This window comes from Microcoleus sp. A6-C6 (assembly GCF_036705955.1).
Taxonomy (GTDB): domain Bacteria; phylum Cyanobacteriota; class Cyanobacteriia; order Cyanobacteriales; family Microcoleaceae; genus Microcoleus.
Window position 1 is genome coordinate 1 of sequence record NZ_JAUBVR010000056.1, and the last position, 41,839, is coordinate 41,839.

At 45.0% G+C, this 41,839-nt stretch carries 37 protein-coding genes, 1 tRNA gene and 1 pseudogene; 24 read left to right on the forward strand and 15 right to left on the reverse strand.

The features are described from left to right. The first annotated feature begins 74 nt into the window (after window positions 1-74). From QUB52_RS20380 to QUB52_RS20415, 8 genes and pseudogenes are all read left to right on the forward strand, one after another. Window positions 75-215, forward strand: coding sequence for a hypothetical protein (locus QUB52_RS20380; RefSeq protein ID WP_332974506.1), 141 nt, complete (start codon window positions 75-77; stop codon window positions 213-215). A gap of 79 nt (window positions 216-294) precedes the next feature. After that, window positions 295-1,512 (forward strand): NB-ARC domain-containing protein, encoded by a 1,218-nt coding sequence (locus QUB52_RS20385; protein ID WP_332974507.1) that lies wholly within the window; start codon window positions 295-297, stop codon window positions 1,510-1,512. Between the two features lie 194 nt (window positions 1,513-1,706). Then, on the forward strand, window positions 1,707-2,006 hold the full coding sequence (locus tag QUB52_RS20390) for a type II toxin-antitoxin system HigB family toxin (RefSeq protein WP_332974508.1): 300 nt from the start codon (window positions 1,707-1,709) through the stop codon (window positions 2,004-2,006). After that, window positions 1,990-2,409, forward strand: coding sequence for a helix-turn-helix domain-containing protein (locus tag QUB52_RS20395; protein WP_332974509.1), 420 nt, complete (start codon window positions 1,990-1,992; stop codon window positions 2,407-2,409). The genes QUB52_RS20390 and QUB52_RS20395 overlap by 17 nt, the downstream gene beginning before the upstream one ends. 171 nt (window positions 2,410-2,580) lie before the next feature. Continuing rightward, window positions 2,581-4,002, forward strand: coding sequence for a signal recognition particle protein (gene ffh / locus QUB52_RS20400; RefSeq protein ID WP_265235107.1), 1,422 nt, complete (start codon window positions 2,581-2,583; stop codon window positions 4,000-4,002). 229 nt (window positions 4,003-4,231) lie between these two features. Beyond that, a pseudogene (locus QUB52_RS20405) lies at window positions 4,232-4,345 on the forward strand (Uma2 family endonuclease); the annotation flags it as partial. Window positions 4,346-4,623: 278 nt separating this feature from the next. Continuing rightward, entirely contained in the window at window positions 4,624-5,607 is a 984-nt protein-coding gene (gene hemB, locus QUB52_RS20410) for a porphobilinogen synthase (RefSeq protein ID WP_265235106.1), read from the forward strand. A gap of 324 nt (window positions 5,608-5,931) precedes the next feature. Continuing rightward, on the forward strand, window positions 5,932-6,420 hold the full coding sequence (locus tag QUB52_RS20415; RefSeq protein WP_265235105.1) for a GNAT family N-acetyltransferase: 489 nt from the start codon (window positions 5,932-5,934) through the stop codon (window positions 6,418-6,420). 62 nt (window positions 6,421-6,482) lie between these two features. Here the strand turns inward: QUB52_RS20415 and QUB52_RS20420 are convergent, their stop codons facing one another. The 9 genes from QUB52_RS20420 to QUB52_RS20460 all read right to left on the reverse strand — a co-directional run bounded on the left by QUB52_RS20420 (window position 6,483) and on the right by QUB52_RS20460 (window position 12,852). Then, window positions 6,483-6,608, reverse strand: a complete 126-nt coding sequence (locus QUB52_RS20420; RefSeq protein ID WP_265235104.1) for a hypothetical protein — start codon at window positions 6,606-6,608, stop codon at window positions 6,483-6,485. 80 nt (window positions 6,609-6,688) lie between these two features. Next, window positions 6,689-7,624, reverse strand: coding sequence for a sensor histidine kinase (locus QUB52_RS20425; protein ID WP_265235103.1), 936 nt, complete (start codon window positions 7,622-7,624; stop codon window positions 6,689-6,691). Window positions 7,625-7,649: 25 nt separating this feature from the next. Next, complete coding sequence (locus QUB52_RS20430) at window positions 7,650-8,252, reverse strand: L-threonylcarbamoyladenylate synthase (RefSeq protein WP_332974510.1); 603 nt, start codon at window positions 8,250-8,252, stop codon at window positions 7,650-7,652. A gap of 148 nt (window positions 8,253-8,400) precedes the next feature. Beyond that, the gene (locus QUB52_RS20435) at window positions 8,401-8,958 is read right to left on the reverse strand and encodes a YcxB family protein (protein WP_332974511.1); all 558 of its coding nucleotides are present in this window, start codon (window positions 8,956-8,958) and stop codon (window positions 8,401-8,403) included. After that, window positions 8,959-9,384, reverse strand: coding sequence for a YcxB family protein (locus tag QUB52_RS20440; RefSeq protein WP_265235100.1), 426 nt, complete (start codon window positions 9,382-9,384; stop codon window positions 8,959-8,961). A gap of 337 nt (window positions 9,385-9,721) precedes the next feature. After that, the gene (prmC, locus tag QUB52_RS20445; protein WP_332974512.1) at window positions 9,722-10,609 is read right to left on the reverse strand and encodes a peptide chain release factor N(5)-glutamine methyltransferase; all 888 of its coding nucleotides are present in this window, start codon (window positions 10,607-10,609) and stop codon (window positions 9,722-9,724) included. A gap of 330 nt (window positions 10,610-10,939) precedes the next feature. Beyond that, complete coding sequence (locus QUB52_RS20450; protein WP_332974513.1) at window positions 10,940-11,800, reverse strand: Tic22 family protein; 861 nt, start codon at window positions 11,798-11,800, stop codon at window positions 10,940-10,942. Window positions 11,801-11,952: 152 nt separating this feature from the next. Beyond that, window positions 11,953-12,026, reverse strand: a tRNA-Pro gene (locus tag QUB52_RS20455). A 274-nt stretch (window positions 12,027-12,300) separates the two neighbouring features. Further along, window positions 12,301-12,852 carry a GNAT family N-acetyltransferase gene (locus QUB52_RS20460; protein WP_265235097.1) on the reverse strand — a complete coding sequence of 184 codons (552 nt, stop codon included), beginning with the start codon at window positions 12,850-12,852 and terminating at the stop codon, window positions 12,301-12,303. 508 nt (window positions 12,853-13,360) lie between these two features. Here QUB52_RS20460 and QUB52_RS20465 point away from each other — a divergent pair. After that, window positions 13,361-14,086: a hypothetical protein gene (locus QUB52_RS20465; protein ID WP_006631881.1), complete on the forward strand. Its 726-nt coding sequence runs from the start codon at window positions 13,361-13,363 to the stop codon at window positions 14,084-14,086. On the opposite strand, the gene QUB52_RS20470 is transcribed toward QUB52_RS20465, so the two are convergent. After that, complete coding sequence (locus QUB52_RS20470) at window positions 14,083-14,229, reverse strand: hypothetical protein (RefSeq protein ID WP_332974514.1); 147 nt, start codon at window positions 14,227-14,229, stop codon at window positions 14,083-14,085. The two genes, QUB52_RS20465 and QUB52_RS20470, sit on opposite strands and share 4 nt — an antisense overlap. Between QUB52_RS20470 and QUB52_RS20475 the strand changes: the two genes are divergently transcribed. The 8 genes from QUB52_RS20475 to QUB52_RS20510 all read left to right on the forward strand — a co-directional run bounded on the left by QUB52_RS20475 (window position 14,219) and on the right by QUB52_RS20510 (window position 23,197). Beyond that, the gene (locus QUB52_RS20475; RefSeq protein ID WP_332974515.1) at window positions 14,219-15,085 is read left to right on the forward strand and encodes an alpha/beta fold hydrolase; all 867 of its coding nucleotides are present in this window, start codon (window positions 14,219-14,221) and stop codon (window positions 15,083-15,085) included. The genes QUB52_RS20470 and QUB52_RS20475 overlap by 11 nt on opposite strands. A 255-nt stretch (window positions 15,086-15,340) precedes the next feature. Beyond that, window positions 15,341-16,444, forward strand: coding sequence for a heat-inducible transcriptional repressor HrcA (gene hrcA, locus QUB52_RS20480; RefSeq protein WP_265235139.1), 1,104 nt, complete (start codon window positions 15,341-15,343; stop codon window positions 16,442-16,444). Window positions 16,445-17,437: 993 nt separating this feature from the next. Continuing rightward, window positions 17,438-19,045 (forward strand): methionine--tRNA ligase, encoded by a 1,608-nt coding sequence (gene metG, locus QUB52_RS20485; RefSeq protein ID WP_265235094.1) that lies wholly within the window; start codon window positions 17,438-17,440, stop codon window positions 19,043-19,045. A 90-nt stretch (window positions 19,046-19,135) separates the two neighbouring features. Continuing rightward, on the forward strand, window positions 19,136-19,741 hold the full coding sequence (locus QUB52_RS20490; protein ID WP_096831201.1) for a LabA-like NYN domain-containing protein: 606 nt from the start codon (window positions 19,136-19,138) through the stop codon (window positions 19,739-19,741). 154 nt (window positions 19,742-19,895) lie between these two features. Then, window positions 19,896-21,137 carry an LPS export ABC transporter periplasmic protein LptC gene (gene lptC / locus QUB52_RS20495; RefSeq protein ID WP_332974516.1) on the forward strand — a complete coding sequence of 414 codons (1,242 nt, stop codon included), beginning with the start codon at window positions 19,896-19,898 and terminating at the stop codon, window positions 21,135-21,137. A gap of 16 nt (window positions 21,138-21,153) precedes the next feature. Beyond that, window positions 21,154-21,276, forward strand: a complete 123-nt coding sequence (locus QUB52_RS20500; RefSeq protein ID WP_332965902.1) for a hypothetical protein — start codon at window positions 21,154-21,156, stop codon at window positions 21,274-21,276. A gap of 47 nt (window positions 21,277-21,323) precedes the next feature. Next, entirely contained in the window at window positions 21,324-22,313 is a 990-nt protein-coding gene (locus tag QUB52_RS20505; RefSeq protein WP_265235092.1) for a DUF1517 domain-containing protein, read from the forward strand. Between the two features lie 329 nt (window positions 22,314-22,642). Next, the gene (locus QUB52_RS20510; protein ID WP_265235091.1) at window positions 22,643-23,197 is read left to right on the forward strand and encodes a cyclic nucleotide-binding domain-containing protein; all 555 of its coding nucleotides are present in this window, start codon (window positions 22,643-22,645) and stop codon (window positions 23,195-23,197) included. Window positions 23,198-23,904: 707 nt separating this feature from the next. On the opposite strand, the gene QUB52_RS20515 is transcribed toward QUB52_RS20510, so the two are convergent. The 3 genes from QUB52_RS20515 to QUB52_RS20525 form a co-directional block, all read right to left on the reverse strand. Next, on the reverse strand, window positions 23,905-24,351 hold the full coding sequence (locus tag QUB52_RS20515; RefSeq protein ID WP_265235090.1) for a hypothetical protein: 447 nt from the start codon (window positions 24,349-24,351) through the stop codon (window positions 23,905-23,907). 484 nt (window positions 24,352-24,835) lie between these two features. Further along, window positions 24,836-25,603 (reverse strand): hypothetical protein, encoded by a 768-nt coding sequence (locus QUB52_RS20520; protein ID WP_332974517.1) that lies wholly within the window; start codon window positions 25,601-25,603, stop codon window positions 24,836-24,838. A 556-nt stretch (window positions 25,604-26,159) separates the two neighbouring features. Beyond that, entirely contained in the window at window positions 26,160-26,393 is a 234-nt protein-coding gene (locus tag QUB52_RS20525; protein WP_332974518.1) for a hypothetical protein, read from the reverse strand. A 42-nt stretch (window positions 26,394-26,435) separates the two neighbouring features. Between QUB52_RS20525 and QUB52_RS20530 the strand changes: the two genes are divergently transcribed. Together QUB52_RS20530 and QUB52_RS20535 are read left to right on the forward strand one after the other, a co-directional pair. Continuing rightward, window positions 26,436-27,134 (forward strand): class I SAM-dependent methyltransferase, encoded by a 699-nt coding sequence (locus QUB52_RS20530; RefSeq protein WP_332974519.1) that lies wholly within the window; start codon window positions 26,436-26,438, stop codon window positions 27,132-27,134. 191 nt (window positions 27,135-27,325) lie between these two features. Further along, window positions 27,326-27,958: a 7-carboxy-7-deazaguanine synthase QueE gene (locus tag QUB52_RS20535; protein WP_332974520.1), complete on the forward strand. Its 633-nt coding sequence runs from the start codon at window positions 27,326-27,328 to the stop codon at window positions 27,956-27,958. Between the two features lie 308 nt (window positions 27,959-28,266). On the opposite strand, the gene QUB52_RS20540 is transcribed toward QUB52_RS20535, so the two are convergent. Then, window positions 28,267-32,019, reverse strand: coding sequence for an AAA-like domain-containing protein (locus QUB52_RS20540; protein ID WP_332974521.1), 3,753 nt, complete (start codon window positions 32,017-32,019; stop codon window positions 28,267-28,269). 414 nt (window positions 32,020-32,433) lie between these two features. Between QUB52_RS20540 and QUB52_RS20545 the strand changes: the two genes are divergently transcribed. From QUB52_RS20545 to QUB52_RS20555, 3 genes are all read left to right on the forward strand, one after another. Next, a complete protein-coding gene (locus tag QUB52_RS20545; protein ID WP_332974522.1) occupies window positions 32,434-33,240 on the forward strand; it encodes a calcium-binding protein in 807 nt (268 codons plus the stop codon). Window positions 33,241-33,479: 239 nt separating this feature from the next. Beyond that, window positions 33,480-34,340, forward strand: coding sequence for a calcium-binding protein (locus QUB52_RS20550; protein ID WP_332974523.1), 861 nt, complete (start codon window positions 33,480-33,482; stop codon window positions 34,338-34,340). A 41-nt stretch (window positions 34,341-34,381) separates the two neighbouring features. After that, a complete protein-coding gene (locus QUB52_RS20555) occupies window positions 34,382-34,882 on the forward strand; it encodes a hypothetical protein (RefSeq protein WP_332974524.1) in 501 nt (166 codons plus the stop codon). Between the two features lie 50 nt (window positions 34,883-34,932). Here the strand turns inward: QUB52_RS20555 and QUB52_RS20560 are convergent, their stop codons facing one another. Further along, a complete protein-coding gene (locus QUB52_RS20560; protein ID WP_332974525.1) occupies window positions 34,933-36,288 on the reverse strand; it encodes an AAA-like domain-containing protein in 1,356 nt (451 codons plus the stop codon). 285 nt (window positions 36,289-36,573) lie between these two features. Here QUB52_RS20560 and QUB52_RS20565 point away from each other — a divergent pair, with 285 nt between their 5' ends. Together QUB52_RS20565 and QUB52_RS20570 are read left to right on the forward strand one after the other, a co-directional pair. After that, window positions 36,574-40,653 (forward strand): Calx-beta domain-containing protein, encoded by a 4,080-nt coding sequence (locus QUB52_RS20565; protein ID WP_332974526.1) that lies wholly within the window; start codon window positions 36,574-36,576, stop codon window positions 40,651-40,653. A gap of 307 nt (window positions 40,654-40,960) precedes the next feature. Beyond that, complete coding sequence (locus tag QUB52_RS20570) at window positions 40,961-41,695, forward strand: calcium-binding protein (RefSeq protein WP_332974527.1); 735 nt, start codon at window positions 40,961-40,963, stop codon at window positions 41,693-41,695. Window positions 41,696-41,839: the final 144 nt, after the last annotated feature.

Genomic DNA, 41,839 nt, shown 5'->3' on the forward strand with positions numbered 1-41,839 from the left:
TAATTCACTGTACTGGTTCTCTTTTTTGTACACGATACCTAGTTTACCTCTTGTCCTGCCTTAAGTAAACCGTATTGGATTATAGTCCTGACGGTCAACTGGCTGGACTAGAAATTCTTGATGCTTCGCTACTTTTGGGGGAACAACTAAAAGAAATTATTGTCGAAGATGCTTCGGTTGGTGTCATTCATCAACTGGCTCTTTTGATGAAGTGAGAACTAGAAAGCAATAGGCGATTATTAACACTATTTAGTCCCCGGAGATCCCCCTAAAGCCCCCTTAACAAGGGGGACTTTGAGAGCTTTACTCTGGAAAATACTTTCTGAAGGATTGGGAGAAAAGATTACTAAAGCTAGTTTGAAACCAATATTAGAAAATGGAAATTTTTATAACTATCAATTAGCTGTAGTTGGCGATAATATAAAACTTGGTGAGAATGTAACAGTTAATAATAACCTTAATATTTGTTCTAAGAAAGCCCGTGAATCTAGGGAATCGCCCGCAACTCCCCCAAAGCCGCAACCAACAACAAAACAGCCCCGCATCGACTTAGGCGACGCACCGGAAATCCTCACGTTTTACGATCGCACATCCCAACTCACCACCCTCGAAAACTGGGTGTTAGCCGATCGCACCCGTCTCATCACCATCTTAGGATTAGCTGGAAGTGGCAAAAGTGCGATCGCCCTCCAACTAATCCAACAAATTCAACACCAATTCGACTGCATCATCTGGCGCAGCCTCCGCAACTCTCCACCGCTGAGTGCACTGGAAACCGACTTAATCAAATTCTTGGGCGATGGGTCACAAACCGAGTTACCATCAATTATCGAATACTTGCGATCGCACCGCTGTCTGATCGTCCTCGATGATGTCCAAACAATCTTCAGCAGCCAACAACTAGCCGGAAACTACAAACCAGGCTATGAAAATCATGGTATTTTCTTCAAACAAATAGCAGAATCATGTCACAATAGTTGCTTAATTTTGATTAGTTGGGAAAAACCCAGAGAAATTGCAGCATTAGAAGGCGAACATAAAAATTGTCAAACATTGCAACTCAATGGTTTAGGCGAATCAGCACGAGAACTCTTCACAGAAAAAGATTTACTTGAATCAGAAAAATGGTCAGAATTGATTGAGCTTTACCGAGGCAATCCATTGTGGTTAAATATAGTAGCGACAATAATTCAAGACTTATTTGACGGTAAAATTTCCGCTTTCTTATCATGTCAGAGCCTGGTTTTAGGAGATTTAGAATATTTATTGCACCAACATTTTCAACGATTGTCGGAACCAGAAACACAGGTAATGTCCTGGTTTGCAAATCAAACCGCAGCAGTCGAAATCTCAAACAAGCCAAGGAATCTCGAACTATCGCCGTCAGAATTCCTCAAAGCCTTGGAATCCTTGAGACGGAGGTTATTAATTGAAAAAGTGCAAAAGGGTGATTGTACGTTATTTAGTGTCCAGCGGGCGATCGCCGAATATGTAAAAACCAACATCAAATAACTTCAAAACATCCAAACTCAAAGCGCGTTAATCCGCGTACCATTCGGGAAGGCGAAGCGCCTACATTAGCGGTTTAAAAATAAAAATATCAATCAACTGGAATACTATCTAACAATGTTGCGATCGCACTTAAAAAAGGTTTATAATGCGATCGGTGCGTAAAAATCTGGTGTAAATTCAAAAAAAAGGGTAAAATGCGTGTTATTAGCCGAAAAATTCTGCGAGATTTCTGTGCAAGCCATGCGGATTCCTGCGACGCACTTTATGACTGGTATAGAGTGTCAAGTAAAGCCCAATGGCAGAACTTAATTGATGTTCAGCAAACTTATCCAAAAGCTGAGGCAGTTGGAAATTTTACTGTATTTAATATTAAGGGAAATCGATATCGGTTGATAGTCGATCTGGTTTACGCTTCTCAAAGAATCTACATCAAATATGTTTTGACTCACGCTGAGTATGATAAGGATGAGTGGAAAAATGATTCGTACTTTTGATGTCAAATATTATACAGATTTACTGGTTAAATATCAACCAAAACCGATCGCAAATGAAGCAGAAAACGAGGCCGTGATCGCTCTCGCTAGCGAACTGGAACACCGCCCAGGACGATCGCTGGAGGAAGAGCTATTTCTGGAGCTTTTGATCACACTCATCGAAAAATTTGAATCGGAAAATTATCCGATTACCGCAGGGGATTCAGCTTCAATGTTGCAACATTTAATGGATGCGAGAGATTTAGATAAATCTGACTTAATTCCCCTTTTGGGAACGGAAAAAGCGGTTGAGGAAATTATGCTCGATCGAAGGGCTATCGAAACAGATGAAGCCCGAAAACTCGCCGAGTTTTTCAGAGTCGATATTAGCTTGTTTCTCGAAGCGCGATCGCAGCCTGTCTAACGGCAAAAGCGATCGACTGTTTAAATAAGATAACAAAACATCCAAACCAATCAGCGTTAATCCGCGTTAATGTGCGGTTCAAACCCCAAAAATCCAACTTTCCCCAAACTTGGGGCCAAAAACCCCCATTTAGCCCTAAAATAAAAAAGACTGACTAGCCAACAAATCCCTATGTTTGAAGCCCTTGCCGATCGACTCGAATCCACCTGGAAAAAACTGCGCGGACAGAATAAAATCTCCGAATCCAACATCCAAGACGCCATCAAAGAAGTCCGCCGCGCCCTCCTGGAAGCCGATGTCAACCTCCAAGTCGTCAAAAACTTCGTCGGAGAGGTAACGGCCAAAGCACAAGGGGCAGAGGTCGTTTCAGGCGTCCGTCCCGACCAACAATTCATCAAAATCGTCCACGACGAACTCGTGCGCGTCATGGGGGAAACCAACGTACCCCTCGCCACCGCCGAATCCGGGCCCACCGTCATCCTGATGGCCGGTTTGCAAGGAACCGGGAAAACCACGGCCACCGCCAAACTAGCCCTGCACCTCCGCAAGCAAAATCTTACCGCACTGCTAGTCGCCACTGACATTTATCGACCAGCGGCGATCGACCAATTGCTCACCCTCGGCAAACAAATCGACGTACCAGTATTTGAATTAGGCACTGATACTGACCCCGTAGAAATTGCCCGCCAAGGCATCGAATACGGCAAACAACTAGGCGTAGATACCATCATCGTCGATACAGCAGGCCGCCTGCAAATCGACCAAGAAATGATGGCAGAATTGGCCCGCATCAAACAAACAGTACAACCCCACGAAACGCTGTTAGTTGTTGATGCCATGACAGGCCAAGAAGCCGCCAATTTAACCCGCACCTTTCACGAACAAATCGGGATTACCGGTGCAATCCTCACCAAATTAGACGGCGACAGCCGCGGCGGTGCAGCCTTATCAGTTCGCCAAATATCCGGCGCGCCGATTAAATTTGTCGGCGTAGGCGAAAAAGTGGAAGCATTGCAACCATTTTATCCCGATCGCATGGCATCGAGAATACTCGGCATGGGCGATGTCTTGACGCTAGTAGAAAGAGCCCAAGAAGAATTCGACATCGCCGATGCCGAAAAAATGCAAGAGAAAATGCTCACGGCAAAGTTTGACTTTACCGACTTTCTCAAGCAAACCAGACTGTTAAAAAATATGGGTTCCCTAGGCGGCATCATGAAAATGATTCCGGGGATGAACAAACTCTCAGACGAACAAATGCGGCAAGGAGAAGTGCAGCTAAAACGCACCGAAGCCATGATTAATTCGATGACAATTGAAGAACGCCGCAATCCCGAACTTTTAGCAAGTTCTCCATCCCGTCGCCGTCGCATCGGCAAAGGCGCCGGCTACGCAGAAAACGACGTAACAAAACTCGTCAGCGATTTCCAGAAAATGCGTACTATGATGCAGCAAATGAGTCAAGGCAATTTTACAGGTATGGGAGGATTACCCGGAATGCCAGGAATGCCAGGAATGCAGGGAATGCAGGGAATGGGCGGCCAGAAGAAAAAGAAAAAGAACAAGCCTAAAAAAGGTTTCGGTCAGTTGTAACCGAAGGAAGAAGGAAGAGGGAAGAAGGAAGAAGGAAGAAGTAGAAACCGTAGGGTTCGTCGCTATTGATAATCTGCACATCAGCTTGAAAATCTCACAGCGATGCACCCTACACAATAGTTTTTTTGTTACCAATTTTGACCCAAAAAGCGTGGAATTGAATATGGTACAAACCTTTACTGAACCAGAAACTATATCTCTAGAAGTGCCGAATTCGATCGCCCTTCGGGTAGAATTTTACAGACAACAAACAGAAGTAGAAATATTAATCAATCCAGCCTAGTTGTCCGGCGAAGGCGTATTGCCGGGATTTGTGTTGAATTTAAGGCGAGTTTGGCGTTAAATTTCCTGTCAGTCTCCAAGAAGACGGCGCCGAGTTCCGTCCCAGAGAGATATTTGGGTTTGTCAGGCCACGATATATGTAGGGCTTGCTTTATAGTTTTTTGTGCGATGCTTTTTCGGTGCCATTGTACTAAAGTCATGACTACCAACAATGGACATCACAGGTTTTACATAACTTTACGTAGGTTGAGGGCGATCGACCAACAATAAGCTTTAGACTTTTAAACAAACACCTCCAGTCCCAGAAATCAGGACTTTAATCTACCCTAAAAAAACATTATGTTTCCAACTCACCGCCCCCGCCGCCTCCGCAACCATCCCCAACTCCGCCGGATGGTACGCGAAAACATCTTGACAACCAGCGATTTAATTTACCCCCTATTTGCCGTACCGGGGGAAGCTTTTGCCAAAGAAGTTATATCAATGCCCGGAGTTTACCAGCTATCGGTAGACAAAATCGTAGAAGAAGCCAAAGAAGTATACGATCTTGGCATTCCCGCGATTATTTTATTCGGCATTCCCGCAGACAAAGATACAGACGCGACAGGCGCTTGGCACGACTGCGGCATCGTCCAAAAAGCGACGGCAGCAGTTAAAGCAGCCGTACCGGATTTAATTGTCATGGTTGATACTTGTCTGTGCGAATATACCAGTCACGGTCACTGTGGCTATTTGGAAGTCGGAGATTTAAGCGGTCGCGTTTTGAACGATCCGACACTAGAATTGCTAAAGAAAACTGCCGTTGCTCAAGCTAGAGCTGGTGCAGATATTATTGCACCTTCGGGAATGATGGACGGTTTTGTGGGAGCAATTCGCGAAGGATTGGACTCGGCTGGATTTGAAGATATTCCCATCATGTCTTACGCGGCAAAATATGCCTCAGCTTATTATGGCCCGTTCCGGGATGCGGCGGATTCTGCTCCCCAATTTGGCGATCGACGCACCTATCAAATGGATCCTGGAAACGGCCGCGAAGCTCTCAAAGAAATTGCTCTCGACATTGCTGAAGGCGCGGATATGCTGATGGTTAAACCTGCTTTAGCATACATGGATATCATCTGGCGCGTTAAGGAAGCAACTAACTTACCAGTTGCGGCTTACAACGTTTCTGGAGAATATGCGATGGTGAAAGCCGCCGCTCTTAATGGTTGGATTGATGAAGAAAGAGTGGTGATGGAAACCTTGACAGGATTCAAGCGTGCTGGTGCTGATTTGATTTTGACTTATCACGCCAAAGATGCGGCCCGCTGGCTGCAAAACTGATTCACTCGTGATGCCGCCATACGTTTGGGATCGGAATACCGGGCGGTTGAAACCGCGTCTAATCTGGCGAAGTGCGGACTTCGCTGGTCTAGAAGCGGTTTCAACCGCCGTCTAATCTGGCGAATTTTGAGTCAAAGACTTTTTCACCAACTTTATACAAAAAAGTATTAATAATTACCGAAATTAGTTACAAAATATGTGTAACTAAAAATAGTTTTGTAAATCGGGAATTCAATATTGATCGTTCCCAAGCAAAATCAACTTTCAATCCTGTAAGACAGTAAAAGTAACACAGTTTAGATACAACTTAAAGGCGGATTGAGCATGACATCAACGACTAGGGATTCCAGTCACATTCAATTTTGTATAGAGCGCGATCGCGCAGACATCGCACAAATCCAAGAACTATTTAAAGCCGCCGCCTTTTGGGCGAGGGCGCGCAAAATAGAAGATTGGGAAATTGCGATCGCCAATAGCGAACCAGTTGTGACAGTTTGGGATGGCTTACGGGCGATCGGCTTTGCTAGAGCCACCTCAGACGGCATCTATCGAGCCACCATCTGGGATGTCGCCATTCACCCAGATTATCAAGGTGCAGGACTCGGCCGCCAATTAGTCCAAACCGTCTTGAGCCACCCTCGAATGTGCCGAGTAGAGCGAGTTTACCTGATGACAACTTACAAACAAAGCTTCTACGAGCGCATCGGTTTTCAGCACAACGCCAGCACCACAATGGTACTTGAAAATCAACTCTTAGAAGAGAATCTCGAATTAGAAATTAACAATGGCGAATTGCTAACTGCTATTTGTTAAAGAAGCACAAAACCTGCACCCAAATCTCTAAATAGTATGGCGTGCAATGCACACCATACTATTTACAAATAATTTACCTCTTCCCTCCCTCCGTTAAATCCATTACACAATCCGTTACCAGAAAGAATTGGTTTAAAGCCGGAACCCTGATCGATCGGGCGGGGAGAAATTAAAAGCAGACGATTCATGACTCCAATCCTCTTCCTTCCAGTTAGAGGTCGCTGTCAACTGTCAACTGTCAACTGTCAACTGTCAACTTCTTCCTTCATCACAAAGTTGCCAAAGGAATAGAACACTGAGTGCGGTTAAAATTGGACTCTTCAGACTCAGAAGGCACAGCCAGAACCTCCAACTTTCCATTCATCAAACTTAAAAGAGTCTGATTCATCAACAACCTCATGCCAGAAGAGACGTGAGAATTATCGCTGATCTTAGTAGCATCCGACTCCAAATCGTGCTTCAACAAATCCCAAGATTCGCTCCAAGCACTAACCGAACGCTGATCGTCTACCCAAATATGAACGCATCCAGATTCCGGTGAAGAATGGGCAGAAACAGAAATACTCCCCTCCTCCATCTGAGCCACAGCAGTATCTACCAAATTGACTAAAACTTGTCTAAACCTCGGCAAATCTGCCAATACATAAATCCCCGGATCGGGCGGCAATATCTCCAAACGAATGCTGCGATTAGCAGCTTGCAAGTAAGTTAAATCATCAACTTCATCAAAAACCTTAGCTAACTGAATCGGCTCAATATCCATCGTGTCAGTGCCGTGTTCAGTTTTAGCAACAGAGATAATTTCATCTATCAATTTCACCAGCTTGAGTGCTGCAACGTGAGCTTGTTCGACAAACTCTCGTTCCTCTGCAGGATCGTCGCACAAATCCGACAGAATTAATTGCAGCGTACCAATCATAGTGCTCAGGGGCGATCGCAACTCGTGAGAAGTTCGAGCCAAAAAGCCCCCCTTAAATAGACTCATCTCCGATGCCATCTGATAAGCCAATTGAGTTTGCTTCAGTTGCTCAGCCAAGGCATCAAACTTCTCTAAGTTCATTTCTTGAGGAGTTGGCGGCATAGGGGGCAAAGGTTCTGGCTGTTGCGAGCTTTTTTGTCGCCCGCGCCAAATCAAACTGCTTCCCCAACCCAGTCCTAATCCCATACCTAAATATATCAAGTCGCTCCAGCCGATCGGCGCCATATTGCTTTGCCTAGGAGTTTAGCTTTTAGCATTTTAGCTCGATCGCGCCTTGTCGCAATATTTCCCAACCGCCGCCAGTCCATTTAGCCACAGTCGAAGGCAAACTCGAAGCTGTTGGCGCTGTTGGCGCGGTTGCTAATTCAGCAGCAACTAATGTCAAGACTTCGGGAAACTGCGCCTCAATTTCTGCCACCGACTCCAGAGGCGCTTGGCCTGATAGATTAGCACTGGTAGTAGCCAAAGGGCCTGTCTGCTCTAAAATCTTGAGAGCAAGGGGAAAATTAGGGACTCGTACTCCGATTGTAGTGCGATCGATCGCATTCATCGAGGGTGGCACCAGTGGCGAAGCCGGCAACACCAAAGTTAGCGCCCCTGGCCAATAGGATTCGGCCACTTGCTGCCACAATGTTAATTCTGCCGGACTCCCCTGCACGTAGGGCCATAAAGCTTGGGGTGATGCTGCCATCAAAATCAGCGGCTTGTCTTGACGGCGGCGCTTAGCTACAAAAATCAACTCCGCGCGATCGGGCCGCGCAGCCAAAGCGGGTACAGTATCTGTAGGAAAGCTGACAATATAATCTCCTGAAATTGCCCATTGAATCAAGGAGTCTATCGAAACTTGAGTCATCCGATTTTAGATTTTAATAGGACTTGCGCGAGGGTGGTCAGAAACCGATTTTTTTGCGAGAATACTTGTTGCAGTCCAAATATTCGGTAAAAAACCCGGTTTCTTTGGTGGGAGTGCGTAAGTCCCGTATATTTTAGATTTATCGCTTCTAATCATACATCATTTTCTTTAAAGAATTGTCACCTCTCTTACCGATATTCTTGTGCAGCACTTCTCGGAAATCCGACAATTGCTCTTCACCGCTGAATGCACGCTTGGGAACTATCATAAAATCCGAGTCTGACACAGGATAGAGGGATGGCACCGGATAAATTACTAATAATTTTCTGGTTTCAATAAATAATTCAAAATGCCCCCATTGAAAAGTCCCTTGCCAACTAGGAGTATCAACTATCAGCCCTTCTCCTATCACTTCTACTGTGATAGGTTCCCCGCAGTTCGTAGGCTCGACAATTGGCATCTTTATATTTACGTCGATTAGCACAAAAATTTTACATAAAACAGGAAGGGACACCAAAATAACACCCACCACTAAGAAGCTCGTATCTTTCGATGTTATTGCCAGATAAAGAAATAAAAATCCTATTAGTAATGCCAAGTTACGCAAGACTCGCTTTTCTGATTCTGAAGATCTGTTTAGATCCGCCTGATTAGCTTCTTTGTAATCATTAGAATTCAGTTGAAACCCAAAGTTCATTGTTTTCATTTAAACGTGAGGAACTGGCGAAATATTACTGGATAGCAATTTTCTAAATGCTTGACACTGCTCTCGGTTCAATGTATGTTTTGGAAAAAAATGGGGGATATTGGAAGACTCACAAGGATAGATAACAAACAAATTTTCTGTCTCTAAGAAGTGCGAGTAAAATTGCCACTTGAGTTTGAGGCTAACCTTTGCAGTTTTCAACTCCATTCCAGATTCAGTCACTTTTAAAATAACAAAGTTATGCCAAGCATTAGTAATATCTCTCCACATAAAGAGTTCAACGACTTCAAAAAATTGACAGAGCCAATAAACAAGTTGTACAATTATCCATCCTAACAAAAAAGGCGGCTCTGAAATTCCCCATTTGATCCCAAATTTAATCTGCCCGAAAAGCATAGACCAAAAGAAACCTCGATCGCGCGACATGATCTTTCGCCGCTCTAGGAACTTCACAATAGGGATGTAGGAGATGCCAAAACTGATTATGAAATAACCCCAGAGGGGATTTGCGGCAGCGTTAAGATAGGCAATTCCGCCCCCCACAATAAATACAGCCCTAGTCCACAACTCGACTTTCGAGAAAGTCTCGACTTTCGTGGCAATTCTACTAGCCTCTAAATATTCTTTGAAAGTAAACTGATATTCCAGCTTCACGGTGATACCTCTTGTATGCTGAGCGCGATCGCCGTTTTTACGCCAACTCTATCTCAAAATCCAGCAAGCATACAAAGTCGAGAAATTCTATCTTTCCTGGGCTTGTTCCCTAAAGACGATAGGCTAACGCAAAGCGATCGATTCCTGCTAAATCCGAAAATATCTGAACTTCAGCGTAACTCCCCTGACTTTCCAGCATCTCAGCTACCGCCTCAGCTTGTCCCGCCATCATCTCAACCAAAAAAACTCCCTCAGATTCTAAATAATCGGGAGCCGTTTCTACCAAATGCCGGATGCAATCTAAGCCATCAAAACCGCCATCTAAGGCCAGGTGAGGTTCGTGCTTCAAAACTTCCGGTTGCAGAGTCACCACCGTGCTGCTGGGAATGTAAGGCGGGTTAGACACCATGCCGCTAACTTTACCTTTGAGAAATTCTAGCGGTTCCCACCACAAACCTTGATAAAAATTAACTCGCGAGCCAAAACCCAAATTCTCAGCATTTTGTCGAGCCACTACCAAAGCTTCCCAACTGCAATCTACTGCATAAACTGTAGCATTTGTCAACTCAGAAGCCAAGCCGATCGCGATCGCCCCGCTGCCCGTTCCTAAATCCACCCAATGCGATTTTCGATTAACTGAATAGCTTTTAACAGCAGCCACAGCCAAATCGATCAGCAATTCCGTTTCAGGACGAGGAATTAGCACCGCCGGCGTTACTTTGAGCGAAAAATTCCGCCAATGTGCAACTCCCGTTAAATACTGCACAGGCACCCGTTCCTGCAACCGTCGTTGCCACAGTTGATCGAGTTCAGATAAAGACAACTTTAATTCAATTTTTGGCAAATCTTTAAACGACTCCAAACGCAGAGCCAATTTATCCAAACCTGCCAACTCTTGCAGCAGCCAGTCAAGTTCTGCTTGGGGAATGTCAGAGGCGATCGCATCTACCTTAGCTTGATTCATCCACTGCCACAACTCTAAACCCGAAACAAACATAAGACTTTTTGGGAATTGGTCATTAGTCAGTAGTCCTTGGTCAGTAGTCATTAGTCAGTAGTCCTTCGTAATTGGTAATTGAGAATTGGGAATTGGGAATTGATAAATAGTAGGTTGAGTCGAGAAATCCCAAAATCCAACCTACTAACTCAGTCCCGAACCCAAAACCTAATTATGTAGGGTTCCATCCACACCGAACCTTACCGCTTTAAGTAACGCATAAAACCAATTTTTGGGTAAATCCTGTCTGTAACTAATGACCAATGACCAATGACCAATGACTACTGACCAAGGACCAAGGACCAAGGACTACTGACTACTGACTAACTATTAGCGAGCAGGTGGAGCTGGAGCTGGAGCAGGTGGAGCTGGAGCTGGAGATGCAGCAGGTCGAGTTGGAGCTGGAGATGGAGCCACCTGTGGATTTTGGCCAGCACCAGCCGGTTGGCGCGATCGCACATATTCCAGCGACTCCCGCGACGGCATCAAAATCAGTTGGCTCAAAGACGGGTCATTTTCAGTACCCAAAGCTTCCAAAATCCTCTCCAAGTTCACTACTTCAATTTTAATTGTGCTATTCACGTTCGGCTGCTGCTGCTTAAAACGATCGACCATTTCCTGCAAGTCCTCCTTGTTAAAAAACAGGGGAAGCTCCTCTTTATCGCCCCGCTGAATCGTCAGATAACCATTTTCCGGGCCACCTCTCGCCAAAAACAGAGGTACACCGTTTAACTCGTTAACTTGTTGCCCGCTCTGCTGAAGTACAGTTTTAGCCGACTGCACCTGCTGCGCCGCCGGAATAAAAGCAAATAGCACCTGATCCGGCTTGCCTTTATTTTCTTGAGCGAGCCGATAAATTTCCCCCAGTGACACGGGTGTCACGCGCGCGGAGGCAGCCAACTGAGGATTTCCCGTTTTCAGTTGATCGACAAAAGCTTGAGCATCTTTCTGGCTGATGAAAATTCTGGCTACCGAAGCATTACCAGTTTGACCCTGACCTTGCTTGGGAACAGAAGCGATGAAAAACGCACCCTGACCGTCTGTAATCGTAAATACCGGCACCGGGCGTAACTTTTCTAAAATTTGTGGCACTGGCAGTGCCAGTGCAGACATCTTGGCAATGGGCAAGGGGCCGAGCAGAGTGCAGCCCACAATCCCCAATATTGCGCCTAAACGAACTAATGATTTCATGTTTTTCCACCATCGGCGATCCTGAAACACATTAACGCAAAGACTGGCCCCTTGACACGATCGACAAAAACTGCCTCAATGGGTCTCCATTTTGAACAAATGTCAACATCAGCGGCAGTTTCTGCTTGAATCTATTATTTAACATTGTGCGATCGGGATGACAGGATTTGAACCTGCGACATCCTGCTCCCAAAGCAGGCGCGCTACCAAGCTGCGCTACATCCCGTTGTGATAGTTGCCTATCTGTTAACCATTAAGTCACAAAACCCTCAGCTTGTCAAGCTTTTTTTTATTTTAATTTTCGATGCAGCTACGCTGAAGTTTTCTTTTTTGTTGTGCGGTTGGACAATACTTGCAAAGCTCTGGGCTTCATAACTGCCAAGCTGCGGAGGAGATACAATCAAGAGCGTAACTGACCGCAGCGCACAGCCTTCTGAGGTGTGTGGCAGCGTGAATATTGCATTTACTCAACAAATCAACGCTAACCTGCACCGGGCGAGCTAATCTGGATACCAAAACATACCTTTAATCCCCTCCGGATCGGACATAAAGCCCAAATTTCGGTAAAAATCCACCACCTGAGGGTCAGCAAATAAGGTAATGTTGCTGATATCTTCACTGCGGAGTTTTTTAATGATGTATTTCATCAGCGCCTTACCCATGCCTTTACCCTGATAGTCAGGATGAACTACCACATCCCAAAGCGTGGCATTAAAAGCATGGTCTGAAGTCGCTCTGGCGAAACCGACCAGCCGTCGCTGGCTGCCCCGTATCTCCCACATAGAGACGACTAGGAAGCTGTGCTGAATAGCTTTTTTGACTTTACGCAGGGGACGGCGGGACCAACCCACTGCATTACAAAGTTCTTCGAGTTCGTAGAGGTCAATGTCCCGATCGCAACTAAAAAAGATGCGAGCGTTGCCGCTGGCGGGTTTGCGAAACATTGGGGAAAGCGGATCGCCTAACCCAAGAGTTATATCTTCCTCAAATTCCGCTGTTTGGGGTACAGAGGCAGACTCAGAACTACTAAATAAGTTTTTCCAAAAACCCATGCAGGCGCGGTTAAGGTAGTAGAAGTTGGACGATGTGAAAGAGAACCCAATAGATCAACCCACTCCGATCGGCGTGGGATTAATTGCGGGTAGCCTCTTGAGGAACAGTTTACGGTACACTCATCTTACGCCGAAAACAGGGATTTGTCGTCCAACATTGACTCTGCGCTTTTTTGCTTCTCGTCAAGTTTGGTAGAAATGTTCTGCTAGCCTGTGCCGGGACAACCCGGTGTTAAGGTAAAATTTGTTGCCCAACCAGGACAGAGGCATTTAGGAATTGCTTCTTTTTAGTACCGCCGATCGCGTCGGAAGTCATACACTTGGTGGGAAGTACAGATCGAATGGCGCAACCGCGACATTCTAGTTATGTGTTCCCAGACAAATTTGACTTCTGCTTTTAATGAGAAAGCGGGAACAATTTAAGTCGAATCGTCAAATCTAAAATCCCATTGCCATAAGGCATGGGAGAGTCAATACCTAGTATATCTCCCGCACCTTCCCCTCAATTATGGCTTCGGGTTTAAAACCATCTACACTAGAACTTCTCAAGCGCTTTAACCGAGCGTTTCCACAGTTTTACGAGCAATTTGTCAGCAGCGAAATCCAACTGCAAAACCTCAAATTAGCTTACCAACTTTACAAAACTCGGCAAGCCGTCATCGAAATCAGAGCCGAAGGTAACAAAAGTGCCCTGCATTTTGCTTACCGGAACCAGTCTTTTCTACTCAGCGATATTTTCGGTGTGCTGGCGGCCTACGGACTGACGATTCACAGTCTGAGTCTGTACGGTCAAATTTACCCGCCGATGCTGGTATTTATCAAATTGGTGGTATCTCGCGGTGGCAAGGTACTGGCAGATAAAACAGCAGAAAACGTCTGTAGGGCGGTTCGAGAGGCCTTGGCGGGGCATTTTGAGGTTGAAGAGATGTTGGCTGTGGAATTCAATTTAGACGCGGGTTTGGAGGATGTGGCAACTGAATTTTACGTCGATCCGGTTTTCCACTTGCCAGCTCTGCTGATAGAAGCTGATAATCAGCCTGGACTTTTTTACAAAGTTATGTATGCCATCTGGCAAGAGGATTTGTTGGTGGTGAATGCAAATTTATTGGTTTGGCGGGGGCGAACTCGCCTGATTCTCTACTTGTTGGGGCCCAATGAAAGTTTAATTCCTGAGTATCTGGGGCAGAAAATCGCTGAGGGGGTGCGACAAAGATTGCTGGGCGAGCGGTTTTAGCGATCGCGCTGATGCTGGCGAAACTGGGTTTTTGCTCGATGCTTGACCTTAATCCTGAGAAAGTGAAACCGAGTCGATCGCCCTCCTGTAACTGCCGATCCCTCTGTGCTGATTTCGCGATAGGATAAAATCATGGCAACCATAGACATCCTAGGGGTTCGGCACGCTTGCGATTTGACGGCTCCCACTGCAACTTCCCCGGTTCTGGTATTTGTCCACGGCTGGCTGTTAAGCCGCCGCTACTGGCAACCTTTGACCGATCGCTTGGCACCAAACTATCAGTGCCTGACTTACGATTTGCGCGGGTTTGGCGATTCTCAACCGGACGGCGACGGCCATCCAGAGCATTGGGAACCGCTTAATTCCTGTTACACTCCCGCAGCTTACGCTCGCGATTTGGAAATTTTACTCGAAAAACTCGATATTTCTAATGCTTGGTTGGTGGGGCACTCTCTCGGCGGCACGATCGCCCTTTGGGGAGCCAGCCAATTCTCTGATCGTATTAAAGGTGTTGTTTGCATCAATGCTGGCGGCGGCATCTATCTAAAGGAAGAATTCGAGCGGTTTCGCTCCGTCGGCAAACAGCTAGTCAAAATGCGTCCCCGCTGGCTGCCTCACTTGCCATTAGCAGATTTCGTGTTTGCGCGGGATTCTGTGGCAAGATCGATCGGGCGCGACTGGGGAAGGCAGCGTTTGAGAGATTTCGTGGGAGCTCATCCAGACGCAGCTTTGGGGGCTTTGTTGGAATCCACCACAGAAGCCGAGATTCACCTGTTGCCACAAATAGTGTCCCGACTCAAGCAGCCCGTGTATTTTATTGCCGGCACTAAAGACAAAATTATGGAACCCAAATACGTGCTGCATTTGGCTAGCTTTCACTGGATGTTCCAAGGTTGTGGCGAAAATGTGCTTCAGCTTGATTGCGGCCATTTGGCAATGATGGAACAGCCGGATGCAGTGGCTAGTTACCTGCAAAATATTCTTAAAGAACATAATTAGAGGGCATGGGGCATGGGGCATGGGGCATTGGCCAAACAGGTCATGGGGCATGGGGCATTGGGCATTAGAACTTACAAATAACCAATCACCAATCACCAATCACCAATCACCGATAATCAATAACCAGTAACAACTGACTTCTTCCTTAACCTAAAATCTGTTATGTTTAAATAAGTAAGTCTGCCCGATCGCCCTCTTGGGACAGACGTTTCGATTAAATAGTGGCTTTCAACTCTAAATACTAATTCTACTTAAATATCTGTGCGCGTTAACCTCACCGATCGGCAACAACACATCCTTTGGGCAACGGTTCGCCACTACATAGCTACAGCGGAACCCGTTGGCTCAAAAGCTTTGGCTGACGAATTCAACCTCAGCGTCAGCCCAGCTACAATTCGCAATGCGATGGGGACTCTCGAAAAAGCTGGACTGCTCTATCAGCCCCACACTTCGGCCGGACGAGTCCCCTCTGACTCCGGCTACAGAATTTATGTAGATCAGTTGATTCAGCCGTCTGATACCCTCGCCGGTAAGGTGGAAAAGGTACTAGACCAGCTCAACTGGTCGGATGGTCGCATGGATGCGGCACTTCGCGGCGCGGCTCAAATCCTGGCAACTATCAGCGGTTACATTGCCATGATCACGATACCGCAAACCAATACGGCTTGCTTGCGCCACTTGCAACTGGTGCAGCTAGAGGCCGGAAAGGTGATGCTGATTGTGGTGACGGATGCCTACGAAACTCATTCGGTGTTGGTGCAGTTGCCGAAGGGCGCAGATGGTAGCTGGCCAGATGACGAAATTGTCGATCGCGAATTGCAGATTTTGTCGAATTTTTTGAATAGCAAGTTACGCGGGCGATCACTCTCGGAACTCTCGACTGTAGACTGGAGCGAGTTAGACCGAGACTTTGAGCTCTACGCAGAATGGATGGAAACCATGCTGACTGCTTTAAGCAGCCGCCAAAGCAATCCCACCTACACGCGGATTCTGATCGGCGGTTTGGCAGAAGCCCTGCGCTTACCAGATTTTTCGCAGTTGCAGCAAGTTCAAACCCTCGTACAACTGCTCGAACAAGAACAGGAATTGCTTTGGCCTTTGATTTTTGAATCGCCTGAGTTGGACACGCCAGGGAAGCGGGTAACGGTGCGTATTGGTTCGGAAAATTCCTTAGAACCAATTCGCGGCTGTACTCTGATTTCTTCGATTTACCGCCGGGGATCAGTGCCCGTGGGTAGTGTTGGGGTTTTGGGGCCGACGCGGATGGTTTACGAAAATGCGATCGCGGTGGTGGAAGCTGCGGCCGATTATTTGTCGGAAGCTATGGGCGGAAATCGAGTTAATTTTCCCGAAGGATAAGCTGTATCGGCATTTAAATTTAATTTTTGGGCGGGCTAATAATGTCCGCCCCACTCATGGTTTCAAGAAATAGGGTTTTGAAAGTTAGATCCGAATACGGTTCACTTAAGACAGATCTCCCTGGCACACCCCTTAAAAAGGGGGGACAAGAATGCCCTCAAAGTCCCCCTTGCTTTCGGGGGATTTAGGGGGATCTCCGGGGCATAAATATGTTAAGTGAACCGTATTGAGTTAGCTCCCACATTCGACACCCTCAACTGTTACATTCGGTTTTTACGGTTTTCGATCTAGCAATTAAGCAATAAATTATACTTTTTGTCCCTATATTTATGTAGGTATACAGGGAAAAAGCCTGATCGCTCTCTGAAAAACTCGATTGTTCTCAGTGATTGTACTGTGGCACGGCAATCGTAAAAAATATGGGTTAATACATTGTTAGACGCACGCTAATTTGATCGCCCGAAGTTGAAGTAGTTTGGGTTTTTGTGTGTGCCCCGAAGGCGCTGGCAACATCGAAAAACCGGGGTTGATTGACAAAAAATCTCGGCTATCAGGCTCTGGCTGGGCCCAAAAACTAAAGCACTCGCGCTTCACGAGAGATTTTTATTATAAAAAATTGGGTTTCTGCGTCCCTGGGTCGATCGAAAACAGTGAGGATTTGCAGGCGATTAAGAGCTCCATAGCTTAGTTTCTCGCTTCGAGATGGCAAGTGGGGCCGCACCTTGGCCCTCCAAAAATTAAGGATGCGGGACAGACAATCCTAGGGAGCCACAAGTCAGCAAAATGTCAAAATATTAAGACATTTTAGAGAGTTCGTCAAAAAGAACTAAAAAAGATTAGTGTTGATATGAAAGCTATATTTCTTTTGGAAATAGCTCTGGTTAGACAAATGCAAATAACTTGCAGTAAATTTAGCTTGATTGCGGCTCCATCAAAGATTTAAACGCTGAGTTAAAATCGAAACTCAATTTAGGGAATTTTTTTTAGGATTCAATGAAATCGACCGATCAAACTAAGAATACCTTTGCAATCACAACGCCTCTGTACTATGTAAACGATTTACCTCACGTTGGCAGCGCTTACACGACTATGGCAGCAGATGCCCTAGCCCGATTTGAGCGGCTGCGGGGCAAATCTGTCTTGATGATTACCGGGACTGACGAACACGGGCAGAAAATTCAGCGCACAGCCGAGAGTTTGGGACGATCGCCCCAAGCTCACTGCGACTTAGTAGTTCCGGCGTTTGAAACGCTGTGGGAACAACTCGACATCCAGTACGATCGCTTCATCCGCACAACCTCGCGCCGCCACGAGTACATTGTCAAAGAATTTTTCCAGCGCGTCTGGAACTCCGGCGACATCTACTTGAACCAGCAACAAGGCTGGTACTGCGTCTCCTGCGAAGAATTTAAAGATGAACGGGATTTGTTACCGGGAAATCGGTGTTCCGTCCACACCAGCAAGGAAGTTGAGTGGCGCGACGAAGAAAACTACTTTTTTCGCCTGTCGCGATATCAAGACCAACTCCTCGCCTTGTACGCAGAACGTCCCGACTTCATCGCCCCGGAAAGCCGGCGCAACGAAGTTCTCAGCTTCGTCAACTCCGGCCTGCAAGACTTTTCGATTTCTAGAGTGAATCTGGCATGGGGCCTGCCGATACCGGTTGACTCCAGTCACACCATTTACGTCTGGTTTGACGCTTTACTGGCATACGTCACAGCCTTGCTAGATCCGGACAACGATCCGATGTTAGAGAATGCTTTATCTAAATGGTGGCCGATTGACCTGCACTTGATCGGCAAAGATATTCTCCGGTTTCACGCAGTTTACTGGCCGGCAATGCTGATGTCAGCGGGTATGTCGGTGCCTGGCCGTGTCTTCGCTCACGGTTTTTTGACCAAAGACGGCAAAAAAATGGGGAAATCGGAGGGTAATACTTTAAACCCAGTCGAATTGGTCAATAAATACGGCGCTGATGCAGTGCGTTACTATTTCCTCAAAGAAATTGAATTCGGAGAAGACGGCGATTTTAACGAAACTCGGTTTATCAATATATTGAATGCTGAGCTAGCAAATGATTTGGGAAATTTGCTTAACCGTACCCTAAACATGGCTCGCAAATATTGCGGAGGCTCAGTGCCAAATGTGTCGGGGGAAGACATTCCCGGCGACAACCTTCTCAAGAGTATGGGCTGGGATTTGGGCGATCGAGTCGCGGGTTTTTACGAAGAATTGGCTTTTAGCAAGGCTTGCGAAGCTGTACTTGCATTAGTGAGAGCCGGTAACAAGTTTATTGACGTACAAGCACCTTGGAGTTTGTACAAGCAAGGACAGCTCGAAAGTGTCCAACAAGTGCTATATTCTGTTCTGGAATCTGTTAGACTGGCATCTTACCTTTTATCGCCGATTATTCCTAATATCAGCAACGCTATCTATCAGCAGCTAGGTTTTTCAATTGACTTTAACGATCGGGTTGCCGTTAACAGTTCAGCGACTTTTGCAGTTCATGCTGCCTGGGGCGCTTTGCCGGCTAACCAAACTCTGGGGGAACCACAACCTGTTTTTAAGCGGCTAGAACTGCTCGAAACATTACCTTCATAGTTCGCAGCCAGCGATCGGGGTGCTATGACAGATTATGAATTAGCACTTATTTCTTTACCAATCTTTCATAAAAATTGAGGCATAACAATGATGTTGAATAGAATAGAAAGCAACGACCTTTTTACGCCGGAACAGGTTCTGGAAAATCGCGGTCGAGTAGCAATTTTTATTGACGGCTCTAACCTTTTTTACGCGGCTTTGCAGTTGGGAATTGAGATTGATTACACTAAGCTGCTGTGCCGTTTAACTGCGGGTTCGCGGCTGTTACGCTCTTTTTTCTACACTGGTGTCGATCGCACTAACGAGAAACAGCAGGGGTTTTTGCTATGGATGCGTCGCAACGGCTACCGAGTGATTTCTAAGGATTTGGTGCAGTTACCAGATGGTTCTAAGAAGGCGAACTTGGATGTAGAAATTGCTGTGGACATGATGGCCTTAGTCGGGTCTTACGACACGGCGGTTTTGGTCAGCGGTGATGGCGATTTGGCTTATGCTGTGGATGCTGTGAGCTATCGCGGCGTGCGGGTGGAAGTCGTGAGTTTGCGATCGATGACAAGTGACAGTTTGATTAATGTAGCCGATCGCTACATCGATTTGGAAATGATTAAGGACGACATCCAAAAAACATCGCGCCCTAACTATGCTTACCGCCCATTGTCGGGCTTGAGCTTAATGGACGAACACGACGACAGATAGGGAATCGGGAATCGGGAATGGGGGATGGGGAATGGGGAATGGGTAATAGTTAAGGGGTAATAGCTGATGGGTTGAATAATTGAAAATTAGAAGTTAAAAATTTAGCTCAAGTCTGACAGATTTTTGATTAGTGTTTTTAATTAGCCAATTACCAATGCCCAATGCCCAATGCCCAATGCCCAATGATGAATTAGCAATGATTAATCTCAAATCACAAATTCCTAATTTAAAATCCTCAAAATTGGTGCCGCTATGTTTGGCAGCAATGATTTTGGGGATTGGTGCTTGTGCGGCTCCGCAAGAGACTCAAAAGAATAAATTAGCTGAGGATATCAAAACTGCTCAGCAGTCAAACAGCACTCTAACTTTGAACAAAGTAACCCTAGAACAAGCAAACGAAAAGGGCGAGACGTTCTGGAAAGTAAACTCGAAAAATGCCGTTTACAGCAAAGACAACAAGATAGTTGACGTTCAGAAACCAGTCGGAAAATTGTTTCAGGACGGCAAAGAAATTTATGATATTCAGGGAGACACTGGGCAGGTGTTTCAGGAAGGAAATCAGGTTTTTCTCAAAGGTAACATAGTCGCTACTGACCTAAAAAATGGCGTGGTATTGCGGGGAAATGAGTTGGAGTGGCGGCCGAAGGAAGATGTTTTAGTTGTCCGCAATAATTTGATTGGACAGAACAAACAGGTTACTGCTTCAGCCAAGGAAGCGCGGGTTTTCAGTAGGGCTAAGAGGATGGAATTATTCGGCTCTGTGGTGGCGAATGTTAAAGATCCGGTTTTGCAATTGCGAACCGAGCATTTAGTATGGTTTGTGGAGCAACAAAAGGTACACAGCGACCAACCGACTCAAATTGACAGATATAAAGATCAAAAAGTAACAGACAGCGGTTTTGCTGACCAGGTAGATGTAGACTTAAAAACCAAGATTGCGACATTAACGAAAAACGCTCAATTAATGCCATCAGACCCACCGCTGCAAATAGAAAGCAGTTTGATGAGTTGGAATTTTCCGGCCCAATCTGTGATATCGCCCGGGCCTGTAAAGGTTTTTCACCGGGTGGAAAAGGTGACGATGACTGGGGATACGGGGCGGGGAGATTTAGAGAAAAAGATTTTTTATTTGACGGGAAATGTGGTAGGAATTGGGGAAAAACGTCAATCTCAATTAAATACCGATCGCGTAACGTGGTATTTAACTAACCAAACTTTTGACGCAGAAGGAAATGTGGTTTACAAGCAACTAAATCCGGTGTTTAATTTGACTGGGCCGAGGGCGGCGGGAGAGTTGAAAAATCAAACTGTGATTGTCAAAGGTGACGGTGGTGGTGGCCAAGTTGTTACGGAATTTGTCCCGGATGAGAATAAGGGAATTTTGGACAGTAAATAGGATTGTTGCGAAAATTATGCGTCAAGTGATATGGCAGACAGTGGCTTCGGACTCTAGTTTTTCTGGTTCCCTCAGGGTGCTGGGATGGGTTGGTACGGATATCTCGCACGCTGCATACCTGGAACCGGGCTGCCCATAAGCCAGAATAGACTGTAAATTATAAATGTATCGAATAGTAACGGTCTTATGTACAAGCAACTAATTTCAAAGATCAAACCGCTTTTGAAATCACTATTTGCGATCGGTCTGGTACTGACGCTAGCCCTCGGTAACGCTGACGGAGCTCTGGCTGCTCGCAGCGGAGGACGGATGGGTGGCGGATCTTTTAGAGCTCCGGCGCGCAGTTACTCGTCTCCGACTCGCAACGCCCCGTCTGGAGGGGGTTACTACCCCGGTGGCTATGGCGGCGGTTTTGGTGGCGGTTTCGGATTCCCTTTCTTGCTGCCGTTTTTCGGTTTTGGCGGCGGGTTTGGTGGCCTGTTCTCGATTTTGATCTTTATTTCGATCGCGAATTTCCTCGTTCAAAGCTTCCGTCGCGCCGGGAATTCAACTGACGAACTCGGCAACAGCGCCCCTACTACCACAGTATCTGTGGCCCGCTTGCAAGTTGGTTTGCTAGCAGAGGCACGCGGTTTGCAGGCCGAACTTGACTCGCTAGCGCGCAAAGTGAATACGGATACAGCGGCCGGTCGCGCTCAAGTGCTGCAAGAATCTACTCTGGCGATGCTGCGACATCCTGAATATTGGGTTTACGCGGGCGCTGACTCTGTGCAAACTCGCTTGGAAGCAGCCGAAGCTAAATTTAACCAGTTTTCTTTGGCAGAACGCAGTAAGTTTACTGAAGAAACGCTCTCGAATTATAACAACCAGCTCCGGCAAGCAGGGAGCAGCAATAACCTGCCAGTTTTGCAGGAAAACGGCGCGCTAGTTGGTACTGATTTGAATTCAGAACCGGGTGAGTTTATTGTGGTGACGGTGATTGTCGGTACTCAAGGCAAATTGCAATTGCCAGTAGTGAAAAACTCTGAAGATTTGCGCCAAGCTTTGCGCCAGATTGGGGGAGTATCGAGCGAGCAGTTGCTGGCGGTTGAGGTGCTGTGGACTCCTCAAGCTAACGGCGATACTCTGACTGCTGATGATATGTTGGCTGGCTATCCTGATTTGCGATCGATTTAGCGAGCAAGATGGGGCGCGGAGTATTGTCTCCCGCGCCCCATCGGGCTGCAAAGCTGTGCGGGCCAACCCGATTGGTTTGAATACGGACTTGAAGCAGGATTTTGTGGAATGCCGATCGAGCTACAAAAGATTGTTCAACAAATGCTAGTATTGAGAGATTAATATTCAGCTTGATTGATCTGCTATTGGCAAGGCTTGCCCTCTAAGGGTTTTGCGAAGAAGTTAGGCAGGATAAAAAAACTGTGTTCAGCGAGGAGTGACTGCTTCGGAAGAAGTTGCGACCGCGCGCCCTCTAAATTTAATATAAAAAGCGATCGGGAGCTAAAGTTATGGCCGACAGCAGTAGAAAAAAAGCACTTTTTATTTTGAGCCAGTTAAATAATGACGATATCGACTGGATAGTCCAAAAAGGCAAAAAAGAAATTCTCAAACCGGGCGCGATTTTGATCCATGAAGGGAGACAGCATGATGCGCTCTACATTGTTTTGAAGGGGAGTATGAGCGTTTGGATCGAAGCTGAGCAGAGTAAAGAACTCGCCAAAATAGGCAGTGGAGAACTTGTGGGAGAAGTTTCTTTCATTGACGCTCGCCCTCCTTTGGCAACGGTGAAAGCGATCGAAGAAACTCACTTGCTGGCAATTCCCCGGCGGCTGTTAATCATTAAGCTTCAACACGATATGGGTTTTGCTTCCCGATTTTATTACGGAATTTCTCTGTGTCTGGCAGACAGGATGCGCGGTACGATCAGACATATAGAATACGGTCGCAATATAGAATTGGATCAACCAGAATTAGAACGCGATGATATTAATCCGAACGTCTTGGAAAATTTGGCGCTAGCTCAGGCCAAGTTTAATTGGCTGAGGGAAAATGTTAAGGCTTGATTAATTTTAATTAAATTCGCATTGATGTCAACTTTAAAATCTCAAAACTGAAGCACTCCTACTTTATACTTAATCAACCTGGGTTTTTTAACCACCCGTGCTAATATCATCTCCGAATACAATATTAGTTTGTAGTGAGGGCTTCAGCCCAGATCCATGATGCTTGACTGAAGTGCTCAGGAGCGAACTATTATTTATTGCAGGTAATTGACCGCGGATAATATTAAGTCCTAAATTAGACCTGAATAGCAAAAGTCCTTTTAATTAAGTTTTAGGACGGGCGGGACACCCATCCCACAATCAAAAAATACCTAGGGCTTGCTGAAAAAGCCCACAAATCGAATCTAGGCGCCAAACAGCTTGAAAAATGGGAGATTCGGAGATGGGTTCCCAAATTTACTCCACAATTTTTCACCGAAATCCAAGGATTTTGAGCCAAAAAACGTCATAACCTTGCACTTTTTTGTGTTTAAAAATCTTGAAACCATTGGCAGTAAAAGCTTCTAGTTCTATTCAGCAAGCCCTACCTAGGATGGGCGAGACGCCCATCCTAGGTATTTTTCCAAGAGGTATATTATCAAAACATCAGTCTAAAACAAAATAAGGGTGGGTTTTACCGGAAAGGTCGATCGACCTTTCCCCTAAAAAAACCCGTCCCTTTGCAGTTGCAACCTCACGCGCCCAAGCGCTACTACAAACCAGACAACCTAAATAATTCCCGGCCCTTTGTGACGGGTGTCTGCTTCTTCTGTGAGTTTTCCTTCCTCACCTTTTTTATCTTTGATTTCTGCGAGAGTGCGAGCGCGTTCTGCGGCTTCGGCTTCATCTTTTGCTCTCAAATCGCCCGGTTCGTTGATGTACATTTCCGGTTCGATCGCGTAATTGTTAACAAGACCTTCTTGGTCTACTGTATAACCATCTGTAGTGTGAATGCTTTCGTCATCGGTTTGGTCGTCTGTTTTGGCGCTTTTCTGCTTTGCTTCGGTGGTTGCGTGCATGAAGTTAGAGCCTTCGCGCTCTTGTCGCGCTGCTGTCTCAGCAGGAGTAATGCCCCTGTCGTAGTGGGGAGCTTCCATATTAGCTTCGATTTGTTCGTCGGTTGGTGTTGATTTGCTAATTTCACTCTCGGGCGGTGTTGGTTGGCGATTAGTCATGATTTTTTCCTGAGTTATCTTTTCAAAAAGGTCTTTCGCTTATACTTTAATATTAAGCTTAAGCTAACTCATTAACAAACTATCTTTGGTTATAGTTTCCTCAAAATTGCTGTTATCTATAATACACTTATTCCGTCTTCCTCAAGACAGATTTAATTGTGTTTTTATTCAAAAATTTACACCGGGCGAGTATATGGCATCTATCTAAAGATAGAGAATTAGTCATTAGTCATTGGTAATCGGGAATTCGTAATTGGAAATTGCGAAAATGACTAATGACTAATGACGTTCCCGATCGGGGACGTTCGGACGTTGGACGTTCGCTCGGAGGGGAAAGCACTAATGACCAATGACTAATAACTAGCCTTCGGCTTCGCTCAGGCTAAAATGACCAATGACTAGCCTTCGGCTTCGCTCAGGCTAAAATGAATAATGACTAATGACTAATGACTACTGACTACTGACTACTGACTACTGACTTTTTTTATGCTTCTTTATAGAAGCGGATGATTTCGCGGACGTGGTTGAGAAATTGTCCGTCGTCGGTAAGCTGGGCGATTGCACTTTCTGCATCTCTTGCCAGTTTAGTGTGTTCTGCCTGATTTTTCGATCGCAAAGATTGTAGAGATGCGGATAAATTAGTTAATTCTATTGTGGTGGCCTGTTGCTCCCGCTCTTGGACAGCCACCCACGAATTCGGATTATTTAAACTGAATTGATTGGCTAAATCTTTAACTGTAGATTCTAAGCTTGCAAAGCGGCTGCGGAGTTCGACAATATCTTCGCGGGGGTACAAAAATTGGCTGCGGATACTTGTCAGCCGCTGGGCTAAATACTGATAACCTCGGATAGCTGGACGCATTACAGTTAACAGCAGTGCAGCACCGGAACTGAGATAGCCCACAGCACTAATTCCAGTGGCGGATAAGGCGTAAAGTACGATCGCGCTTCCGAGATGCAGGGCGATCGCCACAAAGAGCGATCGGCTAACTAATACATTAACGTATTTGAGTTGTTCCTGATCGACAGTAATATTTCTTTTAGTAGATTCTGCGGCTTGCGCTAAAACTTCTTTAGCTTCAAAATGGACATTCCAAGGAACTGTAACTATCAGCAACAGCCATTCAAAAATAGCAATGGCAATTACCCAATCAATAAAACTGCCGGCGGGGACGTGCAGCCATTGCAGAATGGCAAAAACTAACAATAAAAATATGCCAGTACCGGCACCGAAACCTGCAAAACTGTACATAACGAGAGCCTTTGTGAAATGTTATTTTGATTGTGAGTAGGTTGTTTTAGTCTGGAGTCCGAAACTGTGACAGTTAAGTAATCGTCCTATTAATCCCGGTTGATTAGTTATGAGTAACAGTGCGAGGCAAGGGTTGCAACCAACCTGGCTTTTCGGCGAAATACTTGCTATATCTCAATCGTGGAATGCTATTTTGATTGTGGGTAGGTTTTTGAGGTATGGAAGAATAAGCTGTGACAGTTGAGAAAGCGTCCTATTGTTGAACCCAGTTTATTAGTGATTAGTAATATTCCAGGACACAATAGTTTCCAGATGCCTGGTTTGTTAAAAAAAAATACACGGACTTTCACCGATCAATAATAGTTAAATAAAACGGTTTTGTTGTGAGAATTGCATAAATTCTAAATAATTACTTATTAGCGATTAGCGATCGGGATAAAGTCAGATTTTCCTCAAGTCATATCATTTGAAATTTAAGCTTTGAGATTAGTAATGACTGATTGTATCTGGGTTTGCAGCTTGTCTACAGTAGCATTCTTTTTTGAACTGGTATAACTCACAGGGTTACACTTGGGGAAAAACGCAGCGATGTCAAAATGCTCCTCTCTCCAGTTTTCTTTTGCAGAGCTGCTCGATCGCCTGCGGCTGAGATAAACTGATTGAAAGGTCGATCGCACGTTGAGCCAATTACCAGCTTGTTACCAAGGCGGTGATACTGCAACCTGCGATCGGCCACAGCAAAATAGGTGCTAAAATTAACTCTACCGTCTCCGATTTCCAATAACTGCACGTCTACAATCTAAAATCAAAAGTCAGCAGCAAGGACAAACCGATGGCGAACTCAACTCTTGGCCTAGAAAATCAACTTTACGATTATCTGTTATCTATTTCCCTGCGGGAACCAGATATTCTCGCTGCGCTGCGAGAAGAAACTGCTCAGCATCCTATGGGTATGATGCAAATAGCTCCCGAACAAGGTCAGTTTATGGAGATGCTGGTGCAGCTTATGGGAGCGACAAAAACCTTAGAAATTGGCGTTTTTACTGGTTATAGCTCGCTGTGTGTAGCTTTAGCGCTGCCTTCTAACGGTAAAATTATTGCTTGCGATGTCAGCGAGGAATATACTTCGATCGCACGACGCTATTGGGAAGCTGCGGGTGTAGCAAACAAGATTTCTTTGCAGTTGGGCCCAGCACTAAATACTCTCGACACACTCATAGCCGAGGGACAAGCCGGAACCTTTGATTTTGCGTTCATCGACGCTGATAAAGAAAATTATGAGGCTTATTTTGAGCGATCGCTCCAACTTGTACGCAATGGCGGTTTAATTGTAATTGATAACGTTCTGTGGTCGGGACGAGTTGCCGATCCTCAAGTACAAGACACAAGTACCACCGCCCTTCGTAGTTTCAACGACAAATTGCGTAACGATCCGAGAATTACTCTTAGTGTTGTCCCCATTGCTGACGGACTGACTTTAGCCCTTAAACGCCGCTGGGCGACTATGATGGAACCGGAACATCACAATTAAAGACTTGTAGTTGCTGGGAATTTTATTAAGGCCAAAGAAACCAGGTTTTTATCTGTATTGAAGGCCGCGATACAGTTTTATTGTGAAAAACCCGGTTTCTGCCGACAGGCCCATCTAGGACTATATCAATTACCGACGATCAATTACAATTAATCAAAACCTTCAACAAATATTATTGATTTCAAGTGAAAATGCTGGCATCAAATTTACAAATAAAATTACCAATTCACGAAACTTTTCAGTGTACTGTTCAAGGCGAAGGTTATTGGACAGGTACTTTAGTTGATTTTATTAGATTGGCCGGTTGTCCCGTGGGGTGTCCTTGGTGCGATACAGGGTACGGAAATGGTGGAAAAAGTTTGCCATCTCTGCCGCAGTCTATCTCTCAACTATTGGCAGAATTGCAGTCTCCGAGAGTTGTCATTACTGGCGGCGAACCTTTTATTCACCAGAATTTGCCGGAGTTAGTTGCAGCATTGTTAGAAGCTGACAAGCAGGTGAGTATTGAAACTTCTGGCGCTTATTGGCAGGATGTTTCGCCGCTGGCTTGGATTACTCTTTCTCCTAAAGAACACGTCAATCCTAGATATCCGGTACAAGAGCATTTCTGGAAGAAAGCTAATGAAATTAAGTTGGTGGTTAGCACGGGCGAAGAAGTTAATTTTTATAGAAAATATTTTGTTGAGAATATGAATATTCCTGTATTTTTGCAGCCGGAGTGGGAAAAACGCGATCGGGCAATTCCGATTATTTTGGAATTGCTCAAACAGCATCCGAGTTATAGGTTATCTTTGCAAACTCACAAATTTATTGGTGTGCAATAAACCTTCAAAAATCCTGTAGGGGCGGGTTCATCAACTATCTATGAAACCCACAAATAATCTCATAAACCCGCCCTATCCCCGCCATGATTCACATCAACCTCTTACTCAATAAATTAATGTGCTTTTTTATTCTTTGTTGGTGGGGGCGGGTTCACAATATTATTCATTTTTATCATAAATGGTTGGTGAACCCGCCCCTACCAGCGATGAATTTTGGAATGATTTATTTCAGTTTTGAACATCGCACAAATCGGCAATTGCCATTTATTCAGGATGGTTAGCAATATAATTTCTCAGCCATAAATTATTTATTTACATATTTTGCTAAATTTTCTCGCCTCTTCAGGATGAGAAGCAAAGTAATCTTCCAACCATAAGCAGCCTTGTCTGATAAAATGATCTAAATCAAATTCTAAGTTCCATAACTTGATAGTATTGTCAAGCCCACTAGAAGCCAGTGTTTTACCATCTGGACTAAACATCACGCTGGTAACGCTGCCAAGGTGTCCTTCTAAAGTTGATATTTCCAGACCATTTTCTACATTCCATATCCTCACTGTACCGTCATCGCTAGAGGAAGCTAAAGTCTTGCCATCTGGACTAAAACTGATATTGGTTATATCAGATAAATGTCCTTCTAGGGTGAACAATAATCTGCCATTTTCTGCATTCCATAGTTTGACTATACTATCCGAACCACCAGAAGCAAAAATTTTACCATTTGGGCTAAAGCTAATGGTAGCTACCCAACCGCTATGGGCGGGAAAACTCTGCCTTAAACTCCTTGTTTTTAAATTTAATAGCTGTATATCACCGTCAGAACAAGCCACAACTAGAGCTTTTCCATCTGGACTAAAACTTAAATCGGTTACAATACTGCGAGGTTCTTTAAAGGTTTGCAATAACCTCATATCTGCTACATTCCAAAGTTTTACCGTACTATCAGAACTGCCAGAAACAAAAGTCTTTCCATCTGGACTAAAGCGAATGCTTCTCACCCAAGCGCTATGACCGTTGAGAGTTTTTAGTAGTCTACCATCTTGCACATTCCACAACTTAATTGTTTTGTCAACACTGCCGGAAGCTAATATATTACCATCGGGACTAAAACTAACACTTAGCACCAGACCTTGATGACCGCTGAGAGTTTGGAGTAAAGTACCATTTTTCTTATTCCATAACTTTATTTTAAAGTCGTCGCTACCGGAAGCTAACATCTTACCGTCGGGACTAAAACTTACAGCTCGAACATTAGTGCTATTTCCTTTAATGGTTTGCGGTTCCCTCACCTCTAAATTCCAGAGCTTAATTGCACTATCAAAACTTCCAGAAACCAGAGTTTTGCCATCGGGACTAAAACCAATACTCAAAATTCTGCCACGATGTCCTTTAAGAAGTTGCGGTTCAGTTGTATTGTCGTTTATATCCTCTAAATTCCACAATTTGACTGTACTATCGGAACTGATAGTGGCTAGAGTATTGCCATCTGGACTAAAAATTGCACTCCAGACAGCCCTGCGATGGGTTGGAAGGTTTTGCAGTAAAGTTCCATCTACTACATTCCACAGTTTCACTATGCCGTCTTGATCGGTAGAAGCTAAGGTTTTACCATCGGGACTGAAACTGACACTTCTGGTGTTACTTTTATGATCTTCCAGAGTATTTATGAGAGTTCCATCGCCAATATTCCAAAGCTTCACGGTTGTATCAAAACTTGCAGAAACGAGAGTTTTACCATCGGGACTAAAACTAATATGGGTAACGCTCTGGGTATGTGCTTTCAGAGTTTTTAATAATGTAGCGTCGGCTGTTTTCCACAAATTGATAAAACCAGCGGAACTACAGGAAGCGAAAATTTGACCGTCAGGACTAAAGCTGACACTTCTCACCCAGCTATGATGAGCCTTAATAGTTTTAATTAAAGTGCTGCGCGTTACATCCCACAATTTGACAGTACCATCTTCACTTCCAGAAGCCAAAATCTTGCCTTGAGGATGAAAACTCACACTCGTAACTCTACCAGTATGTCCTGTCAGGGTTGATATTAATGTAGCTGGTCTAGCATTCCATAATTTTACTGTACGATCCTCGCTAGCAGAAGCAAAAATTTTGCCATCGGGACTGAAAGTTACACTTCTGATAGCGCCACGATGACCGATCGCGCGATCGCGTTCTCTAACATGATAAATTGCCTGTTGTAGCCCCCTGGTTACTTGTATCTGTGTCTCATTGCTGGCTGATTTTTCTAATCCTTTGATCTGTTGTGCTGCTTGTAACGCTTTCAGCAGCGCCTCAAAAGAATCGGAAACCAAAGCTGCTTTAGAGAATGAAGTTTGCAAGATTACTTGTTGTTCTGCTAGTTGCTGTTGGGCTTGTTTTACTTGTAATTGGATTGAGATTGCTGTGATGATAGAAATTGCCAAAACTATAGAACCGATAGCCACAATCCGAGTAGCCCTCCGCTGGGCTTGAGTTAATTTTAGTTTTGCTTTTTGTTGAGCCAAAACTAAAATTTCATTCGCATCTGCTAATATCTGACCTTCTTCTTCTTTGACGACTAAAGCCTGTTGAACTTCTCGCTTTTCCCAATTTTGAGCCGCCGCTAAAAAGCGGTAATCCAGAGGACTTAAACTTTGATTTTTTGCCCAATCTAAAGCTTCTTGTAGGGCATTTCCCCGCAGCAGCCGCGAATTATCTTCAAAATTGGCAGCATTCCAAGCATTAAAATTTTCCGCATAGGGGCGAAGCTTGGCTAACTGTTTATCCACCCATTCAAGATTGAAAATTTCGGCATAAATTAGGTTGTAAACTTTTAATTTGCCTTGATGCAGAACCACCAAACCTGAGAGGCGCAATTCTGTTTGTTCGTGACTGCCATCGGCAAGAACCCCCCCCTGCCCCCCCTTGCTAAGGGGGGGAGTAAGAGTGCTTATTTTTTCAGGGCTAAGGGAGGATTCTTGAGTATTTAGCCCCCCCTTAGCAAGGGGGAGTTGGGGGGGGTTTGCGCTTATTTTTTCAGGGCTAAGGGAGGATTCTTGAGTATTTAGCCCCCCCTTAGCAAGGGGGGGTTGGGGGGGGTTTGCGGATTGCAAAATTTGCTGGTAAAGCCCTAATAACTGGCCTGCTTTTTGCTGATTTCTCAAAATGCGATCGCGAATAGTTTTCAAATGTTCAGGCTCATCCTGAGACTCCCAATTCTCCACAATCCGCAACTGCACCACCTCTTCAACCGATCGCAAATTTCCCAATGCAGATTCCTCAAGCATCAGTTTGCATAGCTTTTGCGTTAAAAAAGGTTGTCCCCCCGTCCAATCTAAGATTTGGGCGATCCTCTGCGAGGGCTTCGCTAACGCACTTTCAGCATCACCAACTTGTCCCCGCCAACCATCAATCAAAGGCTGCACTTCATCAATTTTAAAACCGCCTAAATTTATCGCCTTACCAATATTAAAAGGAGTTTGAGTTTTATCAGCAATCAAATCCGCCGGTGTCGCCACCCCCAACAGCGCAAAAGTCAAACGCCGGTATAAAAAATTGTCAACTCTTTGATTGTAAAACCAGCGAATTAGAGCAAAAAACTCATCCGTAGAAAAATTCATGCTCAAAACGCGATCGATCTCGTCAACAAAAATAACAATATTTGATTCTATTTCAACTAAAACAACTTCTTCAATAAACAAACTAAACCGCTGTAGAGGCGAAAACAAATCCCGGCGATCGCGCCACCAACTCCGCCAATTAATTTTACTTCCTAGCTGACAGCTACTAACCAAAGAATTAACAATCCCAGCATACCATTTTTCCGCAGTTACATCCTCCTTACCAATCCCAGTTAAATCGATAAAAGCGCAAACAGTACCTTCAGCTTGCAACCTTTGCATAGCCCGCACCCGCAAACTAGACTTACCCATTTGCCGGGAATTCAAAACGTAACAAAACTCACCAGCTTTTAAACTTTCGTAAAAGTCCAAGTCTGCTTGCCGCGTCACGTAACTAGACGCATCTGCTGGGAGACTCCCGCCAATCTGATATTCATAACTAAATGGAAATTCTTTCATCATTGCTTGCACCAAAATCTTGACTTGATTGTACGATCGCTTACCTGACTATTTAGCGATTTACCAAAAAAACCTGACTTTTTAAGATTTTGACGACTGGCGAATCGGCAGTCAGGAACCGGGTTTTTTGGGCAAATCCTTCGTTGTAGCTGAAAAATTAGGCAAAAACCCGGTTTCTTTGGTTTGATGTTTACATCCTGATTTTGATGGTGCTTTGTCAGGGTGCACCTGATTTTTTCCTATAAATTCAGAGATTCAAGTGATTGAGAGGTTCCTATAATACCTGATTTTATCACCATTGCCGTTCATTAAATTTAGTACGAAACTGATAACAGAAAGAAACAAGTGCAGCAAACAAATATAAACACTTATAACTTTCGCCCAATTAATAAATATTCACCAAGAGGAATAACTCCCATGACAGAACTTAGAACTATCGCCGATACCAACATTCCTACATTCGGTTTAATTGAAGACTTCACCGATATTCGCAGACCAGAAATCGATGGCGATCCGAAGCCAAATAAACCGCGTGTTATTGAAGATTTAACCGATGTTCCCCGGCCAGACATCGATACAAATCCAATCGTAGAAACACGTAACGTAATTGCCTCTGACAGCAACTCTACTAAGAGCTTGTTCGGCACTATGGATACACTCGGCAGTTTACCTAATCCTAACAGGATAGTAGGAACCGCAGGAAATGACTATCTAGTAGGAAAGCATTACATAGACGATTCAATCTTTGGCGGTCGAGGTGCAGATACACTCAAAGGTCTTGACGGTAACGACTTTTTGTATGGCGGTAGCGGTCAAGATGTCCTCTATGGCGGTGGAGATTCCGATTGGCTAGAAGGCAATAGTGGCAATGACATTCTCATCGGTCATAGCAACCATGAAGGAGGATACGATATTAATGAAGTCGATACTTTAATAGGAGGTTCGGGATCCGATACATTCTCGCTAGTTATCGATGGCCCATACTACGATATTCCTTACTTAGATGGTCTAGGGGAACACGCCTATGCGATAATTATGGACTTTAAAACAGCAGATGGAGATGCAATCTTGATGGTGGGCAAAAAGAACGATTACGAATTTGTATCTGGTTCCTATGATTACGGCAATAAGTCACTGAAAGACACTAAAATCTTTTATCAAGGTGACATGATTGCGGTAGTGGCAGACACCATGGCTGCGGATTTAACTCTCTCTTTTGTGTAACTCTATTTGTAGGGTAGGCACTGCGAACCCTACAAACTGGAGTTTGGAAACTTTGGGTATGGCGATCCGAATGTTCCAGATACTAATATCAAGTTCGGAAACGATCTAATTGGTGTGTTACAAGACACCATCAATGTCACACCAACAGACTTTATCCTTGGCGATCCATTTCCTGGCTAAGCCGATCGCCCTCTGCCTGGTTAAACTTAGCCGTATTATTTGACGGCGTTACAAAAGTTATGGCAGAGGGAATAAATCAAGTTTTAACGACTCAAAGCAATGTAGTAGCGATCGTACAGGTCGCTCAATCTCTACGTCCTAATTTTGAACAACAAGGAGTAACAGAAATGGCAATTATTAATGGCACTAACTTCAACGACAACGGTATCGATAAACCCAAGCTAGTTGGAAACGATCCCGAATGGATTCAAGGCCCGAATGGCCCTCTATTAACACTGGGATTTGACACAATCTATGGCTATGAAGGCAACGACATATTGTTGGGTCTTGGTGGAGATGACAAGCTGTACGGCGCTTCTGGTAGCGATGAGCTGTATGGTGGCGCTGGTAATGATTATTTAGATGGTGGGTTTGACAACGACGTTCTCGATGGTGGCTCTGGTAATGACACTTTATATGGTGGCGCTGGCTACGACTATCTAGTTGGTGGTTTTGGCAACGATCGCCTGATTGGTGGTAATTTAGATGATGCTCTACTTGGCGGTACGGGCAACGACGTTCTCTTAGGCGACAGCGGTAACGATCAACTTACTGGTTACGGCTTTGGGCAAAATGAATTCGACATCCTCACAGGTGGCATTGGAAAAGACACCTTCGTGTTGGGTGACATAAATAGTGTTTACCACCTCGGAAATGGCTACGCCACAATTACGGACTTTAGCTTAATTCAAAGCGACAAAATCCAAATTAAAAGCCTTCTAACAGACGGTTACTCGCTTGGGCTTGGCAACTGGGAAGGTAGCAATGCCCAAGACACGGGAATCTTCTACAAGGGTGATTTAATTGGTGTTGTGCAAGACCAAAACATTACTAATCTCAACCCAAATCAGGTGTTTGTTTCTGCATCTAGTCCGCTCTAATACCTGATTTTATTACCAACAACATTACTTGGAGAATCATCATGAATAACAACATTCAAAACCAAAAAATCTCAGTTGTACGGCCTGTAAGATCTATCGTCCTTGCCACCTTGATGGCAGTATCTTTTTCCTCTGCAATGGCAATTTTAGGTAACACTTCTCAAGTTTTTGCCAACCCTTTAAAATCACAACAGGTTAATCACCTTCAAATTAATGAAGTAATTACTTCCCCATCTTCGATTGTCGGTAACTGGAAAGGAAATCTTTATTCTCAAGGTGATGATGCCTTAACCTCTGTTGAAATGGTTATCAAACAGGGAGCAAACCAGCAAGGAACATGGAAATTTATAGGAGAAAATAACACTCCTTTTGAAAGTGGTGCAGTAGTTTCCTCTTTAGGTGCTAATAGTGCAACTTTGGAATTCAAGCAAAAAGACAAAAAACCTAGTTGGTTTTTCAAATGCAAACTTCCCAACAATACCCAGCTTTCTTGCGAAAAGGTTGGCAATACAAATTGGAAGCTCACTTTGAAAAAAAATTAGCTTAACTCGCGAGAAGCCCTACGTCTCACCGGAAGGTGAGCGTGTTTTCTTTAACCTAAAACACGGCAGAAATACTCGCGGTACAAATTGCAGCGCGGCATCACATAATTGTTTTGCCGCCCCACAATTCCCATGCTGTGCAACTTATAAATTTGCATTGAATCCAATTCAACTGCTTCCGGGGAATTTACAACTTTTTTCAAAGCTAAAGCTAATTCGGGATTTTGTTGCAGAATTTCTAAATGCCTCCGCAAATGATTGCTGTAGATTCCCGATTCTGAGGCAGCATTTTCTAATAGCTGATTTAATGAGATTTTCCCACAACTAACCTCATACATTGCTAATCTTACTAAATAAGGATGTCCGCCGATCGCACAAATCAACTTTTGCAACTGTCCATCAGCCCAATCCAAACCGTGCAGACGAGCTAAATCATAAATTTGCTGGCTCTCAAACTCCTGCAACTCAACTGGAACTCCCGCATTAAACGGAGATTGGTTCATATCCAAAGGAATGTAAACCTCCGTAGAATGCGCCATTACCAACCGTAAATTTTTCCAGATATCAGAAATCTTGGCTTTTTCGTGCCAGCTTCGCAGCATCCCCAGAAAATCTTCAACTACTTCCGTGTGGGGAAATATGCGATCGACTTCATCCAATCCCAACACTAGAGGAGTTGCTATTTCTGCCAGCAAATACTCTTCAAAGTATACCGTACAGTTATCGTTGCTGCCCAAAATATCCGTATCCCAATATTCATTTAACTTATTTTCTAACTTTAACTGCCGGCTTACCATCAAGCACAGCCAGCGCAGAAATTTATCAAGATTTGTTAAAATTCCTCGATCGGCGGCGCTCAAATCCAAATAAACTGCGTGATAATTTTCCCGGACAGCGCTAGCTAAAATCCGGTTCATCAGTGAAGTTTTACCCATCATCTCCGGGGCTTTAATCCGAATCAGAGAACCGGGTTTGACAACCGTTTCCTCGCAGAGAGAGTCGATGCTGGAACGCTCTATATAAAAAGGTGAATCTAAGGCTACTGAACCTTCGGGAAATTGCAAATTTGCGGCCGTCGGTAATGTTGATGAGGGCAGATTTGCGTGCAGAGATTGACTGGGTTCTGCTTCATAAGCTCTCCTCAGCGCTTCTTTGAAGTTTTTCTTAGTAATTCTTTCTCCCAAAGCTTCTGAAAGCTTGTGCCACAATTTGTTACCGACATCTTTGTTGAGGTATTCAGCACTGTAGCCGTAGGTTTTGGCAATTTCATCGTAACTTTTGCCTTCCCAAGAACCTTGAAGGACTTTCATTTCGATATCGCTGAGATATTTGCCGGTGTTTTGAGCAAAAATGCGATCGGCTGATTCTTTGGTTTTGCTCCAAGAGAATTCTAATTCTGATTTCATGGGATCGCCCGTGAGTACGTATATACGTAAGTATGCAGACTATTGCCAGAGAAGACTTGTTCCTCCATCGGGAAATTACCCTGATTTTTCCCTATTTTAACTGATTTAAGCTGAGTTTTTACTGTCAATGCTTGTTGAAATACCTGATTTTATTCCCCTGGTGGGTTTTATGCTTATAAAATAAGCTGGTTTTGAAGCAAGTTGATTGTCGATCGCAATTACAGAAATCCGATCGCACTAACCAAAGCCAAACCTCGCAAACACCAGGGTATCAGGAGAAAAATCATGGCTGCTACCATTACCGTTAATAGCACAGATGACTTGAATACCAGGAATGCCGTCATCTCGCTCAGAGAGGCAATTCTGGTTGCCAATGGTACTCTGAATTTTGCTGCTTTGACAGTGGCAGAACAAGCGCAAATTAACGGTACTGTCGGTACTGGTGCCGATCGCGACACGATCGCCTTTAATATCGGGGCGATCGGTTCTCAGCAATTAATTCAGCCTTTATCCGCACTGCCGACGATCTCCGATCGAGTTGTCATCGATGGCTGGAGTCAAGGTGGCGCGGGCTATAACGGTTTGCCACTGGTGGAACTCAGCGGCAACCTCGCTGGAATAGGGATTGCCGGACTTGCTATCACTGCTGGGAACAGTACCGTGCAAGGTTTAGCGATCAACAGATTTATTAGCTTGGAAGGCATCCGCTTGCAAACCAATGGCGGCAACGAGATCCTCAGCAACCACATCGGCACGGATCTAACGGGTACGGTCGATCGGGGCAACGCCCGAGGGATCTTGATTGATGGCGTTCCAGATAATCGGATCGAGAACAACTTAATCTCTGGCAACAACAATTCTGATTTCGGGTTTGGCATCGATATTTCCGGTATCGCTGCGCGCAACAACCAAGTAATCGGCAACCGTATTGGCACTGATATTACGGGTACTGTTGCGATCGGCAACAACGCTGGCATCAGCATCCGCAATGCGCCTGAAAACCTGATTCAGGACAACCTGATTTCTGGCAATGTGGGCATCGGTAGCGGAATTTTGATTAACGGCCCAACTGCCAATCAAAATCGAGTTGTCGGCAACCTCATCGGCACTGATATCACGGGTAATGTAGCGCTAGGAAACAGTATCTATGGCATCTCTATTGGCAGCGCTTCTAACAATATTATCGGCGGCACAACGCCTCAAGAACGCAATATCATTTCTGGCAGTCAGACTGCGGGTATTGCTTTTCTAAAAGCGCCTGGTCCAGCCGCTGTACCTGCGACAAACCGAGTTGTCGGCAACTATATCGGCACAAATATCAGCGGTACTGCCGCTTTGGGAAATCCGATCGGCGTCTTTATCGGTGTTGGCGAAAGCAACATCGTCGGTGGCACGACACCGCAAGAACGCAATGTCATTTCCGGCAATCAAATGGGCGTCTTATTCCTTAGCGAGCAGACAATTGGCAACCGCGTTATCGGCAATTATATAGGCACGCAAGCTGACGGCAGCACTCCTTTACCCAATACTTTGTACAGCAACATCATAGCTCAAGATGCTGGTGTGAATAACCGCATCGGCGGCACCGCAGCAGGGGAAGGAAATACGATCGCATTTAGCGGTAGCAGCGGCATTCAAGTGACCGGTGGCAACGGCGTAGCAATTTTAGGCAATTCTATCTTTTCTAATAATGGTTTAGGCATCGATCTCGATAATGATGCCGATCCCCTAACTAGCGACGGCGTTACCCCAAACGAATTGGGAGACGGAGATACAGGCGGCAACGGCTTGCAAAATTTTCCTATTTTAAACTCGGCAACTGCTAGCAACGGCAACATTACTATTAGCGGCACTCTCAACAGCATTGCCAATACAACTTTCCGCGTCGAATTTTTTGACAATACTGTTTTAGATCCCAGCGGTTACGGCGAAGGAAAAACTTACCTCAACTTTGTTAATGTCACGACTGATGCTGCTGGAAATGCTAATTTTACATCGCCGGTGTTAACTGCAACAGGGGCGATTGTGACTAATGCTATTAACTTAACAACTAACGATACTTCCGAATTTTCTCAACCTTCCCCCGGCTTACTGCAATTGAGCAACCCCGCTTACACGGTGAATGAAAACGGTACAGTTGTAGGTGCAGCAATTACTGTCGATCGCATTGCTGGTAACAAAGGTGCAGTTGGCGCAACGCTGACGCTGGCGGATGGTACTGCTGTTGCTGCTGACTACACCAATACGCCGATCGCGATTAACTTTGCCGCTGGCGATACCACACCAAAAATTGTGACTATTCCGATCGCTGATGATGCGATCGATGAAGCTGACGAAACGGTTAATTTATCTCTGACTAATCCTACTGGAAATGCTACGGTGGGCGATCGATATAACAATGCAGTTTTGACGATCGCAGATAATGACAATCCTCCAACTATCAGCATCGCCCCCGCCACGATTAACCAAGCTGAAGGCGATACAGGAACAACCGCCTACAACTATACAGTTAGCCTCTCAAATGCTTCTGGTTTGCCCGTTACGGTTAACTACAAGACAGATGATGGCACTGCTACTACGGCAGATCTCGACTACGAAGATAATGACGGTAATCTCATCTTTAATCCTGGAGAAGCGCTAACAAAGGCGATCGTTGTACTTGCTAAGGGCGACGGCAAAATCGAGGTGGATGAAACTTTCAGCGTTACCCTCAATAATGCTACCAACGGCGCGATCGATCCCGCCGCCAACCAAAGTACGGGCATCATTCTCAATGATGATAATGCCCCAACTCCAACACCAACTCCAACTCCAACACCAACTCCAACTCCAACACCAACACCAACTCCAACTCCAACACCAACTCCAACTCCAACACCAACTCCAACTCCGATTCCGACAGAAACGCCAACACCAACTCCGACACCGATTCCGACACCAACGCCGATTCCGACACCAACGCCAACAGAAACGCCAACACCAACGCCAACTCCGACACCAATTTCAACACCAACTCCGGCAGAAATTCCGACAGAAACGCCAACACCAACTCCGACACCGATTCCGACACCAACACCAACTCCGACACCAACTCCGACAGAAACGCCAACACCAACTCCGGCACCGATTCCGACAGAAACGCCAACGCCAACTCCGACAGAAACGCCAACGCCAACTCCGACACCGATTCCGACACCAACGCCAACTCCAACGCCAACTCCGACAGAAACGCCAACGCCAACGCCAACTCCGACACCGATTCCGACACCGATTCCCATAAAAACGCCAACGCCAACTCCGACAGAAATTCCGACACCAACGCCAACTCCGACAGAAATTCCGACAGAAACGCCAACACCAACGCCAACTCCGACAGAAATTCCGACAGAAATTCTGACACCAACGCCAACTCCGATAGAAATTCCGACAGAAATTCCGACAGAAGATTGCCTTTGTAACTCTCTATCCCTCCCAAATCTCAACCAACCCAATCCGACAGAAAAGGTAGTTGTGAATAGTACGGATCGAATCCTCACAGGTACTGCTAGCAATCAGAGATTCGACGGTAGCAGCAGCGAGGACTATTTCCAGGCTGGAGAAGGTAACGACAACCTGTTTGGTGGCGAAGGAAATGATTTTTGTAACGGTAACGAAGGCAACGACTTTATCTCTGGTGGAACGGGAGATGACTGGCTTTTTGGTGGCAAGAATCAAGACATTATTCTTGGCAATGAAGGAGGAGATACATTATTAGGAAATCGAGGAGAAGATTCACTCAATGGCAGAGAAGATAGCGACTTCATTAATGGCAACGAAGACTCCGATTTCTTGGATGGAGGCAAAGGAAACGATTTCCTATTGGGAGGTAAGGATCGAGATTTAATTTTAGGCAGTGAAGGCAACGATACTCTGTTGGGAAATGTAGGTGATGATACTGCCTGTGGTGGCGGTGGTAACGATTACTTGCGGGGCGATGAAAATAACGACTTACTGGGTGGATGTGAAGGAAATGATACGATTTTCGGAGGGGAAAACAATGATACCATATTTGGAGGAGCGGGAGACGACTTTTTAAGTGGCGATTTGGGAGATGATGTTTTAATTGGAGGAAGTGGGAGCGATGTTTTTCTGCTTTGGGCTGATTCAGGGATGGATATCATTCGAGATTTTGAACCCGGAAAAGATGCGCTCGCCCTTACTAGAGGTTTGACTTCCTCTCAACTTTCAATTACTCAAGCCAATAGCGATACTTTCATCCGGTTGACAGCAACAGGTCAAATTTTAGCCACTCTCAATAACGTATCTGTTGCTCAAATCAATCTGACAGAGTTTAACTCACCTAATTTATTCGCTCTCAATTCTTGAAATGCACTGCGTTAATCCGTGTTGCATCGGCCTTACATCTGCGGTTGACTTATCAATTAAAGATTTACGGACTACGGATTCAACGCATTTTTTTACATCAATGCAGCCTGACTTTTCCCTATTTTAATATTGAACTCCCTGATTTATTCCTACCCAAAATTACCAAAAACCTTTTTTAGTTCTTTAAACACCTGATTTTTCCCCCATTGTCGCTTGCTTTACGAAAGGAGAAACTAGAGACATCAAGCAAGTTAGTTGAGTCTTTCTCACCCTTGCACTAATTAGACAAAAACAAGGAGCCACAAAAATGTCATCAATTATCAAAGGTACAGACTACGACGACAACAACACTGTCAACGGCGACGGTAAACTCCACAAATCCTTAGTTGGACAAAATTGGACAATCAACGACCAAGGTCAAATTCAGCTTTCCAATGATACAATCTACGGCAATAAAGGCGATGATATCTTGTCAGGTCTCGACGGAGATGACATCCTCTACGGTGGCTACGGCGGCGATAAGCTAGATGGCGGCGCGGGTAATGATAAATTATACGGCGAAGCTGGCGAGGATTTGCTGTATGGAGGTGCTGGCAAAGATTATCTGAGCGGCGGATTTCACAACGATTATTTATTCGGAGGAAGCGGCAAAGATTATCTGAGCGGCGGCGACGGTAACGATTACCTTGATGGTGCTAATTTTTCGGGTGCTGGTAACGGTATCGGCGGCGGTACTGAATCGGATTCTCTCTACGGCGGCGCGGGTGCGGACACATTTGTACTCGGTAATGTTAACAATGTTTACTATCTCGGCACTGGCTATGCGACGATTACGGATTTTAGCGTAGGTGAAGACAAAATCCAAATTAAAGGCAATTTCGCAGACGGCTATTCTCTCAAACTTGGCGATTGGAACGGCAACAATGTTAAAGATACTGGTATCTTCTACAAGGATAATTTGATTGGGGTTGTGCAAGACCAAAAATTATTGAGTGTCAACCCAAATAAAGTATTCTTATCCGCGCCTCCCATCCCTCTATAAGCTGTTGCTCATATAGATTGTGTATGGCGATTGAGTGGGAGAGGGGGAGAAGGGGAGAGGGGGAGAGGGGTGCATCTCACTTTGGCAAATACATCAAATTGAAAGTTGACCGTTGAGATAAGCACAGCGAAGAGAAAGGATAGA

Coding starts and splice junctions, on each gene's coding strand:
- lptC (WP_332974516.1), top strand. CDS start 19,896: ATGCCCAATGCCCAATGCCCAATGCCCAATGATGAATTAGCAATGATT.
- QUB52_RS20490 (WP_096831201.1), top strand. CDS start 19,136: ATGTTGAATAGAATAGAAAGCAACGACCTTTTTACGCCGGAACAGGTT.
- QUB52_RS20530 (WP_332974519.1), top strand. CDS start 26,436: ATGGCGAACTCAACTCTTGGCCTAGAAAATCAACTTTACGATTATCTG.
- QUB52_RS20465 (WP_006631881.1), top strand. CDS start 13,361: ATGGCTTCGGGTTTAAAACCATCTACACTAGAACTTCTCAAGCGCTTT.
- QUB52_RS20435 (WP_332974511.1), bottom strand. CDS start 8,958: ATGAAAACAATGAACTTTGGGTTTCAACTGAATTCTAATGATTACAAA.
- QUB52_RS20505 (WP_265235092.1), top strand. CDS start 21,324: ATGTACAAGCAACTAATTTCAAAGATCAAACCGCTTTTGAAATCACTA.
- QUB52_RS20475 (WP_332974515.1), top strand. CDS start 14,219: ATGGCAACCATAGACATCCTAGGGGTTCGGCACGCTTGCGATTTGACG.
- QUB52_RS20470 (WP_332974514.1), bottom strand. CDS start 14,229: ATGGTTGCCATGATTTTATCCTATCGCGAAATCAGCACAGAGGGATCG.
- QUB52_RS20395 (WP_332974509.1), top strand. CDS start 1,990: ATGATTCGTACTTTTGATGTCAAATATTATACAGATTTACTGGTTAAA.
- QUB52_RS20500 (WP_332965902.1), top strand. CDS start 21,154: ATGCGTCAAGTGATATGGCAGACAGTGGCTTCGGACTCTAGTTTTTCT.
- QUB52_RS20425 (WP_265235103.1), bottom strand. CDS start 7,624: ATGGCGCCGATCGGCTGGAGCGACTTGATATATTTAGGTATGGGATTA.
- QUB52_RS20570 (WP_332974527.1), top strand. CDS start 40,961: ATGTCATCAATTATCAAAGGTACAGACTACGACGACAACAACACTGTC.
- prmC (WP_332974512.1), bottom strand. CDS start 10,609: ATGTTTGTTTCGGGTTTAGAGTTGTGGCAGTGGATGAATCAAGCTAAG.
- QUB52_RS20510 (WP_265235091.1), top strand. CDS start 22,643: ATGGCCGACAGCAGTAGAAAAAAAGCACTTTTTATTTTGAGCCAGTTA.
- QUB52_RS20545 (WP_332974522.1), top strand. CDS start 32,434: ATGACAGAACTTAGAACTATCGCCGATACCAACATTCCTACATTCGGT.
- ffh (WP_265235107.1), top strand. CDS start 2,581: ATGTTTGAAGCCCTTGCCGATCGACTCGAATCCACCTGGAAAAAACTG.
- QUB52_RS20415 (WP_265235105.1), top strand. CDS start 5,932: ATGACATCAACGACTAGGGATTCCAGTCACATTCAATTTTGTATAGAG.
- QUB52_RS20560 (WP_332974525.1), bottom strand. CDS start 36,288: ATGAAATCAGAATTAGAATTCTCTTGGAGCAAAACCAAAGAATCAGCC.
- QUB52_RS20460 (WP_265235097.1), bottom strand. CDS start 12,852: ATGGGTTTTTGGAAAAACTTATTTAGTAGTTCTGAGTCTGCCTCTGTA.
- QUB52_RS20430 (WP_332974510.1), bottom strand. CDS start 8,252: ATGACTCAAGTTTCGATAGACTCCTTGATTCAATGGGCAATTTCAGGA.
- QUB52_RS20390 (WP_332974508.1), top strand. CDS start 1,707: ATGCGTGTTATTAGCCGAAAAATTCTGCGAGATTTCTGTGCAAGCCAT.
- QUB52_RS20555 (WP_332974524.1), top strand. CDS start 34,382: ATGAATAACAACATTCAAAACCAAAAAATCTCAGTTGTACGGCCTGTA.
- metG (WP_265235094.1), top strand. CDS start 17,438: ATGAAATCGACCGATCAAACTAAGAATACCTTTGCAATCACAACGCCT.
- QUB52_RS20440 (WP_265235100.1), bottom strand. CDS start 9,384: ATGTCGCGCGATCGAGGTTTCTTTTGGTCTATGCTTTTCGGGCAGATT.
- QUB52_RS20515 (WP_265235090.1), bottom strand. CDS start 24,351: ATGACTAATCGCCAACCAACACCGCCCGAGAGTGAAATTAGCAAATCA.
- QUB52_RS20450 (WP_332974513.1), bottom strand. CDS start 11,800: ATGAAATCATTAGTTCGTTTAGGCGCAATATTGGGGATTGTGGGCTGC.
- QUB52_RS20565 (WP_332974526.1), top strand. CDS start 36,574: ATGGCTGCTACCATTACCGTTAATAGCACAGATGACTTGAATACCAGG.
- QUB52_RS20535 (WP_332974520.1), top strand. CDS start 27,326: ATGCTGGCATCAAATTTACAAATAAAATTACCAATTCACGAAACTTTT.
- hemB (WP_265235106.1), top strand. CDS start 4,624: ATGTTTCCAACTCACCGCCCCCGCCGCCTCCGCAACCATCCCCAACTC.
- QUB52_RS20520 (WP_332974517.1), bottom strand. CDS start 25,603: ATGTACAGTTTTGCAGGTTTCGGTGCCGGTACTGGCATATTTTTATTG.
- QUB52_RS20540 (WP_332974521.1), bottom strand. CDS start 32,019: ATGATGAAAGAATTTCCATTTAGTTATGAATATCAGATTGGCGGGAGT.
- QUB52_RS20550 (WP_332974523.1), top strand. CDS start 33,480: ATGGCAGAGGGAATAAATCAAGTTTTAACGACTCAAAGCAATGTAGTA.
- QUB52_RS20420 (WP_265235104.1), bottom strand. CDS start 6,608: ATGAATCGTCTGCTTTTAATTTCTCCCCGCCCGATCGATCAGGGTTCC.